Consider the following 57,671-nt stretch of genomic DNA (forward strand, 5'->3'; position numbering starts at 1 on the left):
CCCCTGCGGCTGCGCAGCCGCAGGGGGGCCCCGCCGCCACCCAGGGGACAGACCCCTGGGTGGGGCGGATCTTGAAGCTGCTCGGTGCGGAGCACGAGCAGCAGATCCTGCGCGGCGGCGGGGCGCACACCGCGCAGGCAGCGTCCGGCGGCGCAGAAGATGCCGCCGGTACGCTCAAGGGCGTGCTGCTGCAGGTACTGGGCAGCAGCGAGGCCCCGCCCGCGGTGAAGGAAGCCGCGGGCCAACTGGTGCAGCAGCTTACAGGCCAGCAGCTGCTGCTGAATACAGACCGCACCGCGCCGTTCGCGCAGGTGACGATGTTCCTGCCGTTGCACGGTCCGGATGGCCGGGAGACGGCCTCTGTCCAGATCCAGTCGCGGCGCGGCAGCAAAGGGGAGCTCGACGCGGCGAATTGCCGCTTGTGGTTCGATCTGGACATGAAGCAGCTCGGCCAGACGATGGTCGATGTGCAGGTGGTCGACCGCATCGTCAGCCTGAAGCTGCATAACGATGAACCTTGGGTACTGGAGCTGCTGGAGGGCCGCCGCGAGGAGATGAAGGCAGCGGTCGAAGGCATAGGCTATCAATTGTCCAGCCTGCGTACGGAAGCATTGCCGGAACGGAGCGTGGCCGCTGCTGCGGTGAAGCCGTCCGATTATGCTCCGCAGGAGTACAAAGGAGTAGATTACCGCATATGAGTGAGTCTGAGCAGAAGGTTCCGCAGAATCTCAAGAAGGCAGTGGCGCTCAAATATATTCCGGGCCAGAGCGATGCGCCAGTGGTTGTCGCTAAGGGGCAAGGCTCGGTAGCGGACATCATCCTGCAAAAGGCAAAGGAAAACGGAGTAGCGGTGCAGGAGGATGCGGCGCTGGTAGAAGTGCTGTCGAAGCTCGATCTGGACCAGCAGATTCCGCCTCAGCTCTATCAGCTGGTGGCTGAGATTCTCAGCTATGTATACCAGAGTGACCGGACAGCTGGTGAACGGAGACAGAAGTGAGCCATAACGGAGACGGCAGAACCTACACCCGTCAGGAGAAAGGCGCTGCTGCCGAGCAGGCGGCCCGAATGTATCTGACTTCGCGGGGCTACCTCATCCGGGATTATAACTGGCGCTGCCGTAGCGGAGAGCTGGATATTATCGCGGAGTATGAAGGCGCTCTGGTCTTCATTGAGGTGCGCAGCCGGAGCGGCTCAGCCGTGCAGGGCACTGCGGAGGAATCGGTCGATGCACGCAAAATCCGTCAGGTGAGAGAGACAGCCCGGGTCTACCTGCACATGCAGGGACTGCAGCCGGCTGCAATTGCTTTCGATGTGATTGCTGTACAGCTTCAGCCGGATTTAAGCATCGCCTCCCTGCGGCATCTCCGGGAAGTCTTTTAGCTGTCTCTGTTTTGCAAAAACCGTGTAAAATTTAACAATTATCCTTGACAGATGCCGGACTTCATGGGTCATTTCTCAAAAGAAGTGGGTAAACATTAGTGTAACTTTTAATGCCACCATGAGGAGGGCTGCCGGAATGAGGAATCAATCAATGAATATACAGGTAAGCTTTACTTGCCAAAATTGTGAGCATAATATAGTAGCGGAACTTGGCGCAGAGCCCTTATCCGTTGTATGCTGCAGTAATTGTAATAAGACATTTACCGTTATGCGGCCTGCAATAGCGGAAGAGATATTGATTGACTGGGAGAATGAAGCGTTATTCCACAAGATGCGTGCTGAGAAAACCCAAGACAGCAATAGCAGCCTCTTGTCACTGGTCATCAATGTGATTGAGCTGCTGACCTGGCGTGACAAGGGTAACGGCCAAGTGGAGGCCATTAAGGAAATGCGTAAATGGCTGATCGAACACGAGGAAGCTCCGCCGGTGGCGGAATTAATACAAATGGATGTGAACCGGCGCGGAGCCAAACGGAAGTGGAATGAATAAGCAATCCAGCACTTAGCGAAAGCGGGGAGCGATCTTGTCCAACGTATTTTTTACCTCAGATCATCATTTTGGCCACAAGCTGATCATTGATTTTGAATCGCGGCCTTTTGCCAGTGTGGAAGAGATGGACAAGGTGATGGTAGCGAACTGGAATGCAGTCGTAAGAGAGGAGGACACGATTTTTCATCTGGGTGACTTTTCTTTCAGGAATCAAGAGGATACCCGTAGCATTGTGTCTGCCCTGAACGGGTACAAAATACTGATTCTTGGCAATCATGACCGTGGACGCGGACGAGGCTGGTGGCTGGAAGCCGGATTTGATGAGGTCAGTGAGTATCCGCTGATATACAAGGAGTTTTTTCTGCTCTCGCATGAGCCGATGTATATGAACAAGCATATGCCTTACGTGAATGTGCATGGTCATATTCATGGACAGAAATATGAGGGCAATCATCACTTTAATATTTGTGTGGAGCACTGGAATTACACCCCGCTGTCCTTTGAACAGATAAGGGATTCGGTGGTAGCCAGCGAAGAAGGCTGAATAAAATGATTCTTTGGTCATAGTTGCATATTTATGCAAGACGATTAAAAGCTGATTTTTGTGCAGCACTATATGCGCAATAACCTTGCATGTTGTGTAGGGTTTTAGTTATACTGAGTGTAATTGAGCTTACGGAAAAAGAGGAAGCACCTTTTTTCCTGGAAACGAACGCCCGTTGCGGGTGTATTTCTGGAGAAGAGGTGCTTATTTGTGTACGGAAAAATGCATAGCGCATGCCTGTATGGCATTGAAGGTGTAGTGATCGGAGTGGAGGTGGATCTGGCTAACGGCTTGCCGCAGACCCATATTATCGGCCTGCCGGATTCGGCAGTCAGGGAAGCGGTGGAGCGAGTACGGTCCGCCGTCAAGAATTGCGGTTACAGCTATCCCCAACAGCGGGTGACGATTAATCTGGCCCCGGCGGACCTGCGCAAGGAGGGCTCGGCGTTTGATCTGGCGATTGCCCTGGGGATACTGACGACCAGCGGCCAGCTTGTTATGCCGGAAGCCGGGCAGATGCTGCTGATTGGTGAGCTTGCGCTCGACGGAAGTCTGCGGCCGGTAAATGGGGTATTATCCATGGCCCAGGCTGCGCGGCAAGCCGGGATTCATGCTGTTCTGGTACCGCCCGGCAATGCGGCTGAAGCTGCGTTGATCGCAGGAATGAAGGTGTACACTGCCGGGCATTTGCGGGAGCTGCCTCAGCCTGGTCAGCTTCCTCCGCCGAATCCGATTGAACAGTCTGAAGCAGCCGGATCAGACTTGCCCTTGCCGCAGGCTGATTTACCGTTTCCGGTATCGGTATCTGTAAGCGCTGAAGCGACCTCCAGGAAGCGTCCGCCCGTTCTGGCGCTGTCCCTGGACCATTTGAGATACCATTCTGAGCCAGCGCAGAATATTCCCTCCCTGCTTGCGGTGAAGCAGCCAATGAATGAAGATTACAGCGATGTTATCGGCCAGAATCATGTGAAGCGTGCCCTTACGATTGCGGCAGCGGGAATGCACAATATTATTCTGATCGGCCCTCCAGGTACGGGGAAGACTATGCTGATTAAGCGGTTACCCGGAATTCTTCCCGATCTTAACGATCAAGAATCGCTTGAGGTGATGAAGATATTCAGTGCTGCCGGGAAGCTTAGGGACGGAGGGAGCGGGTTGCTGCGTGACCGCCCGTTTCGTTCACCGCATCATACCATCTCGGCAGCCGGATTGATCGGCGGGGGCGGAATTCCGAAGCCGGGGGAGGTTAGTCTCGCACACCGCGGTATTCTCTTCCTGGACGAGCTGCCCGAGTTCTCCCGGACTGTGCTTGAAGTGCTCCGCCAGCCGCTGGAGGATGGGGTTGTCACCATCAGCCGGGCTCGGGCATCCTTCACCTTCCCTGCCCAGTTCCTGCTCGCTTGCTCCATGAATCCCTGCATGTGCGGATTTCTTGGTAGTGGCAACACGCATCAGCGGTGCAGCTGCAGTCCGGCCAAAATCGCCCAGTACCGGCGCAAAATCTCGGGCCCGCTGCTGGACCGGATGGATATGCAGGTTGATGTGCCGCATCCAAGAGAAGGCGACAGGAGTGTACCTCCGGTCTCGACGGCACAGATGTGCTCTCAGGTTCTGCGGGCTCAGGCGATTCAGGCGGAGCGGTATAGCATCCTGCCGATCTCCTGGAACAGCGAGCTGTCCGGGGCGGCGCTTCGCCGTTATGCTGCACTGCGGCCGGAAGAGGAGATGCTGCTGGACAGTATTCTCGAGAGTCTCGGGCTCAGCATGCGGGCGCATGACCGGATTATTAAGCTGGCCCGCACGATTGCCGATCTGGAAGCGGAGGAGGAGATTGGCGCTGCGCATCTGGCCGAAGCGGTCCAATACCGCAATCTGGACAGGCAGGTCATGGTGGAGGAGGAAGCCTGACACGCCAAAACCCCCGTCCGGGGCCGCCGGGCAGGGGAGGGCATGCTGAAACGGTATCGTCCTTTAAAAGGACGGCAATGCCGTTTCCACTTGTGAAGCTATTCTTACAGCACGTTCAATTCTACTTCGATGTTACCACGGGTAGCACGGGAGTAAGGACATGCGCCATGAGCTTCTTGTACCAGCCGTTCAGCGGTCTCACGGTCAACACCCTTGACCAGAACATCCATCTTCACGGCAATGCCGAAGCCGCCGTCTTCCACTTTACCGAAGCTGACGGTAGCCGTTACTTCAGAGCCTTCGATCTTTACCTTGCCCATACGTGCAACCATGTTCAGTGCGCTGTCGAAGCAAGCGGAATATCCGGCTGCGAAGAGTTGCTCAGGATTCGTGCCTTCACCGCCGGAGCCGCCCATTTCGCGTGGTGTGCTGATCGCAAGATTCAGCTTAGGGCTGTCGGATTCAATAGAACCCTGTCTGCCGCCTACGGCTTTTACTGTTGTTTCGTACATTTTCTGTTGGATGGTCATCATATTAAATCGCTCCCGTTCGTTTTCAAATTGTATTGTACACAACTTAATTTAACACAATTAAAATAAAAGTCAATCTATTTCCCGCTATTAACATGATATTATGGATGAATTGTGATAAACTAATGTCACAAAGGCAGGTGAAGAAGAAATGCAAAAAGAATCCACTACAACCCCTGAGCTTATGCTGGAGAACCAGCTCTGCTTTACGATTTATGCCTGTTCACGTGAATTTACGAAGCTATACCAGCCTCATCTGGATAAGATCGGATTAACGTATTCGCAGTATCTGGTTATGCTGGTCCTGTGGGAGAGACAGCAATGTACAGTCAAGGAGCTGGGAGAAGCTTTGTTCCTCGATTCAGGCACGCTGACTCCGCTGCTCAAGCGGCTGCAGGCTGCAGGACTAATTTTGCGTGAACGTTCTTTGCAGGATGAGCGGAAGGTGCTGATTTCATTAACACCCCAAGGCTTGGCGCTGCGGCAGGATGCTATGGGCATTCCCGGCAAAATGGCAGAAGGCACGATGCTCTCTCCGGTAGAGTTCATAGATTTGCTGGGACAGTTCAAAAATCTCCTGAACCGGGTGCATGAAGCTAACGTTAGCAATTCGAAATCGTAGTCTCGCTCCCATATAAGAGTATAGGTTTCACCGTCCTGAATAAGGGCGGTAAAGCCGTTTTACGCATGAATGTCAATGCAATCGTTCGCATTCCGGCATGAAACCGAGCGAAAATGTATGTATAAATAGTGAAAGTTTTTAAGGAAAGCGCTTATAAAACATGTTACAATATTCTGGGTTTCACATTCTGGCATATAGGTAATTATAGATATCACTATTGTGATAGGTTCTATATGCTACTTGCAGAGAACTGTACCGGTTGCAGCGTATGCTTCAGGTGCCGGCGCTCTGCTTGTACCGGGATATTGCCGGTTAACAACCGGTCTGGCCCCGGCTTTGGACAATCAAAACGGAATGCGGAATGACCGCAGGCTGCCTGCACAGGTCACCGCAACACTTTAGGAGGCTTCCGGAATGAATATCCACGAGTATCAGGGAAAAGAAGTACTTAAGAAGTATGGCGTAGCCGTACCGAACGGAAAAGTTGCTTATACAGTGGACGAAGCCGTAGAAGCTGCCGCAGCGCTGGGTACACCTGTGGTTGTAGTCAAAGCGCAGATTCATGCTGGCGGACGCGGCAAAGCCGGCGGCGTCAAGGTGGCGAAGAACAGTGATGAGGTTCGCGCGTATGCGTCCGAGATCCTCGGCAAGACACTGGTGACCCACCAGACGGGACCCGAAGGCAAGGTAGTAAAGCGGCTGCTGATTGAAGAGGGCTGTCAGATTGTCAAAGAATATTATATCGGTCTGGTTGTGGACCGCGCTTCCGGACGGGTCGTCATGATGGCATCCGAGGAGGGCGGTACGGAGATTGAAGAGGTGGCAGCTACACATCCCGAGAAGATTTTCAAGGAAATCGTTGATCCAGCGGTTGGGCTTCAGACCTTCCAGGCGCGTAAACTGGCTTACAGCATTGCCATTCCTCCCGAATTGGTGAACAAAGCGGTCAAGTTCATGCAAGCGCTATATCTGGCTTTTGTGGATAAAGATTGCTCAATTGCAGAGATCAACCCGCTGGTCGTTACTGCAGACGGTAATGTGATGGCGCTTGATGCCAAGCTTAACTTCGATTCCAACAGTTTGTTCCGCCACAAGGATATCCTGGAGCTGCGTGATCTGGACGAAGAGGATGCCAAAGAAATCGAAGCGTCCAAATTCGACCTTAGCTACATCGCACTTGACGGCAACATCGGCTGTATGGTGAACGGGGCGGGCCTGGCGATGGCGACTATGGATATCATTAAATATTATGGCGGCGAACCGGCCAACTTCCTCGATGTAGGGGGCGGTGCGACGACTGAGAAGGTAACGGAAGCTTTCAAAATCATCCTGTCCGATGACAAGGTGAACGGTATCTTTGTTAATATTTTTGGCGGCATTATGCGTTGTGATGTCATCGCTACCGGTGTAGTCGAAGCGGCAAGACAGCTTGGCTTAACCAAGCCGCTGGTCGTACGTCTTGAGGGCACGAATGTGGCACTGGGCAAGGAGATTCTCGCCGGCTCCGGACTGAATATCGTTGCTGCTGATTCCATGGCGGATGGTGCCCGCAAAATCGTTGCTCTTGTGTAATATTCGACAATAAAAGTGAGGATGTGACCTATCGCATGAGCATTCTTGTAGATAAAAATACGAAAGTCATTACCCAGGGAATTACCGGTGCTACGGGTTTATTTCATACAAAAGGCGCGCTGGACTACGGTACTCAGATGGTTGGCGGTGTAACACCGGGCAAGGGGGGCACTACGGTTCAGATTACCCTGGACAACGGTACCGAGAAGAGTCTGCCTGTCTTCGACACGGTTGTTGCCGCCAAAGCAGCCACTGGTGCAACTGCAAGTGTCATTTACGTTCCGCCTGCTTTTGCCGCAGATTCGATTATGGAAGCGGTGGATGCGGAGATGGACCTGGTCATTTGTATCACAGAAGGCATTCCGGTGCTGGATATGGTCAAAGTGTCCAGATACATGGAGGGCCGCTCCACAGTGCTGATCGGTCCCAACTGTCCGGGTGTCATCACGCCTGGAGAATGCAAAATCGGCATTATGCCGGGTTATATTCATAAGCCGGGATATGTCGGTGTAGTCTCCCGGAGCGGGACCTTGACCTATGAAGCTGTGCATCAGCTGACGGAGCGCGGAATCGGCCAATCCTCAGCGGTAGGCATCGGGGGCGACCCGGTGAAGGGCTCGGAGTTCATCGACATCCTGAAGCTTTTCAATGAAGATCCGGGTACCAAGGCTGTCATTATGATCGGTGAGATCGGCGGGACGGCAGAGGAAGAAGCTGCACTGTGGATCAAAGAGAACATGACCAAGCCTGTAGTGGGCTTCATCGGCGGGGTTACGGCACCTCCGGGCAAACGGATGGGTCACGCCGGGGCAATTATTTCAGGCGGTAAAGGGACGGCGAGCGAGAAGATCGCTGTGCTGGAGTCCTGCGGCATTAAGGTAGCGCCAACGCCTGCTGAAATGGGCTCTACCCTCGTCAGTGTGCTTGAGGAACGCGGCATCCTGAATGCCTTCACCACCCACTAGGGCGCTTCTTACGCTAGTTCGAAATGTTTTGGGGTCCCCGCAAAGTACCTGAGTTATCATCGAAGCTAAATCTCCACTTTGTGGGGTTGTTTTGTCACAGCTTTTCCTGCCGAAGCAGGTATAATGAATGTTGAAGGTAAGCAACCTTTTGTCCCGGATTACGCGGATGAAAGGTTGCTTTTTTTGGTTTAAGTCAATTTGGTTTAAGACAATAAGGAAGGCTGGCCCTTCCGCACGGGGAGAGAATACATATGGAAATTCGGGAGCTGTTGTTCGGTCTGCATGAGATGGAAGGGATTGGCTGGAAAAGTATCGACAAGATCCGCCCGTCTGGATTTGGCTTCCCGTCCCTCTGTTGCTATGGTGGGGACCCGGGTGCCTACCGCTTATGGGCGCAGGGTGGGGGAGATGCTGGCGGGACAGCTAAGTGCAGCCGGTCTCACGGTTGTAAGCGGCCTGGCGAGGGGGATTGACAGTGTCTGTCATGAAGCGGCGTTAGGCGGAGCAGGAGGGACCATTGCGGTGGTGGCAACCGGCTTGGACAAAGTCTATCCTCCGGATAACCGTGAGCTGGAGCGGCAGATTTCTCGGGAAGGGCTGGTTCTTAGCGAATATCCTATCGGAACTCCGAGTCATCCCGGATTATTCCCGCAGCGCAACCGGATTATCGCTGGCTTGTCGCTGGGAACACTGGTGGTGGAGGCAGACAGCCGCAGCGGGTCCCTGATCACCGCCGATGCTGCGCTTGAAGCAGGCCGGGATGTGTTTGCCGTGCCGGGGCCGCTGACCTCTCCCAAGAGCAGAGGGGCACTGGAGCTGATTAAGCAAGGTGCGAAGCTGGTAACCTGTGCCTCAGATATTGTGGAAGAATACGTCTCCAGCCTGCCTTCCAAGGGGGCTGCATCAGCTTCAGCAGGCGCTGTAGAGCGGGAGAGTCCAGCCGATCTGATGGAAAAGAAATTGACAAGTGAGGAGCTGCACCTTTACCATATACTGCATCAAGGCCCGTTTACACTCGATGAGCTGCTCGCGTCAACGAGGTGGGATTTTGGACATTTGCATTCAGTTCTGTTATCTTTAATCATAAAAAAAGCGGTAACACAATTACCGGGTGCAATTTATAAGGTAATTTAATATAGAAGTAACTGTGGTAAGCATAGACTTCCTGGTACAGCCGGGTCCGATGACTGGTTCAGGAGGTGATCTGCTTACGAACTTTTGGGAGGAAAACCTATGGCAGATGCGTTGGTTATTGTAGAATCACCATCAAAAGCGAAAACGATTGGTAAATATCTGGGCAGCAAATATATTGTTAAGGCATCAATGGGGCATATCATAGATTTGCCAAAAAGCCAGATCGGTGTGGATGTGGAGAATCAGTTCAATCCCAAATATATAACGATCCGCGGCAAGGGCTCTATCTTGAAGGAACTTAAGGATGCCAGCAAAAAAGTGAAAAAAGTCTATCTCGCAGCTGACCCGGACCGCGAAGGGGAAGCTATTGCCTGGCATTTGGCAAATGCGCTGAATTTGGACAACACACAGGAATGCCGCGTGGTCTTCAATGAAATTACCAAGCAGGCGGTGAAGGATGCCTTCAAGACACCGCGCAAGATTAATATGGATCTGGTGAACGCCCAGCAGGCGCGGCGGATTCTGGACCGGCTTGTCGGTTACAAGATTAGCCCTCTATTATGGAAGAAAGTCAAAAAAGGCCTCTCCGCCGGACGGGTACAATCGGTAGCGGTTAAGATTGTTATGGACCGGGAGAATGAAATTTCTGAATTCATTCCTACAGAATACTGGAGCATTACTGCCCGGCTAGCGATTCGGGATTCTGAATTCGAAGCCAAGTTCCACCGCCTGAACGGCGAGAAGAAGGAACTGGGTCAAGAGAGCGATGTGCAGGAAGTGCTGGAAGCGATTAAGAACGCGGCCTTCCAGGTCAAAGAAGTGAAAGAGAAGGAGAGACAGCGGCATCCATCCGCTCCGTTCACGACAAGCTCACTGCAGCAGGAGGCTGCCCGTAAGCTGGGCTTCCGCGCGTCCAAGACGATGTCTGTTGCACAGCAGCTCTATGAGGGAGTGGAGCTGGGCAAGGAAGGCACTGTCGGGTTAATCACTTATATGCGTACAGATTCCACGCGTATATCCACTACGGCCCAGGATGAAGCCAAGGAGCTGATCCAATCCAAATACGGTGAGAAGTTCATTCCCGAGACGCCGCGTCAATATTCCAAGAAGGCTGCGGGCGCCCAGGACGCGCATGAAGCGATCCGTCCGACCTCTGCGCTGCGTGAGCCGGATACGGTCAAGGAATTCATGAGCCGTGATCAATTCCGGCTGTATAAGCTGGTATGGGAGCGTTTTGTGTCCAGTCAGATGTCTTCCGCGCTGCTGGATACGTTGTCGGTAGATATTACAGCCGGTACAGCGATATTCAGAGCGGTAGGGTCCAAGGTCTCGTTCCCGGGCTTCATGAAGGTGTATGTGGAAGGCAATGATGACGGCACAACAGACGAAGAGAAGTTCCTGCCGCCGCTTAAGGCAGGCGATGAGCTGGTGAAGCGAGAGATTGAGCCGAAGCAGCATTTCACCCAGCCGCCGCCAAGATATACAGAAGCCCGTCTCGTCAAGACGCTTGAGGAACTGGGCATAGGCCGTCCAAGTACGTATGCGCCGACCCTGGAGACGATCCAGAAGCGCGGTTATGTGGCGATTGAAGAGAAGAAGTTCATGCCGACTGAGCTTGGAGAGCTAATCATAGAGCAAATGGAAGAGTTCTTCCCGGAAATTCTCAATGTGGAATTCACCGCCCATATGGAAGGGGACCTTGACCATGTGGAGGAAGGTGCGGAGGATTGGGTGAAGGTACTGGCCGAGTTCTATGAATCCTTTGAGAAAAGACTCCTATATGCGGAAGAAGAAATGAAGGAAATCGAGATTGAAGATGAGGTCTCTGATGAGCTGTGTGAGAAATGCGGCAAGCCGATGGTCTATAAGCTGGGCCGGTTCGGCAAATTCCTGGCCTGCTCCGGATTTCCGGAATGCCGCAACACCAAGCCGATCATTAAGGATATCGGTGTAAGCTGTCCGAAATGCCATGAAGGCAAGGTAGTGGAGCGGCGCAGCAAGAAGGGGCGTGTCTTCTACGGCTGCGACCAATATCCGGGCTGTGACTTTGTCTCCTGGGATAAGCCGTCAGTGAAGCCATGTCCGGCTTGCGGCTCCTGGATGATCGAGAAGCGCAACAAGCAGGGAACCAAGCTGCAGTGCACCTCATGCGATCATACAGAGGCTGTAATCGAGAGCGATGAGTTAGCAGAATAATAGGGTTACAGGAGGAACGGAAATTGACAGAAAAAGCACAAGTAACCGTTATCGGAGCAGGTCTGGCCGGAAGTGAAGCCGCCTGGCAGATCGCTTCGCGCGGAGTTCCGGTCAGATTGTACGAGATGCGTCCGGTCGTAAAGACACCGGCGCATCATACAGATCAGTTCGCCGAGCTGGTCTGCAGCAACTCACTGCGGGCGAATGGCCTCGGAAATGCAGTGGGTGTACTTAAGGAAGAAATGCGGCGTCTGGGCTCTCTGGTACTGGGTGCAGCCGACAGGCATGCCGTTCCGGCGGGAGGCGCTCTTGCTGTGGACCGGGACGGATTCTCCGGTGAAATCACCTCCATGCTGCATAACCACCCTTTGGTGGAAGTCATAAACGAAGAACTTACGCATATACCGGAGGAAGGGATTGTTGTTATTGCTACCGGGCCGCTGACTTCACCCTCCCTGTCTTCGGAGATCAAGGGACTGCTTGGCGAAGAGTATTTTTATTTCTATGATGCAGCGGCTCCGATTGTAGAGAAAGACAGCATCGATATGAGCAAGGTCTATCTGGCCTCCCGCTATGATAAAGGCGAAGCCGCCTATCTGAACTGTCCGATGACGGAAGAGGAATTCGATATTTTTTATGATGCGCTGATCTCGGCTGAGACGGCTGCACTCAAAGATTTTGAGAAAGAGATTTACTTTGAAGGCTGTATGCCGATTGAAATTATGATGAGACGCGGCAAGCAGACGGCATTGTTCGGCCCTATGAAGCCTGTAGGACTGCTCAATCCTCACACGGGCAAGCTCCCTTACGCGGTTGTGCAACTGCGCCAGGACAATGCTGCCGGTACGCTGTATAATCTGGTCGGCTTCCAGACCCATCTGAAGTGGGGCGAGCAAAAACGGGTATTCTCACTCATTCCTGGCCTGGAGCAGGCGGAATATGTGCGTTATGGGGTCATGCATCGCAATACCTTTATTAATTCCCCTAAGCTGCTGCAGCCCACTTACCAGATGAAGGGCCGGGAGAGACTGTATTTTGCCGGCCAGATGACCGGGGTGGAAGGGTATGTAGAATCTGCGGCTTCCGGTATGATCGCCGGTATGAATGCAGCGAGAGCAGCGCTTGGCGAAGAGAGCCTGATCTTCCCTGAGGATACGGTGCTGGGCAGCATGCCCGCCTATATTACTTCGGCAGATCCTGAACACTTCCAGCCGATGAATGCCAACTTTGGCCTGCTGCCGAAGCTTGAGACACGGTTCCGCAGCAAAAAAGAAAAGAACGAACGTCTGGCTTACCGGGCGCTTGACAGCCTTGCTGCTTATGCTGCAGCCCATGAATTGAAGTATGCTGAGCCGGAGCCGGTGGATGCTGATCCGGCAGAAGCGGATAGTCCTGCACAACCGGCACAATAGGCACAATTGGTTCAGACCTGTATTACCTAATCTGAGGAGGGTGCTCATCATGTTACCCAGCTTTCATGCAACTACGATTTGTGCGGTAAGACATAACGGCCATGCGGCGATTGCCGGTGACGGCCAGGTTACATTCGGAGAGAGTGTCATTATGAAGACGACGGCCAAGAAGGTCCGCCGCCTGTACAGAGGTCAGGTCATTGCCGGGTTCGCAGGCTCCGTAGCTGATGCGATTACGCTGTTCGAGAAGTTCGAAGGGAAGCTTGAAGAGCACCACGGCAATCTGCAGCGGGCAGCGGTGGAGCTGGCCAAGGATTGGCGCCAGGACCGCATTCTGCGCAAGCTGGAAGCGCTCATGATCGTAATGGATAAGGAAGGCATGCTGCTGATCTCCGGCAATGGTGAAATTATCGAGCCGGATGATGATGTACTGGCGATCGGCTCCGGCGGTAACTTTGCGCTGGCTTCCGGGCGGGCGCTCAAGCGCCATGCCTCCCATCTGGGTGCCGGTGACATTGCCAGAGAAGCGCTGCAAATTGCCTCCGAGATCTGTGTATATACCAATTCCAATATTATTGTCGAAGAGTTATAGGCAAGGTGCCATATATAAAGGGAGGAAGTCACAATGGTGAATCAATCGCTTACGCCACGCCAGATTGTAACAGAGCTTGACAAATATATCGTAGGTCAAAAGCAGGCCAAGAAATCAGTGGCCGTTGCCCTCCGCAACCGGTATCGGCGCAGTCTGTTGTCCGAGGAGCTGCGGGATGAGGTTGTACCGAAGAATATCCTGATGATCGGCCCTACCGGTGTAGGTAAAACAGAGATCGCCCGGCGTCTGGCTAAGCTTGTTAACGCCCCGTTTATCAAAGTCGAAGCGACCAAATTTACGGAAGTCGGCTACGTGGGGCGTGATGTGGAGTCGATGGTCCGGGATCTGGTAGAGACTTCTATCCGTATGGTGAAGCTGGAACGCACCGAAAAGGTGAAGGACCGCGCAGAAGAGCTGGCGAATGACCGGATTGTGGCAATTCTGGTCCCTTCCTCCTCGAAGGGGAAATCGCAGCGCAATCCGTTTGAGATGATTTTTGGCGGAAACAACGGCGGGGCGGAAGAATCCAAGGAAGAGCCGGAGGACGGAAGCCTGAGCGAACGCCGCAGAGGGATCAAGTTCAAGCTGCTTGCCGGCCAGTTAGAGGATGACGTCATTGAGATTGATGTCGAGGACACGACGCCTTCGATGATGGATATGTTCGCTGGTCAGGGCAATGACCAGATGGGCATGAACATGCAGGAGATGTTCGGGAACCTGCTGCCGAAGCGTACGAAGAAGCGCAAGCTGCCGATCCGTGAAGCCCGCAAGGTGCTGATTCAGGATGAAGCGGCCAAGCTGATTGACACAGACGACATGATACAGGAGTCGGTAGCCCGCGCAGAGCAATCCGGGATTATTTTCATCGATGAGATCGACAAGGTGGCCAGCCAGGGCAAGGGCTCCGGTCCCGATGTATCCCGCGAAGGCGTGCAGCGTGATATTCTGCCTATCGTCGAGGGATCGACAGTCATGACCAAATACGGGCCTGTGAAGACAGACTACGTGCTGTTCATCGCCGCAGGCGCTTTTCACATTGCCAAGCCTTCAGATCTGATCCCTGAGCTTCAGGGGCGCTTCCCGATCCGTGTAGAGCTGAGCAGTCTCACACTTGAGGACTTTGTATCTATTCTTACGGAGCCTGAGAACGCACTTACGAAACAATATGTGCATTTGCTGCAGACGGAGAACATTGAAATCCAGTTCCAGAAGGAAGCTATTCAGGAAATTGCCAAGATCGCGGCCTCCGTGAATCAGAATATGGAGAACATCGGGGCACGGCGTCTGCATACGATCCTGGAAAAGCTGCTGGAGGATCTATCGTTCGAGGCACCTGAGCTGACGCTCGACACTATGGTCATCACTCCGGAGTATGTTCGCGAAAAACTGGCAGGAATCGCGCAGGACCGCGACTTAAGCCAATATATTCTGTGAGAAGGCAGAGCTATAAAATCATCAATATAGGTAATTCGAATTATGGTTATACAAATTTGATTCTAAATTCATGCATAAAAAGTTAAAAAATTCTATAATAAAACAGAAAATGTAATATAAAAGGAAAATAATTGTAAAAACATGCTTTAAGCCCTCTCTTTTCTGAAAAGATAGGGCTTATTTCTTATTGTAATAATATACAAATTCTAAGAGAATCAATGTATGTGAGATTGACATAAGAATCATTCCTCGACATGGTTCGACTTTAAGACGAATATGTTGTGAAAAAAATGACTTTATTTGTCGAAAATAAGCAGGGATTTGAACAAAGTTGTGGAATTCTTTTCATTATGATAGGTTTGGAAGGGGGATTACTATGGGTTTGCTGAACAGTGTCAGTTTTCAAAGATTACAAGGAGGCCTAGATGCCGCCACCAAACGACAAAGTGTTCTGGCTAATAATGTAGCAAATAATGATACACCAAATTTTAAACGTTCAGATGTTAGCTTTGAGAGCTTCCTGAGAGATCAGGAGAGCGGACTTAAAGCCACACTGGGTGCGAAAGTATCAGACTCCCGTCATTTCCGCTTCGGGACAGTGACCGGCATGCCGGCCGCTGTGGTCAGTACCGATGAGACTACATCTATGAATAACAACGGCAATAATGTGGATATGGATCGTGAACAGGCGCTGAGCGCCGAGAACCAGCTGAGATACAACTCTTATGTTGAACAGCTGAACAGTCAGATCACAATGATGCGTACAGTTGTACAGGGAGGGTAATCAATAATGAACTTTGGCAGCAGCTTTGGTATTAGCGCCTCTGCTTTAACCGCCCAGCGTCTGAGGATGGATGTGATCTCCTCCAATATCGCCAACGCCGAGACCACAAGAGCCTCCGTGGTGGACGGCAAAGCCGTACCTTACCGCCGTAAGCTCACAGTTCTGGAAACTACCCAGGCTGACAGCTTCGCGAATATACTAGGCTCCAAGATGAGCGGCGGTAATGATGGCGTCAAGGTGAAATCGATTATCGAGGATTCTTCTCCGCTCAAGCCGGTATATAATCCGAGCCATCCTGATGCGGACGCTGACGGTTATGTATATATGCCGAATGTGGATGTGACCAAGGAAATGGTGGACATGCTGTCTGCCTCGCGTTCTTACGAAGCGAATGTAACGATGCTGAACGCATCCAAATCCATGGTGACCAAGGCGCTTGAAATCGGCCGGTAGAATGAATTGACTGTCTAGGAGGAGAAGAATTGATACAGAATTTATTGATCGGGAACCAGGCGGTTCAGCCGCTGGCTATGAAGTCCGTAGCTGCAGAATCCTCAGCCGTGCAAGAGCCGGGACAGAGCTTCGGTTCATACCTGGAGAATGCGCTTAACCAGGTAGCAGATCAGGAACAGCAGGCGAAGGACATGAGTAACAAATTTGTACTGGGAGAGGTCAACATTGATGAGGCTATGATTTCGTCCCAACAGGCATTGCTGAGTTTGCAGCTGACTACACAAGTCCGGAACAAAGTGATTGAAGCCTATCAGGAAATTATGAGAACTCAAATCTAAATAATCCTAGCTACGTTTCGGATGGGGTGACACTGTGAATGAAAGATTGGCCCAGTACCGGGAGAAGATAACCCAATATTGGAACAGATTCAGCGGTAAACAGAAGATAATGTTTTTCTCCACTCTGTTTATTATCATTATAATAATCGTAGTTACGACCATGCAGTTATCGAAGGTGGAATACGAGGTTGCTTTTCAGGACCTGGACAGTACCGATTCAGCTGGAGTTATGAGTTATTTGGATACATCAGGGGTGTCTTACCGTTTAAGCCCGGATGGTAAAAGTATCTCCGTTCCCAGTACGGACGCTGCACGTATCAAGATAGCTGTTGGTTCTCAGGGAATCGTTCAGCAAGGCTCGATCGGGTACAAGGTATTCAATGAATCCTCGTCCATGATCGGTACTACAGACAGTGAATTCAATGTTAAATACAACAATGCGCTTAATGGTGAAGTTGAACAGCTGATGAGAAGGATGCAGGGGATTAAAGACGCCAAGGTTCTCATTACCCTGCCGAAGGAGACGGTATTCGCCTCACAGGAGGATCAGGAGAAAGCGCAGGCTTCCGTGGTGATGAGCTTCAATCCGGGATTCAGACCTTCCCAGGAGAATATTGACGGCTACTTCAATCTCGTGAAGACCGCTGTCCCGAATCTTCCCATCGACAACATTACAATCACCAACAACGAGGTGGAGCTGAAACCGACGGCCAAGGGCGGCCAGGCGGGAATCTCCAGCCAGGTTGAAGAGAACTTCGCACTCAAGAAGAAATTCGAAGACGATGTCAAGAAAGATGTCAAGCAATTCCTGAGTACCCTCACAGGTCCCGATAAGGTTGATGTCCTGGTGTTCTCCAAGCTTAATTTCGATAAGGAGAACAGAAAGGAAGATGTTGTAGTACCGGTGGATGCTGAGAATATGAAGGGGATTGAGATCAGCTCGCAGATTATCAGCAAAACATTCTCGGGCCAAGGGAACACTTCCGGAGGAGTCGCAGGTACAGGATCTGAAGATGTTGCAGGTTATCCTGCGGGGGCTGACACAGGTGCTTCTTCTTCTGAGGAATCATCGGAGACAAGGAACTATGAAGTTACTAGAATCACTAAAGATATCATCGCAAGTCCATATACTGTAAAAGATTTAACCATAAATGTCGCGGTTGAACCACCTGCAGGACAAACAACTTTGGACGAGGCTACTTCAGGAGCGATACAGAACATTCTGGTGAACATTGTCCGTGCGTCCCTGGCAGATTCAGGTATCACTTATACAGACGCAGACCTGACCAAAAAAGTTTCGGTATTCTCGCAACAATTTGGAGGTGCTACTGCCGAGAACGCATCCGGCGGACTGGCAACCTGGATGATCTGGGCCATCGGTGCGGCTGCTCTGCTGGTCGGTGCAGGCGGAGGTTATCTGATCTACCGCAGCCGCAAGAACAAGCAGGAGGAAGAGGTCGAAGAAGATATTCCGCTGCAGGTTCCTACCGAGTTCCCTTCAATTAATATGGATAGCGTGACGAATGAAAGTCAGGTCCGTAAGCAGCTGGAAAGTCTGGCGAAGAAGAAGCCGGATGAATTCGTAAATCTGCTCCGCACCTGGCTTGCTGAAGAACAGAGGTGAAGAGATGGCAAAAGCTAGCCAGCAGGGACTCAGCGGCCGTCAAAAGGCGGCGATCCTGCTTATCACACTAGGGCCTGAAGTATCGGCACAAATATTTAAGCATCTGCGGGATGAGGAAATCGAACAGCTGACGCTGGAGATTGCGAATGTACGCAAAGTGGACAGCGGGGAAAAAGAGTCGATCATGTCCGAATTCCACCAGATCTGTCTCGCACAGGAATATATCTCGCAGGGCGGTATCAATTACGCCAAGGAGATTCTTGAGAAAGCTCTCGGCTCAGCCAAGGCGCTCGAAGTCATCAACCGCCTGACAGCAACGCTGCAGGTAAGACCTTTCGATTTTGCCCGCAAGGCAGATCCGAACCAGATTCTCAACTTCATCCAGAACGAGAATGTACAGACTATTGCACTTGTACTCTCTTATCTGCAATTTGAACAGGCAGCCTCCATTCTGTCTTCCCTGCCTCAGGAGAAGCAGGCGGAGGTAGCCAGAAGAATAGCGATTATGGACAGTACCTCTCCAGAGGTGGTCACCCAAATCGAACGTGTCCTGGAACAGAAGCTATCTGCTACAGTCACACAGGATTATACGAATGCAGGCGGTATCGAATCGATTGTACAGATTCTGAACGGTGTAGACCGCGGTACAGAGCGGACCATTCTGGATTCCCTGGAAATTCAGGACCCGGAGCTGGCCGAAGAAATCAAGAAGCGGATGTTCGTCTTCGAGGATATCGTCAATGTGGACAACCGTTCCATTCAGCGGATTATCAAGGATATCGACAACGCGGACTTGCAGCTTGCGCTCAAGGTGGCCAGCGAGGAAGTGCGGGATGTGATCTTCCGCAATATGTCCAAGCGTATGGCCGAGACCTTCCGCGAGGAAATGGAGTACATGGGACCTGTGCGGCTGCGTGATGTGGAAGAAGCACAGACCCGCATCGTAGGCACGATCCGCAGACTCGAAGAGTCTGGTGAAATTATCATCGCCCGTGGCGGAGGAGATGACATTATTGTCTAAGCTGATCAAGCATTCTCAATATATTCCGGTAGATGTGCTGAAGCGTCTTGAACAGGCCAGACATCATGCGGGCCTGACTGAAGAGCCGGCTCCAGAAGAACCTCCGGGTGAAGTCCACTACCAGGACCCCGCCAGGGAGGCAGCGGAGCAGTCCCGCAAGCAAATGCTGAAGGATGCTCAGGAGTTCGCGGAGAATCAGGTCCGCAGCGCCTCCGAGGAAGCGGAGAATATTGTGGAATCAGCACGGACTGAAGCTGAAGAATGGTGGCGCGAGCGCAGGGAACAGGATGAGCTGCTGATCGAAGCCGTCAAATCCGAGGGGTACCAGCAGGGGTATCAGGAAGGTCTGGCTCAAGCAGAGCAGGAGATGTCCCGGCGTCTTGCTGAGATGATGGAAGAAGCGCGGACCGTGCTTCAGGAAGCATACCGGGCAAGAGATGTAATTATACAGGAGGCGGAACCGTTTCTTGTAGAGCTAAGCTGCGATATTGCTGAGAAAATCGTGGACAAGCAGCTGACCGTTGAACCGAAATTTGCGATGGATCTGATCCGTAAAAACCTGGCCCGAAAACGCGAGCAGGGGCTGATCTCACTCTGTGTGTCTCCTGCACAGTTTGCTTTTGTGAATGCGGCCCGGGAAGAGCTCTCGCTTGCTGTGGACTCACAGGCTGAGCTGCAGATTCTGCCGGATTCAACGGTCAGAGATCTGGGGTGTGTAATCCGGTCTTCCTTCGGCAGCATCGATGCCCGTGTCGATACCCAGCTTGCCGAAATTAAAAAAGAACTGCTAAGAATCGCTCTGGACTCGGATGAACACAGAAATGGGGACGACGATGCTTGACAGCAGAAGATACAAAGATCAGCTGCGTAACTTCGATCCGGTAAGGATTAATGGCAAGGTTACGCAGGTTATCGGGCTGATGGTGGAGTCGGAAGGGCCTGACGCCAGCATCGGTGATGTGTGCTATATCTATCCTGCCAAAGGAAGTAAGCCGCTTCAGGCAGAGGTTGTCGGGTTTCGTGATAACAAGGTGCTGTTAATGCCGCTTGGCGAACTGCAGGCCATCGGGCCTGGCTGTGATGTGGTGGGCACCGGCAAGCCGCTGAGCGTTCAAGTCGGCTCAGAGCTGCTCGGGAAGGTTCTCGACGGTCTGGGACAGCCGTTGGATGGTTCACTGATACCGGCCAGAATGCCGCATAGCTCTACCTTCAACATTCCGTCCAATCCGCTTAACCGCCCGCGGGTCGCCGAGCCGATCAGCATTGGAGTCCGGGCTATCGATGGACTTTTGACGATCGGCAAGGGGCAGCGCGTAGGGATTTTTGCCGGCTCGGGTGTGGGGAAGAGTACCCTGATGGGGATGATTGCCCGCAACACCTCGGCAGATGTCAATGTTATTGCGCTGATCGGTGAACGGGGCAGAGAGGTGCTTGATTTCATTGAGCGCGATCTGGGGCCGGAAGGCCTTCAGCGTTCGGTAGTCATTGTGGCTACTTCCGATCAGCCTGCACTGATCCGGATTAAGGGGGCGCTGATCGCTACTACGATTGCCGAGTACTTCCGCGACCGTGGTCTGAATGTCATGCTAATGATGGACTCGGTAACACGTTATGCGATGGCGCAGCGTGAGGTAGGGCTGGCAGTCGGTGAGCCTCCGGCGATGAGAGGGTATACACCTTCTGTATTCGCCAGTCTGCCTAAGCTGCTGGAACGGGCCGGAACGGGTCCTACAGGCTCAATCACTGCGTTCTACACGGTGCTGGTTGACGGTGACGATATGAACGAGCCGATAGCAGATGCTGTACGCGGTATTCTGGACGGGCATATTGTTCTGAACCGGAATATAGCCAACAAAGGACATTTTCCGGCGATCGATGTTCTCGCAAGCATCAGCCGGGTGATGAAGGATATCGCCCCGGAGGAGCAGATTGCAGCAGCCGAGAATGTGAAGCGCCTGATGGCGGTGTATAAGGATTCCGAGGATCTGATTAACATCGGAGCCTACCAGAGGGGCTCTAACGCGCAAATCGATGAGTCGATGCATTACATCGACAGCATCTGGGATTTCACCAAGCAAAAAGTGAACGAAAAGGTAACCCTTAGCGAAGTGCAGCAGACTTTAATTTCACAGTTCTCGAGGAGTTGATTGATCATGAGATTCCATTATACTTTTCAAAAAGTGGTGGACTTGAAGGGTAACGAAAAAACACAGGCAGAGTGGATGCTCTCAAGCGCGCTCGGAGAACTGCAGGCACAGGAAAAAAGCCTTGATGAATTAATCGGCCAGCGCAGTACGCTGATGTTGTCCCTGCAAAGTGCAGCACAGCAGAAGACACCGATGGCTAAGCTTCGCGAAATGCAGGATTACGTAGATTATCTCGACAAATGCATTGCCCGCAAGCATTCCGATATCAGCCTTGCACATGTTGAGGTTCAGAATAAGCAGGATCACCTGAGTACTAAGGTTCTGGATGAGAAGGTATGGCTTAAGGCCAAAGACAAAGCACAAACCGCATTTCTGCAGAATATGAGTTTACGGGAACAAAACGAACTGGATGAGATGGCTACCGTCCGCTTCGCGATGAAATCCCTCTAACCCGGGAGGTTTCCGCTAGTGGCAAATAATCAGATGGAACTTGAAGATGAAGGGTCGGCAGGCAAATTAGAGCGTTTTTTGTTCTTGATGATTCCAATCATTTTCACGCTTGTACTGCTTGGGGTACTGCTCACCCTATTTAATATGGATATCCGTAACAACGTGCTGGCGATTGCCAACAAAATTCCTGTTATAGAGAAATGGGTGCCTGATCCGCCGCCGGACCCGGCAGCGCCAGGTGAAGCCGCAGAGAATCCGCCGGCTGAGAGCAAGGAGCAAGCCGCCAGCTCCGCGAGCACGATCAAAGAACTCAAAGCACAGCTTACCGCCCAGGAGGAGAAGCTGAAGAAGGCTGAGGAAGACAAGGCGGCGGAGACCACCAAGGCCGAAGCGCTTCAAAAGCAGGTTGAAGAGTTAAAGACTGCCGCTGAAACGGCCGCAGCCACCGAGGAAGAGGAAGATCCTTATCTGAAGAAAGTGACGGATCTGGCCAAACTCTACGCCGGCATGAAGGCCTCCAAAGCGGCACCGATCATGGAGAATTTGACTACCGATGAGATGGTTCAAATCTTCAGTGTGATGAGCAATGCGGCAAAATCGGCCATCCTGGAAAAAATGGATGCCAAAAAAGCGGCAGATGTCTCCATAAAGCTAAAAGAAACCACAAATTCAACCGATATGGCTATTGCAGCCCTGCAATCCCGGCTGAAGCAGGAGGCGGGTACCACTACTCCCAAGCCTTCAGCTAATCTGGATCAGGAGAAGCTAGGCCAGACTTTCACCAGCATGCCCGCTGCGGATGCGGCAGTGCTGCTTGGCTCCATGTACAGCCTTAGTCCGGATAAGGTCATCACGGTGCTGAATACGGTCAGTGACTCGGTCCGCTCCTCGATTCTGGGGGAGATGACCAAGAAAGACAGCAAACAGACAGCCAAAATTGTCAACCGTCTGATGGGCGGGAAATAACTTTTGAAGGGAGGTGAAAAAGATGAGTATTATTCTACAAACCTTAACCGCAGGCAATCTGGCTGCTTCCGGCGGAACAACGCAGGGAACAACCGGAACGGTTAATCCGGCGACGCCATTTGCCCAGACGCTTGTGCAGAGCATGGTGGGAGTCACTGCTGTTAAAGGCACTGAGACTCCTGCAGCCGGTAATTTGGCTTCATTATTGCAGGGACTCCTGAGTGCTGTTCAGGCTAAGGGAGAAGAGGCAGGCAGCGCAGATGTCAAGCAAACGAAACTGCTGGAAGGTCTTGTGCAGGATATAGAGAAGCTGGACACCAGCCTTGCGGCTGATCCGGCGCTGATTGCAGCGCTTCAAGGCTGGCTGCTTCAAGTATCTGCTCTTGTGTCCGGCAATCCCTCTACAGGTTCACAGGATGCCTCGGCTACTGCTGCTGATACATCCATCGGCTTATCGCCGCTTGCCAAGAACCCAGAAACCCTGCGCTTTGCCGTTCAAGATGAACTGAACAGCCTGCTTCAACAGGTTAAGACGGCAGCTGTCAGTGGGGATCAGGAGACTGCTGCCAAAGGAGCGGCGCTTCTGAATCAATTCTCGGCTATTATGGCGGAGAGTGCGCCTGTTAATCACAAGTCCATGGCTAACAAGGCTCCAGCAGTTGTGGATGCTCCAGCGGTGTCGCTTAAGCAGGCAACGGAAAGCGAGCCTAAGGTTGAAATGTATAGCAAAGCAGATTTGGCAACGGATGTCCGTAGGTTATTGGGGGCTTCAGCCAGCACTCGTTCCATGTTGGATGCAGCGGCAGCCGGTACCGCCGAAGCTGTAATTGCAGATGAGGGCTCCACTCCTGTTCTTGCAGGAATGGTGGCTTCGATGAAGAAGACCGTATCAGCCGAGGAGGCTTTGCCCGCTGGCGAAGCAGTGACCGCGGAGCCGGAGGTTGTAACGGCCGGCCAATTATCCCTGCGGCACGGAATTACTGCACCGCTCAAGGCGGAAGCCGCGCCAGTGCCGGTTCAGCAATTCGCCCAGGAGATGAACACCTTCATCAGCGGCAAGCTTGAGATTGTCAAGAAGGGCGGAGTGGCTGAAGCTACGATTACCTTATTCCCGGAGAATCTGGGACAAGTGGATGTGAAGATTTCCATGCAAAATGGTAATCTGGTGGCACAGTTTGTGACCCAGCATGCCGGAACCAAGGATATGCTTGAGCAGCAGATGAGTCAGCTTCGATTGGCCTTGCAGTCCCAGGGACTTCAAGTAGAGCGCTTGGAAGTTACGCAGAACAACAGCTCCCCTCAGTCACAGTGGACCGGAGGCCAGGGTCAGCAGACAGGCGCGGGCGGACAGCAGCAAGGCAGACGTTCACGGGAACGCCAGGAAGAATCGGCAGATGCCGTGCTTGCCGCAGAACTTAATGGAGAATGGAAGGACTGGGTGTCAGCAGCTCAGCAGGACAGTAACCAGAGCGGCGGATTCTCAACCAAGATTTGATCTACAGGATAAGCGAGGTGAAATGATATGGCAACGAATCCCGTGTCTAACAGCAACGAGTGGAATTATGTAGCGAAAGATAAGACACCCAAGACCACAGGCACCTCTACACTGGGCAAGGATCAGTTCTTGAAGATACTGATTACCCAGCTGCAGAACCAGGACCCGATGCAGCCGATGGAGGATAAGGAATTCATCGCTCAAATGGCTCAGTTTTCATCTGTAGAGCAGCTTATGAACATATCCACCCAGCTTACAGCACTGAATCAGTCCCTTGGCTCTGTGTCAGGATTGATCGGGAAGGATATTACCTGGACGGATGCCGAGACGAAATTGCCGAAATCAGGCAATGTTGAATCGATTGTTGTCAGCAGCGGTGTGCAATATGCAGTGGTAGGCAAGGAGCGGATTGCTCTGACGGATATTACGCAAATTCAGAACGCCGGCACTACACCTGCAGCGGGCAGCGAGACTCCAGCCGGTAGCGAGACACCAGCGGCCAGTGAGACTCCGGCAGCCAGCGAGACTGAAACAAGCGGCGGGGAGAGCGGGGAGACATCATGAGTGACAGAATAACTATCGGACAATTATATCCGGCAGCTGTACATCCTTCCGCCTTGCAGCGTCAGCAATCTGTTAAGGGCTCATCAAGTTCTGAAGCGTCGTTCGAGAGTGTGCTGCAGAAGAATATGCTGAAGTTCAGCAATCATGCAGCGAAGCGTCTGGAGCAGCGCGGAATCGAGCTTGGCAGCCGCCAGCTGGATCAGATCTCCTCTGCGGTAGACAAAGCAGCCGCTAAGGGCAGCAAAGAATCTCTGATTCTTATGAAGGATATGGCACTGATTGTAAGTGTAAAGAACCGGACAGTGGTTACAGCGATGGACGGCAATTCAATGAAAGACAATGTATTTACGCAGATTGACAGTGCGGTAATTATATCTTGACTTCGGCTGGTCCTTACTGGAGAGCCGATCGTGGCTGCCGACCGACTGACGCGGCCACCGCTCCAGCTTCATCTTTCAATTCTTAAGAGTCAGAAGACTCTATAACCGGGAGGACGATTAATAATGTTAAGATCTATGTACTCAGGGGTTTCAGGTATGCGCGGATTCCAGACTAAGCTCGATGTCATTGGTAACAATATTGCGAATGTCAATACCATCGGCTTCAAGTCAGGACGCGTGATGTTTAAGGATATTATGAGCCAGACTGTCTCTGGGGTTACAGCACCCGGAGAAGAGGGACAAGGCGGTGTCAATGCCAAGCAAATCGGTCTTGGGGTATCCATTGGTTCCATTGACACTTTGCACACAGCTGGTAGTGCGATGACAACGAATAACCCTACAGATCTGCGAATCGATGGAGACGGATTCTTTCTGGTGAAGCTTTCGGGTGATCAGGAGGTTCCATTCCTGACCCGTGCCGGAGATTTTCATGTGGATGCGGGCCGCAATCTGATTACATCGGATGGCCTGCATGTCGTTGACTCCGGAGGCGGACCCATTCAGATCGCTGACGATGTTACGGCATTCTCCATCTCCAGTGACGGAACGATTGTGCAGACAATGGCAGACGGCACTACTGAGGCTGGTGTACAGATTGGCATGGCTAAAGTCAGCAATCCGCAGGGGCTTGAGAAAATCGGCGGAAATCTGTACCGGGTGACCTTAAATGCAAATGATGGAGGTGCACTGGAGCCGACAACTGCCAATGATCCAGAAGCCGGGACAGGTACCATCGTTACCGGCCAGCTGGAAATGTCCAATGTGGATCTGACCGGCGAGTTCACAGAAATGATTGTTACCCAGCGTGGATTCCAGGCGAATTCACGGATTATCACCACTTCCGATGAAGTATTGCAGGAAGTAGTTAATCTGAAGCGTTAAGCCTGAACCGTAATATGTAACTTGCTGAATAATAACGTTTTGCCTGCAGTGGAAATGTTATTGCAGTCGTGGGGGAGGATCTCCTCCCCCTATTTAGGTTAGGAGGCCTGTCATGATTTCGGTAACAAGATTGAACGGGGCGGGGATGTGGCTGAATGCCCTGCTGGTTGAAATGGTTGAAGAATCACCGGACACGTATATTACGCTTGTAACCGGCAAAAGGCTGATCGTGCTTGAGAAGGCCGATGAAGTCATTAGCAAGATCAAGGAATATAACAGGGACATAGGCACACACGCTGCCACCATTAAAGTCCAGTCAATGGAGGAGCTTTCATGAAAAAGATGCTGCCATGGCTCATCACGATATTGCTGGCCGTTACCCTTATCGTAGTCGCTGCATTTTTGCTGATGGACAGATTTTTCCCGAGTGACGGGAATGAAGTGAACAAGGCTGTCCAGAACGTGGAGACGAAGAAGATGACTGCTGATGAAATTGTTAAGATGACGGCCGAAATCCAGGATATCAAAACTAATCTCGCCGATCCCGATTACATCCTTTCAGTTGACATCGCGCTTCAATTAGATTCAGCGGCGTCCAAGGAAGAATTCGAAAAGATAAAATCGATTAAAATAACACCGCTGATTATCAAAGCGATTGCCGATGCCAAACCCGAGGAGCTGAATGGGGCCAGCGGCAAAGATCAGTTCAGCAGCAAACTGGTGAACATTATCAACAAAAACCTGACAGAAGGTTCGATTACCCAGATTGAATTCACCAAATTCATAATGGCACCAATGTAGCTGCAGGCGGGTCAATTCTTTGATGGGGGGGTGATTGAATTGGTTGATGTACTATCACAAAACGAAATTGATGCTCTGCTTGCTGCACTTTCATCCGGTGAAATGGATGCCGACGAACTTAAAAAAGAGGAAACTACTAAAAAGATCCGCTCTTATGATTTCAAACGGGCCGTACGCTTCTCTAAAGATCATATCCGCAGCTTAACCCGGATTCATGATAACTTTGCCCGCTACCTTACAACGTACTTTTCGGCCCAATTGCGCACCTTCGTGCAGATCAATGTCGTTCAAGTAGAGCAGCTCCCTTATGACGAGTTTATCCGCTCCATTCCCAAAATGACGATATTGAATATTTTTGAGGCCGAGCCGCTGGAGGGCCGGATGGTGATGGAGGTGCATCCGAATATTGCTTTTGCCATGCTGGACCGTCTGCTTGGCGGCTTCGGAACGGCACCCTCCAAAATCAACGCATTGACTGAAATCGAAACGACTATTATGGAGAGGATTTTCAGCAGATGCTTTGAAAGTTTGCAGGAAGCCTGGAAGACGGTGCTTGATATCCATCCCCGGATGGAGGCGCTGGAAACGAATCCGCAGTTTATGCAAATTGTATCGCCTAATGAAACGATTGCCCTGATCTCCCTCAGTACCAAAATAGGAGACACAACGGGGATGATCAATCTCTGTATCCCGCACGTTGTGCTGGAGCCGATTATGTCAAGACTCTCGGTGCACCAGTGGTTTGTCTCTGAGAAAAAGGTGCGGGATGAGGTAGAGCTCGAAGCCATCCGGGCAAGAGTGCACCGGGCGCAGCTTCCAATCGTGGCTGAGCTGGGCGAATCGAATTTATCCATTGCTGAATTTCTCGGGCTCAGCATCGGCGACGTGATTTCTCTTAACAAGACGGTGGATTCCGGTCTGTCGATTAAGGTGGGGGACAAGCTGAAATTCATTGGAAGTCCGGGGATGATCAAAGAACGTGTGGCTGTGCAAATAGACGAGATTGTCAGCGAAGGGGTTGAAGAGTTTGACGAGTAAAGATTATTTGTCCCAGGAAGAGATAGATGCTCTTCTTAGACAGTCTGCGGAAGGCAATTTGGCTCCTTCACCGAAGACCGTGGATGATTACTTAACACCTTTTGAACAGGATGCATTGGGAGAGATCGGCAATATCACCTTCGGAAGTGCGGCAACCGCACTCTCTACCTTGCTGGGTAAGAAGGTAGACATTACTACCCCTAAGGTATCCATTATTACACGCGGAGAGTTCGAGGAAGCCTTTCCCAAACCTCATGTAGCTGTTCACGTACAGTATGTCGACGGTTTCCAGGGAATCAATTCTCTGGTGATCAAGATCAGGGATGCACAGGTCATTGCCGACTTGATGCTCGGCGGGGAAGGAGATCCCAAAGACGAGGAACTGAACGAGATTCATATCAGTGCCGTGCAGGAAGCGATGAACCAGATGATGGGCTCGTCCGCTACCTCAATGTCAACGATCTTCAACAGATTCGTCAACATTTCTCCGCCTGGCATTGATATTCTTAACATGTCCAGCGGAGAAGGTGTAGGTAGCCTGCCGGATGATGAGACTCTGATCCAGATTTCCTTCCGCCTCAAGATCGGCGATCTGATTGATTCCACCATCATGCAGCTGCTGCCGGTACAATTCGCCAAGGATATGGTGACCATGCTGCTAGGCGATGTCAGCCAGGCTGACCAGGAAGCGGCAGTCTCCTCAGCGGAAGCCACACCGCCTCCGGCTGCGGCAGCCGCACCAGCGCCAGCACCGGAACCAGCGCAGGCGCCGCCTACAGCTCAGCAGCAGATGCCTGCGCCGGAGGCGGGAGGTTACCCGCCGCAATATCCGCCGCAGGGTCAGGGCATGCCACCTTATCCGGGAATGCCGGAAGGGGGATATTATTATCCTCCGGCAGGGATGCCGGCGTATGGGATGCAGGGCATGCCGCCTTACGGAATGCCGCCTCAGGGCACGCCTTATCCGCAGGCTCAGCCGCAGAATCCGGCACAGGGCCGTAATGTGAATGTGCAGCCTGTGCAATTTGCGAATCTGAGTGCAGGGGCTTTTGGCAATATTGACGAAAATAATTTAAATTTATTAATGGACATACCACTGAAGGTAACCGTAGAATTAGGAAGGACCCAGAAGCAGATCAAAGATATTCTGGAAATGTCGCAAGGTTCAATTATTGAACTGGACAAGCTGGCAGGTGAGCCTGTTGACATTCTGGTTAACAACAAGCTCATTGCCAAGGGGGAAGTCGTAGTTATCGACGAGAACTTCGGTGTCCGCGTTACGGATATCGTCAGCCAGTGGGACCGTATACAAAAATTACAATAAGCATACTTAGGGAGGATTTTGTAAAAATGGCTAACCGAATTCTAATCGTGGACGATGCAGCATTTATGAGAATGATGATCCGGGACATTTTGTCGAAGAACGGATTTGAGGTAGTGGGTGAAGCCCAGGACGGTTCACAGGCTATAGAGAAATTTAAGGAACTGCGCCCGGATCTGATCACGATGGATATCACCATGCCTGAAATGGACGGGATCGCCGCCCTTAAGGAGATCAAAAAAGTAGATGCCAATGCCAAAGTCATTATGTGTTCAGCCATGGGTCAGCAGGCTATGGTTATTGATGCAATCCAGGCCGGTGCCAAGGACTTTATTGTGAAGCCTTTCCAGGCAGACCGTGTCATTGAAGCCATCAATAAAACGCTGGGTATATAGGAACGAGGTATGTTATTTGCTTCCGGAACGCTCGGAGACAGTAGTAATGCCCTGCTGAATTTATTGAAGGTTGTTTTTTTTCTGGCAGTCATTGTTATTCTTATCGTGCTGCTGATCCGTTTTCTGGGACGCCGCAATCAGACTCTGATGAGCGGCCGTTCCATCCGTACGCTGGGTGCGCTGGGGTTGGGTCCGAATAAGTCGATTCAGGTCATTGAGCTGGGCGGCAGCCTCTATCTGATCGGAGTGGGCGAGGACATCACTATGATGGATAAGATCACCGATCCGGCAGAGGTGGCGCTGATTATATCCGCTTTTGAAGACCAGGCCCCAGGGACGGACAACTTCATTGCACCGCTTATCGCCAAAATCAAGTCCAAGCTGCGCGGTGAAGTGCCGTCCCAGGAAATTGAGATTCATGAGACTTCGTCTTTCTATGAGACGCTGCAATCCAAGCTTGCACTGGCGCCAGAGCGCAAAGAGAAGCTGGAGGAACTGCGCAGGGATGAAGATCTCAGGAAAGAGTCGGAGGATTTATGAAAAAAAAGCTGATTCTTTCTTTTATGCTGCTTGGTATTTTCAGTGTGCTGCTCCTGCATCCGGTTCATGCTGACCCGATTCCTAATATCAATATCTCGGTGGGGGACAACGATGCCGCAAGCGGAGGGACAAGCTCCATCTCCATCCTGCTGCTGGTAACGGTGCTTAGCATTGCTCCTTCATTCCTGGTGCTGATGACCAGCTTCACGCGGATCGTGATCGTACTTGGGTTCGTAAGAACCTCACTGGGTACACAGCAGATGCCTCCGAATCAGGTGCTTGTAGGACTGGCTCTATTCTTAACCCTGTTCATTATGTCGCCGACGCTGGCAACCGTGAACGAGACGGCCTTACAGCCCTATATGAAGGGGACTCTGACCCAGAGTGAAGCACTGAACAAAGCGCAGGAGCCGATTAAGGAGTTTATGTTCAAGCAGACGAACACGAAGGACCTGCTGCTGTTCATGAACTATACCGGCAATAACGCTACAGTAAAGCCAGCCAGCTATAATGATATTCCTTTAACAGTAATGGTACCTGCTTTTGCAATCGGCGAGATGAAGAAGGCTTTTACCATGGGTTTTATGATTTTTATTCCTTTTCTTATTATTGATATTGTGGTGTCCAGCACCCTGATGGCCATGGGGATGATGATGCTGCCGCCGGTAATGATATCGTTGCCTTTCAAAATTATGCTCTTTGTGCTGGTGGACGGCTGGTACCTAGTAGTCAAATCACTGCTGCTGAGTTTTAACACCTGACTTATAAGAGGAGGCACATGGGATGAATGCGGAGTTTATTATCGGTCTGGCCGGCCAAGCCGTATATTTAGTGCTGGAGACCAGCGCCCCCATGCTGATTCTTGGTCTGGTGGTAGGACTGATCGTCAGTATTTTTCAAGCCACAACCCAGATTCAGGAGCAGACCCTGGCGTTTGTTCCCAAAATCGTTGCCGTACTGCTTGCTTTACTGCTGTTCGGTCCGTGGATTATAACGAAGCTGGTGGATTTCACCAGCCAAATTCTGGGCAGTCTCTATATGTATATCGGTTGAGTCTATGAATATAGAGACCCTGCTGCAAAGTTTTCCTGTCTTTCTGTTGATTTTTTGTCGAATTACCGCCTTTTTTGTTGTCGTTCCTGTCTTTTCGTCGCAAAGCGTGCCGACAACGTTCAAAATTGGTTTGTCTTTTTTTGTGTCCATGGTCATCTTCAGCTCAGGCAGCATGAATATTACGGTTCCGCAGGATCTGGGGTTTATCCTCCTGATTATCAGGGAGGCATTAATCGGGCTGTTGCTTGGGTTTATCGCCTACCTGATGTTTATGACGATTCAGACTGCGGGCTCTTTTATCGATATTCAGATCGGGTTCGGGATTGCGAACGTCATTGACCCGATGACCGGGGCCTCGGCGCCGATTATCGGCAACTTCAAGTATATGATTGCACTGCTGCTGTTCCTGAGCATGAATGGCCACCACTACCTGCTGGATGCTATCGTATACAGCTATAAATGGGTGCCGATAGATAATGATCTGTTCCTCAAAATGATCGGCGGAAGCTTGTCTGAGTTTCTGATCCGCACCTTTGCACAGTCCTTTATGCTGGCCTTCCAAATGTCGGCTCCGCTGGTCGCTGCACTGTTCCTGACAGATGTAGGCCTGGCCTTTCTGGCGAGAACGGCTCCGCAATATAATGTGTTTGTCATCGGTGTTCCGCTCAAAATCATTATCGGTCTGGCGCTGCTTCTTATACTGATGCCGGGGCTGGCTGCGCTGTTCCAGAATCTCTTCGAGATTATGTTCGAGTCCATGCACAATCTGCTTGGCCTCATTGGGAAGAGTCCTTAGGCTACGGTAAGGAGAGATTGTCTTGGCAAAACAGGCAAGATACAAACTGAACCTTCAGCTGTTCGGGGGAGATAAGACAGAGAAGGCTACTCCGAAGAAACGGCAGGATGCCCGCAAGAAGGGGCAGGTTGCCAAAAGTGCTGAAATGTCAGGTGCAGTGGTCCTCTTCTCGGCGCTGCTGTCACTGAGCGTCTTCGGCGGCTTCATGAAAGAACGGTTTATCAAGCTGTATACAGATGTGTTCCAGAACCGGATGATGCTTGAGGTAACACCAGAGAATATCTCGGCGCTGTTCAACCAGTACGGGCTGCAGATCCTCATTCTGCTCGCTCCGCTGCTGGGCATCACCTTCCTGCTGGCGCTTGTGTCCAACTTCGCACAGGTAGGCTTTATGGCTTCAGGCGAAGGAATTACGCCTAAGTTCAGCAAGATCAACCCCATCAAAGGCTTCAAAAATATTTTTTCCATGCGTTCCGTAGTAGAGTTCCTCAAATCTGTCTTCAAGCTCATCCTGATTGCCTATCTGGTCTACAGTACGCTTTGGGGACAGAAGGAGAGCTTTGCACGCCTCTCGCATGTCGATGCGGAAGGGACATACAGCTTCGTTGCGAAGCTGACCATGAGCCTGGGCATCAAGATTGCAGCGGCTCTTTTTATAATGGCTGTACTGGACTATATCTATCAGAAATACGAGCATGAGAAGAGTCTCAAGATGTCCAAGCAGGACATTAAGGATGAGTACAAAAAGATGGAGGGCGACCCCATCATCAAAGGCAAGATCAGGGAACGTCAGCGCAGAATGGCGATGCAGCGGATGATGCAGGAGGTCCCCAAGGCCGATGTTATCATCACGAACCCGACCCACTTTGCAGTCGCCCTGAAGTATGACGGTTCCACAATGGAGGCTCCTCAGATTATAGCCAAGGGTCAGGATTATGTGGCACTCCGCATTAGGGAACTGGCCAAGGAGCATGGTGTTGTAACGATGGAGAATAAGCCGCTGGCACGGGCATTGTTCCAGAGAGCGGAGATCGGTGATGTAGTGCCGGCCGATCTGTTCCAGGCAGTTGCCGAAGTGCTGGCCTATGTATACAAGCTTAAAGGCAAGAGGAGATAAGCCGGGGGAGGTTAAGGACATTGAAAGCTAAAGATCTAACAGTTCTACTGGGCATTATCGGTATCGTGCTGATGATGATTCTGCCCATCCCTGTCTGGCTTTTGGATGTACTGTTAATTGTCAATATCTCGATAGCCCTGACCATTATATTGGTCGCTATGAATACCAGAGATCCGCTGCAGTTCTCAATATTTCCTTCACTGCTCCTGATCACAACGCTGTTCCGCTTAGCGCTGAACCTGTCAACAACCAAGCTGATTCTGGCTGATGGCCATGCCGGGGAGGTCGTAGCGACCTTCGGAAGCTGGATTGCCAGGGGACAGATCGCGATCGGGTTCATTGTCTTCCTGATCCTGGTGGTGGTTCAGTTCATTGTTATCACCAAGGGTTCTGAGCGCGTGGCCGAGGTAGGCGCCCGTTTCACACTGGATGCGATGCCCGGTAAGCAGATGAGTATTGATGCGGATCTGAATGCGGGGATGATCAATGAGCAGCAGGCACGGGAACGCCGCCGTAATGTCGAACGCGAGGCGGATTTCTTCGGAGCTATGGATGGTGCGAGTAAGTTCGTCAAAGGTGACGCCATTGCCAGTATCATCATCCTCATTATCAACCTGATCGGCGGCTTCATTATCGGTATGACCGTTCACGGTATGTCGTTCCAGACAGCACTCTCAACCTACTCTGTATTGACCATCGGTGACGGTCTGGTCAGCCAGATTCCGGCCCTTCTGATCTCCACGGCTTCCGGCCTGATCGTTACCCGGGCAGCTTCGGAAGGCAATCTGGCCGAGGATCTGACCGGACAATTGCTGTCTTATCCGAAGCTTCTATACATAGTGGCTGCGACAATTGCGTTTCTGGGTTTCTTCACCCCGATTACGATTATGTCCACGCTTCCTTTGGCAGGGCTGATGGCTTACGCGGCTTACAGTATGGGGCAGAAGGCCAGCAGGCAGCAGATTGCCGATGAACAACTGGTCGAGGAGAAGCAGATTGAAGAGGTACGAAGTCCCGAAAGTGTCATCAATTTGCTTACGGTGGACCCGATCGAATTCGAATTTGGTTATGGTCTGATTCCTTTGGCGGATACGGGGCAGGGCGGCGATCTGCTTGACCGCATCATCATGATTCGACGGCAATGTGCGCTGGAGATGGGTCTTGTCGTGCCGGTTATTCGCATACGCGACAATATTCAACTAAAACCGAATGAATATGTCATCAAAATTAAAGGAAATAACGTTGGCGGCGGTGAATTATTACTTAATCACTATCTCGCCATGAGCCCCGGTTATGATGATGAGTCGATTAGCGGGATTGAGACTATTGAACCATCCTTCGGGCTGCCTGCCCTATGGATCGATGAGTCGGTGAAAGAGCGGGCTGAATTATCCGGTTATACCGTGGTTGACCCGCCTTCCGTTGTAGCCACACATCTGACCGAGCTGATCAAACGGTATGGACACGAATTGCTGGGCCGTCAGGAGACGAAGCAACTGGTCGACAACCTCAGGGAGAATTACCCTGTGCTGGTGGACGAGCTGATCCCTTCCATTCTTGCTGTCGGGGATATTCAGAAGGTGCTGGGCAAGCTGCTGCGGGAGAAAATATCCATCCGCGATCTGGTCACCATCTTCGAGACGCTTGCCGATTACGGCACGTATACCAAGGACCCTGACATTCTGACTGAATATGTGCGGCAATCCCTCTCCAGACAGATTACCCAGCAGTTCTCTCAGACGGGGGAGACCCTGCGTGTCATTACTGTAGGCCCCGGACTTGAGAAAAAAATTTCCGAGAGCGTGCAGCAGACGGAGCAGGGCAGCTACTTGGCGCTTGATCCGGTGTCTACCCAAACCGTCTATCAGCGGCTTACGGAGCAGATCAACCGTCTCCTGCAATCTGGCCAGCAGCCGATTGTACTAACCTCTCCAACGATTCGCATGTATTTGCGCCAGGTGATTGAGCGAACCATGCAGGATATCCCGGTGCTCTCCTACAGCGAGCTGGAGCCAAACATTGAAATTCAAAGCGTCGGGGTGGTGAACTTATGAGAGTGAAGCGTTATGTGGTCGATACGATGCCTGACGCCATGCATTCGATCCGCAGCGAGCTTGGAAGCGATGCCGTTATTTTAAGCACCAAAGAAATAAAGGTTGGCGGATTCATGGGCATGTTCTCTAAAAAGAAGATTGAGGTTGTGGCTGCTGTGGAGAACGGTGCAAAGGCAGCCGCGCAGGAGAAGATTCCTGCACCGCCAATGAATGTACCACGAAATGCAGTGCCCGAGGCCTATCAAAAGGCTGCCTCAGCCGCTGCTCCTCCTCTCCCGCCGCCTGTGACGGTAAGAGATGCGGCAGCAGCCAAGTCGTTTGCCGAGATTGCCGCAGCGCTGGCTGATCCGCTGGAGCAGGGTGGGGGTGTCGCTGTGATGCCGCCTTTAGTCAAGACGGAGCCGCCGGATATCCGCACTGAGGATATTGCAGCAGGCCAGCCGGCTGTACCGCAGCCGGAGGAGAGCCGGAAGAAACTTGCTGCCATCTATGAATCGCTTGCTGCAGAACAGCCTGAACCTGATACTGCCGCTGCAACTGAGAGTGATGTCCTGCGGGAGATCCGGGATATGAAGCAATGGATGGAACGTATCGCACGTTATTCCTCAGGGGCAGCCGAGCTGCCTGATGCGCTGGAATCCTTACGCAGCCGCCTGATTGACCAGGAGACTGACGCTGTTCTCGTAGAGGAATGGATCGGACATGTTCTGGAGCGTTACCGTGAGGAAGGAAGCAGCTGGGGGCCGGAACAATTCGAGGCTGTGCTCAGAGAGCAGATTGATGAATTTCTGTCAGGACGCATTGCCGGCGGTATTGCCCCGGAGACCCGGATTGTATATATTGCCGGGCCGACTGGGGTCGGCAAGACGACAACGATTGCCAAGCTGGCAGCGGAGCAGCTGTTCAAGCAGGGCCGTAAGGTTGGGCTGATTACCTCGGATACTTACCGGATATCTGCCGTTGAACAGCTCAGAACCTACGCTTCCATTCTCAACATGCCGCTGGAGGTGGTCCAGTCGCCGGGAGACCTGCAGCGGGCGATGTTCCGGCTGGAGAGCTGTGATCTGGTGCTAATGGATACCGCCGGACGGAATTACCGCAATGAAATGCTGGTGGCTGAACTGCAGAGCCTGCTGGCCAAGGAGCTTAAGAGCGAGACCCTGCTGGTGCTGAGCCTCACCTCGAAGAGCCGTGATATGAAAAAAATCGCGGAGCACTTCGGCAGATACCAGTTGGATAAGGTTGTATTCACGAAGCTGGATGAAACGGGGAGCTACGGCCCGCTGTTCAATGTCCTGAATGATTATCCGCTGAAGCTCTCTTATATTACCAACGGACAGAATGTTCCTGATGATCTTCTTATGGCCACAGGGGAGCAGATTGGCGACATGCTGCTGGGAACAGGGGGCGGGTGATGGACCAGGCGCAGGCATTAAGACGGCTGGTCTCCAGCCAGGATACAAGGCAGGCTCCCGGAAGCGGTGCCTCCGCCCGGATCATCACGGTATGCAGCGGTAAGGGGGGAGTCGGAAAGTCGAATTTCACCCTTAACTTCGCGCTTGCACTGAAGGCCATGGGACGGAGAGTTCTTCTGTTCGATGCCGATATCGGCATGGCCAATATTGATGTCCTTATGGGTGTCTCCTCCAGATACAATCTGTACCACCTGCTCAAGCGGGAAGCGGATATCGGACAGATCATTCAGCTCGGACCGGAGGCGCTGCCCTTCATTGCAGGGGGCTCCGGGATGGACGAGCTGTTCACACTCTCGGAGGCGGATCTGAATTACTTTACCACACAGATTGCAAGCATTGCCGATACCATGGATTTCATCCTGTTCGACACAGGGGCGGGGCTGTCCAAGGAAACGATGAAATTCATCACTTCTGCTGATGACTGCCTGGTGGTGACCACGCCTGAGCCTACCGCAATTACAGATGCATATGCGCTGATGAAGGTTGTTCATAATTCGCATCCTGAGGTTTCGTTCAGGCTGATTGTCAATCAGGCAGGGGATGAACGGGAGGCACGGGCCACCAGTGACAAAATCCGGATGGCGGCCAGCCGGTTCCTGCAGCTTGAGCTTCCCTTTCTCGGTTACATCAGCAGTGATCCGCATGTAGTACAGGCCGTTAAGAAACAAATTCCATTCTCAGTGGCTTTTCCGAACAGTATTGCAGCCAGGGATGTGCAGAGGCTTGCGCAGAGCTATCTGGCTGTGGATTCAGTAGAAACCGCTAAAGTTCAAGGCATCAAGGGATTCATCAGCAAGTGGTTGAAACGAAACAGATAATTGTTCTGAATTTGAGGGACAGAGGTGGAAAAGCTATGAGGCCATATAAAGTTCTGGTTGTTGATGATTCAGCATTCATGCGCAAGATTATTTCCGATTTAATAGAGAATGATGCCGACTTTCAAGTCACAGCGACAGCTGCCAACGGACGCGAGGCGATTGAGAAGGTTAACGAGCTTCGTCCGGATCTCGTAACCATGGATGTGGAGATGCCTGAGATGAATGGCCTGGAGGCGCTCAAAAGTATCATGGCCCAGCGTCCGCTCCCGGTGATTATGCTGTCCGGCATTAATGAAGAGGGTATGAAGGAGACGATTCTGGCCTTGGAGTGGGGGGCTTTCGATTTCATCCGAAAGCCGTCCATTTCAAACTCCCAGGATATCATCGCTGTCGGAGAGTCCCTCCGGGAGCAGATGAAGGAAGCGATGCTGGCGCGCGAGCGCCGTGAAGCCCGCGCTTCCGCCGTCAAATCGCCTGAGCCTCCTCCCGCTGCTGAACCGCCTGCTCCGCGGGCTGTTGTGGAACCGGTAAGAAGGAAGCTGGAGCCGTCCAAGAAAGAAGCGGATAAAGCGCCGCTTCAGGGCACGGAGAAGCCAAGGGTCAGGGCGCCGCTTGAACCGCCCGCTGACAAACGGAAGCCGGAGACCGGCACTGAGCCGGCGGCTGCGAAGCGGGTAGCCAAGCCTGCGCCGGCAGTGCCTAAACCGGCTCCCGACAGGTTGAAAGGCCGCTCCCAGGAGGCGCAGGGCGCCGGAAGGGCTGTACAACGTGCGGCTTCTGAAATTGCTGCAGGCTCGTTCGTTGAACCTCCTGCAGCAACAGGAGGCCAGGCAAGCGGAAGCCGGAGCGTGCGTAAGCTGGTTGCTGTAGGCTGCTCAACCGGAGGTCCGAGAGCGCTGAAGGCATTCCTGGAGAACATCCCCGGTGACTTCCCGGCACCGATTGTCATTGTCCAGCATATGCCGCCTAACTTCACCAAATCGCTGGCCCAGCGTCTGAATACCTTCAGCGCGCTGGAGGTCGCGGAAGCGGAGCACGGTATGATTCTCCGGCAGGGTGCGGCGTATATTGCCCCCGGGGGTTATCACCTGACAGTGGTTCCTGTGCCTGGCGGCCAATACATGATAGAGCTTACTAAGGAAGAGGTCCGTAATGGACATCGTCCTTCTGTAGATACACTGTTTGAATCGGTATTGCAGCTTACCTCGCTGGAACGTCATGCCGTCATTATGACGGGGATGGGCAGCGACGGGGCCCGTATGATGAAAGCACTCTATGATTCGGGGGTGACATCAACCTTTGCGGAGAGTGAAGAAACCTGTGTGGTATACGGAATGCCGAGGTCTGCAGTAGAGTTGAAGTGTGTAAGACACATCCTGCCTTTGCAAGAAATTGCTCCAAGGCTGGTACAAGCCGTTAAATAATGGAATAGCGAACTCGAAGGGGAGGTACCCGCTCATGGACATGAACCAATACTTATCCATGTTTATTGATGAGTCAAATGATCATCTGCAGTCTTTGAACGAGAGCATGATGGGGCTGGAAGCGAATCCGGAGGATCTGAGTATTGTTCAGGTGATTTTCCGCTCTGCCCATACCTTGAAAGGTATGGCGGCTACAATGGGGTTTGAAGATTTGGCTTCGCTTACGCACCAAATGGAGAATGTGCTCGATCTGGTGCGCAATAACAAACTGCGGATGCAGGACTTCATTTTTGATACCCTGTTCAAAAGTATTGACGCTCTGGAATCCATGGTGGAGGATATCACCGGCGGGGGAGCGGGCAAGGCCGATGTAACAGAGATTGTCTCTTCCCTGCAGGCCATCGTACGCGGAGAGGTTCCTTCTGCCGGCAATGCTTCTGCTGAAGTTACTGCTGCTGCGTCCGGCAATGCCAGCGCGGCCCAGGTGTTCCTGGATGAATTCCAGTACTCAGTGCTGGAGCAATCCCTTCAGGAAGGCCATCAGGTGTTGTATGTGGATGTGGCGATCCGCAAGGACTGTCAGCTCAAGGCTGTACGTGCCTACATGGTCTTCGACCTTCTGGAGCGTTCAGGAGAAGTCGTGAAATCCTTCCCTTCGGTTCAGGACATAGAGCAGGAGAAATTCGATTACGGATTCTCCCTCTACTACATAACCCAAAAGGATGCCAGCGAGATTCAGAAGATGATTCTGAATCTGTCAGAGATCGAAGCGGTTACCGCTGTGGCGCTTGATCAGGAGTCACTTCGCCAAATGGGACAAGACACTGCAGCAGCTACAGCCGAAGCGCCCGCTCCGGCTCCGGTGCAGGAAGCTGCTCCCGTTGCTGCCGGTAATGCTTCCCCTGCGGCTTCTCTGCATTCCAAGGAAGAGAACGGCAAAGCAGCCCCGGCCCGGGCAGGTGGAGCGCCGTCGCCTTCCCGGACCATCCGTGTGGATATTGAGCGGCTGGATGTGCTGATGAATCTGTTCAGCGAGCTGCTGATTGACCGTGTGCGGCTGGAGCAGCTGGCCTCCGAGGTCCAGAACGGGGATCTTACCGAAACGGTTGAGCATATGGGCCGGGTGAGCGGAGATTTGCAGAATATCGTCATGAAGCTCCGCATGGTTCCGGTAGACACCGTATTTAACCGGTTCCCGCGGATGATCCGCGATCTGGCGAAATCGCTGGACAAGAAGGTGGATTTAATCATCACTGGAGCAGATACAGAGCTTGACCGTACCGTGATTGATGAGATTGGCGATCCGCTGGTCCATCTGCTGCGCAATGCGGTTGACCACGGGATTGAATCTATTGCAGACCGGATTGCGGCTGGAAAGCCGGAGACCGGGACCGTCCAGCTCCGGGCCTTCCATAGCGGCAATCATGTGTTCATCGAGATTGAAGAGGATGGCAAGGGCATCTATCCGAAGAATGTCTTAGCCTCTGCTGTCAAAAAGGGTGTGATTACCCAAGAGCAGGCGGGCACGATGACAGATGACGAAGCGTACCAGCTGCTCTTCGCGCCTGGATTCAGTACAGCTGAGGTCATCTCTGACGTATCGGGCCGGGGCGTGGGTCTCGATGTGGTCAAATCCAAAATCTCTTCCCTGGGCGGTAACGTTACCATCTACTCTACACCAGGCAAGGGCACGAATTTCTCCGTTCAGCTTCCGCTGACCCTGTCGATCATTGCAGCGATGCTGGTTCGGCTTGGCTCAGAGAAATATGCCATTCCGCTCTCTTCCATCGTGGAGACTGGAATTGTGAAGCAATCCCAGATCCGCACCATTCACGGCAACCGGATGCTGGAGTTCCGGGGCAGCCATATTCCGCTGGTCTCCCTGAGCAAGATCTTCTCCATTCCGGACTATGATGAAAGCACGGAAGAGGAGACGGAGATCGTGGTTGTCCGCAAGGGAGAACGGCTGGTTGCCTTGGCTGTGCAGGACTTCATTGGCCAGAACGAAATTGTAATCAAGAACCTAGGCAAGTATCTCCCAGAGGTGCAGGGAATTTCCGGAGCCACGATTCTTGGAGACGGACAGGTAGCGCTTATTATCGATCCGAATGCTTTTATCAAATAATCAGGTTAGAACAGGGAGGGTCATTCCATGGCTGAAGATATCAAAGTAATTGTATTCAAGCTTGGCACTGAAGAATACGGCATTGAAGTAGAGAAGGTCCAGACGATTGAACGTATGATGCCGATTACCCGCGTACCGAAGACCTATTCCTTTATCAAAGGTGTGATCAATCTGCGCGGTGTCGTGATTCCGGTTATCGATCTGCGCGGACGGTTCGGCATCGAGGAAGCGGAGCACACCGACCAGACCCGGATCATCATCGTCAATGTGAATGAGATGGAAGTGGGCTTCATTGTTGATTCAGCCAACGATGTCATTGATCTGAACCGTGACATTATTGATGTACCGCCGGATGTCGTGGGCGGAATCAAGGCGAAGTATCTGGACGGGGTGGCCAAAATTGGTGATGACCGCCTGCTGATTATGCTTAACCTGTCTGAAGTGCTGAACAAGAGTGAAATCGTGCAGCTGGAAAGCCTGGAGGGCTAGCCTATGGAGCTATTCAAGAACTTCAAAGACTTCAAAATGGATGTGCTTAAGGAAGTCGGAAATATCGGGGCCGGCAATGCTGCCACCGCCTTATCTCAACTGCTTAATAAGCCGATTGATATGGCGGTTCCGAAGGTACAGCTGCTCAGCTTCGAGGAGATCACTGATAAGGTGGGCGGAGCGGAGGAACTGGTATATGCGGTATTCCTGCGTGTGGAAGGTGAAGCCCCGGGCAACCTGTTCTTCATTCTTACCCCGGAGGCGGCAAGCAACCTGCTCAGCCGGATTGCCGGTATTGAAGTCTCCGGCGGCGATGAGCTGAGTGAGATGGAGTTATCCGCACTAAGCGAGATCGGCAATATTCTGGCCGGCTCTTATCTCTCTTCCCTGGCGGACTTCACCTCCCTGACCATGTATCCGACAGTGCCGGCGCTTGCAATGGATATGGCCGGAGCCATTCTTGGCTACGGGCTGCTGCAGTTCGGTCAGATGGGCGATGATGCGCTGCTGATCGATACGACTTTTTTAGAAGGCCAAAATGAAATTGAAGGACAATTCTTCCTTATTCCCGATCCGGAATCGTTCCCCAAAATATTCAAGGCTTTAGGAGTACCGTTCGACAATGATTGAAGAGCAGAGCATCATTAAAGTAGGTATGGCGGATCTGAACGTAGGCAGCCAGGACAGCCTTATTCGTACGACCGGTCTTGGCTCCTGCGTAGGTCTGACTCTGTTTGATCCCGGTAAAAAGCTGGCGGGGATGGCTCATGTCATGCTGCCCTCTTCAGAGATTGCCAGGGAGGGACAGCTGAATATCGCCAAGTTCGCAGATACTGCTGTGCCTGAGCTATTGGCCCGGCTGCTGGGGCTGGGGGCGGTTAGAAGCCGAATTGTGGCCAAAATGGCCGGAGGCTCGCAGATGTTTGCTTTTGCCGGAGGGAGTGACACCATGAGGATCGGGCCTCGGAATGTGGAATCCTGCAAGCTTGCTCTCGAGAGCCTTCATATTCCGCTTATCGCGGAGGACACGGGCGGCAATTATGGGCGCACGATAGAAATCTCCTGCAATACCGGAGTGATTTTTATCCGCAGCGTTCAAAAAGGCCCGAAGGAAATATAGCCATGAGCAGGAAACTATTGCTGAATATTGTGGCCGGACTGATCGGATTTGTACTAACCTTCCTTGCGAACAACGGACAGAACCTGCTGGGTACCAGCCTGATCCGGGGCATGTACGGATTTATTATCTGGTTTGTGCTTGCTTTCTTCCTGAGATGGGTATTGGGTTTTATTATCGGAAAAGAAGCCTCAGACCCGGAAGCCGGTTTGTTCGATAACGGAGAGTCTCTTGGCGGGAAGCTTGATATTAGTACACCTGAAGAGGATCAGGAGCTCAAAGACCTGTTAACCCCAAAACGGGAGGCGGTCAATGAAGAGCCCGGGGGGTTCACGCCTTTGCAGCCTCCGAAGCTAGTCTCTATGAAAGATCCTGAAGAATTGGCCAAGGCCGTTCGTCACCTGAAAGAAGAATAAGCGAGTACTGCGGCGAAAGTCCGTCATCTTGCGCCGCATGTTTGCCCGCTGACTAAACTTTGGGAAGGGTGAAAGCCGTTGAACGAGCGTAAAGCAGCTCAGTCGGAAACAGACCTGCTTTGGGAGCAGTGGAAAGAACACGGCGATCCTGAAGCTAAAAAAAAGCTGATTGAGAGTTATCTCCATATTGTTGATTACGTGTCCAGCCGTCTGGCAGTAGGGCTGCCCAAAAACGTCTCCAAGGACGATTTGGCCAGCAACGGTGTCATGGGACTCATTGATGCGATCGAAAAATTCGACTACAAGCGGGGGCTTCAATTCCAGACCTATGCTTCGTGGCGGGTTCGGGGAGCAATCCTTGATTCTCTGCGGCAAAGTGACTGGGTTCCCAGATCCGTACGCGAAAAAGCGAAAAAAATCGAGGATGCCTACCAGCAGCTGGAGCAGAAGTATTTGAGATCGGTAAGTGACGATGAAATGAGCAAGTATCTGAATATTTCGGAAACGGAGTTTCAGACGATGCTGCAGGATGTCGCAGTAATGTCGCTCTGTTCATTGGAAGATCCTATACGTGAAGAAGAATCAGAGACACGAATGTCCATATTGGTAGATGACAAGGCCAAGAATCCGGACCGTAAAGTGAATGAGTTCTACCTGCGGGATACGCTAACCAAAGGCATCGAGAAACTAACAGTGAAAGAACGGACCGTCGTGTCCCTTTTATATTATGAGGATTTATCTTTAAGCGAGATTGCGGAAGTGATGTCACTGTCTCCTTCGCGAATCTCCCAGCTTCATTCCAAAGCTATTTTGCGGCTAAGAGGAACACTTGAGAAGAACCGGGACCTTCTGATGCAAAATGATTAACCGGGTGACGGTGACAAGGGGGAGCAGAAATTGATCGGTCAATATGTATTGAGCCAATACCTGAGCATTACTTTTTCGGAGGATAAGGGGATTGCTTACCTTCAGTTCACCAAGAAGGATGAGAATTTCACCTGTTCGGTCGAGGACCTTGAGAGCTTCCTGTCCAGTCACAATATTCGTTTCGGTATCCAGCATGATATTGTGCAGCGGATTAGCAGCAACCCGGAAGAATACTTCTGGAACCGGGTGCCGATCGCGATTGGACAGCCTGCTGTCAACGGTAAGGATGGTCGTATTGTGCTGACCGTTGATATGGAGGAGGACCGCAAGCCTCTGGAGAAAGAGGATGGCAAGGTGGATTACAAAGAGTTGGTCCGGCTGCATAACGTAAGGAAGGGCCAGCTTATTGCCAAGGTTATTCCGGCAGAGAACGGTGTGAGCGGCAAAATGGTAACCGGGGAGGAGCTTCCGTTCCGGGCAGGGAAGGAGGCTCATTTCAAGGTAGGCAAGAATGTGGTGGTGGATCAGGAAGAGACCTCCATGTATTCGGCGATTGACGGATTGGTCACGCTGACAGACAAGGGCAAGATCAATGTATTTCCGGTGTATGAAATCAATGGGGATGTGGATTACAGCACGGGCAATATTGATTTCGTGGGCACGGTGGTCATCCGCGGCAATGTGCTTACCGGCTTCACCGTCAAATCCGCAGGAGATATCCGGGTGGTCGGCGGTGTAGAGGGGGCCGAGCTGATATCGGGCGGGTCCATCGAGATTACGGGCGGCATCATCGGATATAATAAAGGGCTCGTTCATGCCGGTAAAAATGTTAAGGTCTCGTTCATCCAGGATGGCAATGTTGTGGCCGGGGAGGATGTTATAGTCTCACAAAGCATCATGCATTCCAGCATACGGGCAGGCCGCGACGTGTTGTGCAACGGCGCCAAAGGCTTAATTGTTGGCGGTATTGTGCAGGCGGGTGAACACGTGATTGCCCGCACCATCGGCAATACCATGTCTACAGCTACAGCGATTGAAGTGGGCGTTGTTCCCGAGCTGAGAAATGAGATCAACGAACTGCGCCAGGAGCTTCGTCAGCTTCTTGAGAATGAGGACAAGACCAATAAGGCGCTGTATCTGCTTAATCAGCTGGCGAACAATGGCCAGCTATCGCCCGATAAGGTGGCGCTTCGCGTCAAGCTTAATGCAACCAAGCAATCCCATATGCGTGATGAAAAGAGAATTAAAGAGCGTGTGCTGGAGATCGAGCGCATGCTGGAGGACACCGGCAGAGCTAAGGTTGATGTCGTCAAGACGATCTATGGAGGCTCTAAGATCGTAATCGGCAGATATACCAGGTTCGTCAAGGACCCGACGGAGCGGGTATCCTTCATTTACAGTGAAGGGGATATATCCATAATACCGTATGTATAATCAGGCAGGCAGCTGAGGCGGCCTGCTATTCCTTGATTCTGTAACCAATGAGTGGAAAAGAGGGATCTTATGAGTCTGAAACCGGTGGAACTGCAAATTGCTTTGCCCCGTACCCATGATGCGGGCAAAGTTCAGAACAACCTTCAGCAGCGTCCTGCACTCGACCAGCAGCAATTGGCAGGCCAGAATGTCAAGCAGACCCAGGAGATTGCGCAGCGCAGCAGCGAGGTGGACGAGTCCGCAGAATCCGCGCTGCGGGATGGCGGCAAGGGGAGCGGCTCTGGCAGTCAGTCTCATCCGCGCAAGCCGGATAAGCAGGAGAACACCCATGATGCCGAACACCCTTATAAAGGGCACCGTATAGATTTCAGTCTCTGATTGGGACAGAATAACCGCAAATGCAGTTAAGGCATCCTATGAATTAAACGCAGAAGGAGATTACACACTTGGAACCATGGGTATACATCGTGCTGGTAGGCGCAGTTGCTATTGTTTATGCCCTGCGGCTGCCGGCCAGGACGGGTAAGGAAGACTCGGAGAAGAAGAGCCTGAAGGAGACGGAGGCGGCTCTGGAGCTCTACATGGCCGATATCGAGCATGAGAACTCCGAGCTGCTGAAGCTGGTGGGCAGTATTAAGACACAGTCACAGAGCAATAAGGCGGCCCTGCAGGAAGAGATCGGTGGACTGCGGGAGCAGGTGGGCGAGCTGCAGAAGAGCCTGCTGCTGATGGATGCGCGGCTGACCGCAGAAGAGAAGGGACTGCTTCAGCTGGCAGCCACCTTCTCGCGGGAAGCTTCGTCCGGCCACGCGGAGAAGCCCCAGGGCAGGGAACAGGCTGCCGAGGCAGTACCTCCTGTTAAGCCAAGACCCGTCAGCTCCATTAAGCTGCGGTATCCCCGGCTGTTCGAGCTGCATGAGCAAGGGAAATCAATCGATTCTATCGCCAAGACTGCCGGTCTGCAGCGGGGTGAGGTGCAACTGATCCTGCAGCTTGCCCAGCAGGAGGAATCCGTATGATGAAGAACCGGTTCTTTATGCTGGGACTAGGGGTCGGGCTGATAGCCGGCGCGCTGCTGCTGCAGCTGATGATAGCCGGACGGACGGCGCCTCTGACCAAAGAAGAGCTGATCCGGCAAGCGGCTAGCCTGAACCTGACTGTTGTAGATCCGGCAGAAGCTGCTGCAACAGCAACGCCGTCCCCGGAGGAAGCGGCCAAGGCCCAGGCTTCCGGGGCGCCAGCAGCAACACCGGCATCTACGCCTGCTGTCCCGCCCAAGCCGGCTGCAGTGCCAAGCGCCGCAACGACTCCGGGCAAGCCTTCAGCTCCTGCACAGCCGCAGAGCACCGCAGCACCTGTTACCAAGGCTCCGGCTACGCCTGAAGCGCCTGTGGCTGCGGTTGACGGGGTAATCTCTCTTAAGATTCCCACTGGAATTACTCTCGCCCAGACGGCAGATTTACTTGCGGAAGCCGGGGTTATTGAGGATAAGAATAAGTTCCTCCAGACGGCAAACAGCCGTAAGGTGAATACTATCATTCAATACGGCAGCTACAGCTTCACCAAGGGAGAGAGCATCAACTCCATTATTGACAAGCTGATTACCGTAAAAAAGTAATCGTTGCATAGGCTGTTTTATTATGATATATTAATTGACGGTGTTAAAACACACGCCGGTTGATTTCGACAAGGGGTGCTTTCTTCTGAAGAAAGTCTTGCTGAAAGATGACGCGCGGCGGAGGAGACACACAATAAACCAAACTTAGGAGGTGTGTGAAGATGGCAGTAATCTCCATGAAGCAGCTTCTCGAAGCTGGGGTACACTTCGGTCACCAGACTCGTCGTTGGAACCCAAAGATGGATCGTTATATCTTCACTGAAAGAAACGGAATTTACATTATTGACTTGCAAAAGACAGTCAAAAAGGTAGAGGAAGCTTACAACTTTGTAAAGAGCGTCGCTGGCGACAACGGCACAATCCTATTCGTAGGAACAAAGAAGCAGGCACAGGATTCCGTAAAAGAAGAAGCTGAACGTTCGGGTATGTTCTTCATTAACCAGCGTTGGCTCGGTGGTACCCTGACTAACTTCCAGACTATTCAGAAGCGTATTGACCGCCTGAAGAAATTGGAAGCTTGGGAAGAAGACGGTACCTTTGCAGTATTGCCTAAGAAAGAAGTTATCCTTCTCCGCAAAGAGAAAGATCGTCTTGAGAAATTCCTGGGCGGTATCAAGAACATGAAAGGTCTTCCAAGCGCGCTGTTCATCATTGACCCGCGTAAAGAGCGCATTGCTGTAGCAGAAGCTCGCAAATTGGGTATTCCTATCGTAGCTATCGTTGATACTAACTGCGATCCGGATGAAATTGACTACGTAATTCCAGGCAATGACGACGCTATCCGCGCCGTGAAGCTCTTGACTGGTAAGATGGCTGATGCCGTTGTTGAAGCTCATCAGGGCGAAGACACAACTACAGCTTAAGTAGTAACCGGAACATAAAACATAAACTTAAATGAAAAAGGGTGGTTGGCAGGTGGATAACCTCTCACTGCCCTTTTTTTAAAATGCATGCGAGTATCACTTTATGCCTGCGTATGACAACGACTATGATCCTGGAGGGAATAACAATGGCAGTAGATGCAAAAGCAGTGAAGGAACTTCGTGAAAGAACCGGGGCAGGAATGCTCGATTGTAAGAAAGCTTTGGAAGAAGCAAACAACGATATCACCAAAGCAGCAGAATTGCTTCGTGAAAAAGGTCTGTCCGCAGCAGCCAACAAAGCAGGACGTATTGCTACTGAAGGTACTGTAGAATCCTATATCCACGCTGGCGGCCGTATTGGCGTTCTGGTAGAAATTAACTGCGAAACTGACTTTGTAGGCAAAACCGATTCCTTCAGAGAATTCGCACGTGACATCGCTATGCAAATCGCAGCAGCGAACCCGCTGTATGTCCGCCGTGAAGAAGTACCTTCTGCAGACGTAGAGAAGGAAAAAGAAATTCTTAAGGCACAAGCGCTGAACGAAGGCAAGCCTGAGAAGATCGTTGAAAAAATGGTGGAAGGCCGCATCAGCAAGTTCTATGAAGAATATTGCCTGATGGAGCAATCCTTCGTTAAAGACCCGGACAAGACAATCTCCCAGCTGCTGAATGAAAAAATCAGCACGATCGGCGAGAACATCACCATCCGCCGCTTTGTTCGTTTCGAACTGGGTGAAGGTCTTGAGAAGAAAGTCGACAACTTCGTAGAAGAAGTTATGGCACAAGTAAAACAATAATAACTGCATGACATTGAATAAGAACTGAATACAGGCAAGCATCAAAAGAGCGGAACACATACAAGTAGTGTTCCGTCTTTTGTAGAAAGTGAGGGTATATAATTGGAACAACCGGTATTTAAGAGAGTAGTCCTTAAGGTAAGCGGTGAATCGCTCGCCGGACAGAATGGCTATGGCATCGATGCCGATACGATCATCTCTATTGCAGAGCAGGTCAAGGAAGTCGTGGAGCTTGGAGTTCAGGTTGCGATTGTATGCGGCGGTGGCAACATCTGGCGCGGAATCGCCGGAAGTGCAAGCGGTATTGACCGGGCAACAGCCGATTATATGGGAATGCTGGCAACAGTGATGAACTCGCTGGCATTGCAGGACGCTCTGGAGCAGATCGATGTCCCTACCCGGGTTCAGACCTCTATTGCCATGCAGCAGATTGCTGAGCCTTATATCCGCCGCCGGGCGATCCGGCATCTGGAGAAGGGCCGCGTAGTTATTTTTGCCGCAGGGACAGGGAATCCGTTCTTCTCGACAGATACTACGGCAGCACTTAGAGCAGCCGAGATTGAAGCCGAGGTTATCCTCATGGCCAAGAATAAGGTAGACGGCGTCTACTCAGCAGATCCGTTCAAGGACAGCACAGCCGTGAAATATGAGCAGCTTACTTACATGGATATTCTGAACAAAAACCTGGGGGTTATGGATTCTACCGCTTCCTCACTCTGCATGGATAATAATATACCGCTCATTGTGTTTGCTATTACAGAGCAAGGCAATATTAAACGCGTCGTTCTCGGCGAAAAGATCGGGACGATCGTTAAAGGGAGTGTAAATTAAATGCCACAATCGGTTAAGAAGAATGCCGAAGAGCGTATGGAAAAAGCGATTCTCTCGCTGAAACGCGACTTGGCAACACTGCGGGCAGGACGCGCTTCGACGTCGCTGCTGGATCGCATCCAGGTTGAATATTACGGTGCTCCAACTCCTATTAATCAGCTGGCCAACATCAGCACACCGGATTCCCGGACCCTGCTGATCCAGCCGTGGGACAAAACTTCAATGTCAGACATCGAAAAGGCGATTATGAAATCAGACATTGGGATTACTCCAGCCAATGACGGTACGATCATCCGCCTGTCGATTCCTCCGCTTACCGAAGAACGCCGCACTGAGCTGGTGAAATTCACCAAGAAGTTCGGTGAAGAAGCGAAGGTAGCGATCCGCAACATCCGCCGCGATGCCAATGATGACATCAAGAAGATGGAGAAGAACGGCATTTCAGAAGATGAATCACATGGACATCAGGAAGATATCCAGAAATCAACGGATAAGTTCATAGCTGAAGTCGACAAAGTGCTCTTGTCCAAAGAAAAAGAGATTATGGAAGTATAACGAAATTCATGAGACTTCAGGCCCCTCCGTTAATGGTGGGGTTTGTCTCTTTCTGATAAGAGCTTGGAGGAAACGGAAATGATCAAACGGATTCAAGAATGGCTGAGCCGTAAAGACAGGCAGGAGCCAGTCGAGATTTCACCGGATAATATTCCCCGGCACGTAGCGATAATTATGGATGGCAACGGGCGCTGGGCGAAGCGGCGCGGTATGCCCCGGGTTGTGGGCCATCAGAACGGGATGAAGGCAGTCAAACGTGCTACGATTGCAGCGAATGACCTCGGAGTAGAATTTTTGACTCTGTACGCTTTCTCTACGGAGAACTGGACCCGGCCTAAGGATGAAGTGGATTTCCTGATGCGCCTCCCCGTAGAATTCCTGGCGATTGAACTGGATGAACTCATTGAGAAGAATGTACAGGTGCGCGTAATGGGCAACACGGAGGCTTTGCCTTCCCATACCCGCAAGGCGATGGAAGAAGCGGTCGCCCGCACACTAAGCAATACCGGACTTATACTTAATTTTGCTCTGAACTACGGCGGGCGTAAGGAAATTGAGGACTGTATGCGCGCTCTGGGCAAGGATATCCAGGCAGGAATTCTGTCACCTGAAGAGATCACTTCAGAGCTGATTGACAACAGACTGTCATCCAGCGGATTACCCGATCCTGACCTGCTCATCCGTACGAGCGGGGAGATGCGGCTCAGTAACTTTATGCTGTGGCAAATCGCCTATAGTGAATTTTGGTTTACGGATGCGTACTGGCCGGAGTTCGACAAGACGCATCTGATGCAGGCTGTGGCTGAATATCAGCGCCGCACACGCCGTTATGGTGGATTGAAGTAGCCTGATGGGAGAGGGATTCTTTGAAGCAGCGATTGATTACCGGAATTGTTGCCGGGGCCTTGTTTTTAGGGTTATGCTATTGGGGTGGCTGGCCGTATCAGCTGATGCTGACTGCGATGGCCCTCATCGGCTATTATGAATTTGTGAAAATGACAGGTACAGCAACCTTCGGGCTGACTGCTGTATTTGGTTATGCCTCTGTAGTAGGCTTTATGATTCCTTGGGATCTCCTGGGAACTAATAAGCTATTCTCCTGGGAACAGGGGATTTGGCTGGTATTGCTGCTGTTCCTGCTGGTCACTGTCTTCAGTAAGAATAAGCTTGATATCAAAATCACCGCGATGATGTTCACTGGCATTGTTTACATAGGAATGGGGTTCTCGTATATGGGAATCGCCCGCGGTGCGGGAGATGGCCATGGCCTCTTCTGGACGATCCTGCTGCTGTGCTGTATATGGGGCAGTGATGCCGGAGCCTATTTTGTCGGCAGAAGCTTCGGGAAGAACAAGCTGTGGCCTGCGATCAGTCCTAACAAGACTATAGAGGGCGCGTTTGGCGGAGTATTGATTTCTGCTGTCATATCGATTGTGTTTGCTATACTGGTTCCTGATCTGCTGACTATCGGACGCGCGCTGCTGATTGGAATTGCCTGCGCTGTGCTGGGTCAGCTTGGAGATCTTGTACAATCTGCCTATAAACGGGTGTACGGTATTAAGGATTCAGGCTCACTCTTGCCGGGTCACGGTGGCATCCTGGACCGCTGCGACAGCTGGATCATCGTATTTCCTTTCGTACATATCGTAATGCTGATGCCTTACTATTAACGACAGGGAGAAGGAAAGCAACTGTGAAAAGAATTAGTATTCTCGGCTCCACGGGTTCCATCGGTACCCAGACGCTGGATGTGGTAGCTATGCATCCGGAAGCTTTTGAAGTCGATGGACTGGCGGCGGGAAGTAATACTTCACTGCTGCTGGAACAGGTCCGCCGTTTCAAGCCTCGCCGTGTATCGGTATCCACGAAGGAGCTTGCAGAGGAGATCAGATCCAGTCTGCCTGCCGGTGTAGAGCTGTACAGCGGAAGTGAAGGTCTGGTGGAGATTGCTGCCGGAGGCGATGCACAGACGGTCGTAACTGCGCTTGTAGGCAGTGTAGGACTTCAGTCTACGCTGGCGGCGATTGAAGCCGGCAGACATATTGGACTGGCTAATAAGGAGACACTGGTGACCGCCGGACATCTGGTTACAGAGCTGGCTGGACGCAAAGGCGTGAAGCTGCTGCCAGTGGACAGCGAGCATTCGGCGATTTTCCAATGCTTAAATGGGGAGAACCGTGAAGATGTGGCTTCAATTACCATTACTGCCTCGGGTGGCTCGTTCCGTGATTATAAGCGTGAACAGCTTACGAATGTTACCGTAGCGGACGCACTGCGCCACCCCAATTGGAGCATGGGGGCCAAGATTACTATTGACTCGGCAACCATGGTTAACAAAGGCCTGGAGGTTATTGAAGCCCACCATTTGTTCGCCCTTCCGTATGAGCAGATTGATGTGGTGCTGCATCCGGAGAGTATCATTCACTCCTATGTGGAGTTCTGCGACAGCAGCATTATTGCTCAGCTTGGGACTCCTGATATGCGGGTTCCCATTCAATATGCGCTCACCTATCCCGACCGCTGGCCGTCTCCTGCGAAGCGTTTGTCTCTGGCTCAGGTAGCCAGCCTGACCTTCCGGGAGATGGATTATGAGCGCTATCCGGCGCTGAAGATGGCTATTGACTGCGGCATAGCGGGCGGCACATTCACAACAGCTTTCAATGCAGCCAATGAGGTCGCCGTGGCCCGCTTCCTGCGCGGTGAGATTCCCTTCCTGCGGATCGATGAGATTATTGATGAAGTGCTTCAGCGTCATCAGGGTGAAGCGAACCCCGGTCTGGAACAGATTCACAGTAGCGATATAGCTTCCCGGGAGCTTGCGGCTGTCCTGTAAAGGGATAAGAGGCCTTTGGAAACGGTGAATATGGCTGTACCCTGAAAAATAGGTGTGGACTGTTGATTCTCTTGTGCCCTGCCTTGGAATAATGATAAATTAAGAGGACATACTTCGGTCTTACACCTTAAGGGGGAATGTTGCGCTATGGAGATGGTAAGAGTTGTTTTTTTAACGGTGTTTATGTTCTTTGTTCTGGTGACTGTCCATGAATGGGGACATTATTATTTTGCCAAACGCGCCGGAATTCTTGTACGGGAATTTGCGATCGGTTTCGGTCCGAAACTGTTCTCTTATAAACGCGGTGAAACCCAGTTCACGCTCCGCCTGCTGCCCTTCGGGGGATACGCCCGTATGGCCGGCGAAGATCCGGAGATGGTTGAGATCGGCCCGGGGCAGACCATTGCTGTCCGGCTGGGCCAGGATAACAAGGTAAAGAATATTTACCTCGATTCCCTGGATACGCGCAGAAATGTTATACGCGGTGAAGCACAGTTCACGGATCTGGAGAATGAACTGAAGATCCGCCTTGATGTAGATGGTGAAGTGACCACCTATGATGTGAATCCGCAGGCGATGATGATCAAAGGCACCCAGCAGACGCAAATTGCGCCCAAGGACCGCCAGTTCGGCAGCAAAACCGTCGGCCAGCGCGCGATAGCGATCCTGGCCGGACCGGTGATGAACTTCATTCTGGCGTTTGTGCTATTTGCACTTCATCTGCAGATGGCTGGAATCCCGGTGGAGAATCCGACCTATGTGAAGATCGGTGACGTCAGCTTAGGAATGCCTGCGCAGGAAGCAGGTCTTCAGAAGGGCGACATCGTCGTCACTGTGGACGGGCAGGCCATCGGCGGAGATTACCAGAAGATGATCAAGCTGACTTCAGCCTCCAAAGGCAAAGAAATGAACTGGACGCTGAAGCGCGGCGAAGAGACCTTGAATGTGACCATGATTCCCCGTGGAATGGAAGGGGAGCAAGGCGGCAAGGTAGGAATTACGCCGGAGCTTCCTACCCGCAAGGCCGGAGTGGGGGAGACAATTACCAAGTCCGGTACAGCTATGGTCGACACCACCAAGCTGATTTTTATCGGCTTCAAGCAGCTGATCAACAAATTTAATATGGATGATATCTCCGGGCCGGTGGGCACGTTCCAATTGACCGGGCAGATTGCCCAGCAGGGGATTCAGTATTTGACCTATTGGGCGGCTATTCTCAGCCTCTATCTGGGGATCTTCAATCTTCTGCCGATTCCTGCACTGGATGGCAGCCGGCTTGTATTCCTGGGTGTTGAGGCACTGCGCGGCAAGCCGGTGGACCCGAGCAGGGAAGGCATGGTCCACTTTGTAGGCTTTGCCCTGCTGTTCCTGGTGATGATCGCTGTTACGTATAATGATATTTTACGCCTCATAAGCGGCTGACGGATGTCATATCTTTTTTTATCCCACGATGCATTTGATTGGGCTTCACACCTAATGTGCAATCTGAGGGGCGAATAATAGGAGGATTTCTTCACATGGCCAAAGACAAGCAGTTCGTTACAGAGATCACGCCGCAGGGCGAGGATTTCTCACGCTGGTATATCGATGTTATCAAAAAAGCGGACCTGATGGATTATTCGCCGGTCCGCGGCTGTATCGTGTTCAAACCGGACGGCTATGAAATCTGGGAGCATATTCAGGAGGAAATGAACCGCCGCCTGAAGGCGACCGGTCACCGGAATGCCTACTTCCCGCTGTTCATTCCCGAGAGCTTTTTCCAGAAGGAGAAGGAACATGTGGAGGGCTTCAACCCGGAGCTGCCTTGGGTGACTGAGGCCGGAGGCGATGTGCTGGAAGAACGTCTGGCAATCCGTCCTACGTCCGAGACGATGTTCGGCCATATGTATTCCAAGTGGATTCAGTCTTACCGCGACCTTCCGGTGCTGATCAACCAATGGGCCAACGTGGTCCGCTGGGAGAAACGTACCCTGCCGTTCATCCGTACGACGGAATTCCTCTGGCAGGAAGGCCATACCGCGCATGAGAATGAGACGGAAGCACGTGAAGAAACGATGAAGATGCTTGATAATTACCGCGACTTCGTGGAGACCTTTCTGGCTATTCCGGTAGTGACCGGACAGAAGACGCCATCCGAGCGGTTCGCCGGTGCTGTGGATACGTATTCCATTGAAGCGATGATGAAGGATGGACGGGCTGTACAGGCCGCTACCTCACATTATCTGGGCACCAAGTTCGCGGTTGCTTTTGATATCCAATATCTGAACCGGGAGAATGTACTGGAACATGCACATACCACCTCGTGGGGCTCTACCACGCGTCTGATCGGTTCCCTCATCATGGTGCATGGTGACGACCGCGGACTGGCTCTGCCGCCGAAGGTAGCACCTACGCAAGTCATTATGATTCCAATCGGACCGCCTAAGACCCGCGAAGCAGTCATCGGACGTACCGACGAACTGTTTGGTGAGCTTAAGAGCGCCGGTATCCGCGTGCGTGTAGATGACCGTGCGGATGTAACCCCGGGCTGGAAGTTCAATGAATATGAAATGCGCGGCGTCCCTGTCCGTCTGGAGCTTGGACCGCGTGATATGGAGAATGGCGTCTGCGTGCTCGTATCCCGGATCAGCGGCGAGAAGAAGGTCATTCAGCAGGAGAACCTGGTTGAAGAAGTGAATGCGATGCTTGCGCAGGTCCATCAGGAAATGTACGAGCGGGCACTGAAATTCCGTGAGGATCATTTCTATTCCGTAGACACTCTTGAGCAGATGAAGGATTCTATGGAAGAGAAACGCGGCTTTGCGCTTGCAGGCTGGTGCGGCTCTGAGGAATGTGAAGATAAGGTCAAGGAAGAGACCGGCGCAGGCAGCCGTAATATTCCGTTCCACCCGTCAGAAACGAAAGAGACCTGTATTTGCTGCGGCAAGCCTGCTCAGCATACGGTTGTATTTGCCAAAGCATATTAATCGGCAACCTTATATTTGTTATTTTTTTATATCAGCTTCTGGCGAGAGGAGTCGGCGGGCCGCAAGTACCCAATGCTTTTTAAGCTGGAGGCTTTTTCTTACAATTATTGCCGAGTTAGGTGGGGAATGCATGGAGCAGAACGTGGAGAGAAGAAAGAGGTTTGAGCTGTTGATGAAGCAGGGGGAGATTCCACCTGCTATGATTGATCCCTATTTTGTAGACGGACAGATTGAACGGGTGGAGATTAGCCGCGGCAACCATGACTGGCATATCGTGATTGCGAAGACAACCCTGATTCCCGCCCAGACCTACCGGGCATTTATCCTTAGAATGCGTGAGAAGCTGCAGCATATTGCCAAGGTCAGCTTCTTGTTCCTATATGATGATACTGTAAGCAGAGCTGATATTGTACAGGAGTACTGGGGCATGTTCCTGGAGTGGGTCCAGCGTGAGATTCCGTCCGTCAACGGTTGGCTGACGCGCTCCAGCCAGGAGCTGCAGGACGGCACGCTCATCCTAAGCCTGAACGATTCCATGTCGCTCGAACTGGCCCGCAAAAAGGGTATCGAAGCCGCCATTATTAAATATTATGATAAATACTTCGCGCTCCCTCTCAAGGTCAAGCTGCAGATGTCCGAGGATGAGACCAAGAACAAAGCGGATGCCTATGAGGAGTTCCAGCAGAAGCTCCAGCAGGAGCAGCGTGAGCTGGTAGAGCTGATGATGATGAACAGTGAGCCGGACGAGCCTGAAGAAGCGGGGGACCCGGGCGAGGTCATTAAGCTTCAGATCGGGAATGACATTAAGGAGCAGGCCGTCTCCATTCTGGAGATTCAGGATGAAGAGAAGAAGATTACAATCCAGGGGACGATCTTCGGGCTGGACAGCAAAGAGCTGCGTAACGGGAATACGCTGTTCACCTTCTGCATCACAGACTTTACGGATTCCCTGCAGATGAAGATGTTCGCCAAAACCAAGGAAGAGCTGAAGATCATGGGCCAGCTGGCTAACGGAAAATGGGTCCGGGCGCGCGGAAAAGTGGAGTATGACCGGTTCATGCAGATTCCCGAGCTGGTGATGATTCCTTCGGATCTGACCGAGGTGTCGGCGCCGCCTGCCCGTAAGGACAATGCCAAGGAGAAGCGCGTGGAGTTCCACCTGCATACGACTATGAGCACGATGGATGCGGTAGCACCGATTGATGCCTATGTCAAAACAGCTGCGAAATGGGGCCACCCGGCACTTGCAGTTACCGACCACGGCAATGTTCAGAGCTTCCCGGATGCGAATCATGCCGCCCATAAGCATAAGCTCAAGATGCTCTACGGTGTGGAGGCTAATGTCGTCAATGACGCGGTCAATATCGTGGAGAATGCGCAGCCGCTGGAGCTTAAGACGGCAACCTATGTCGTTTTTGACATCGAGACCACGGGGTTGTCCATCACACGCAATAACATCACGGAGCTTGCGGCGATCAAGATGTGCGAAGGCAAGGAGCTGGACCGCTACACCACCTTCGTCAATCCGCATGAGAAAATTCCCTACCACATCCAGCAGCTGACGAACATTACGGATGAAATGGTCAAGGATGCCCCGGATCTGGAACCGGTACTTAAGGAATTCGTGGAGTTTGTAGGAGACAGCATTCTCGTTGCGCACAATGCGCGGTTCGATATGGGCTTCATTCAAGCTTCTCTGAAGAAGCTGGGGCAGCCGGAGCTGCCGAATCCTTCACTGGATACGCTGGAGCTGGCGCGTCTGCTCTTCCCCAAAATGAAGAACCACCGGCTCAATACGCTTGCTGACAAGTACAAGGTACTGCTGGAGAGCCATCACCGTGCGGTGGATGATACGATAGCACTGGGCGGGATTCTGAACGGTCTTTTGGCCGATGCGGAGAAGATGAAGGGGATGACCCGGCTGG

Annotated in this window: 60 protein-coding genes and 2 pseudogenes (1 of these 62 running past the window's edge); 61 read left to right on the forward strand and 1 reads right to left on the reverse strand. The window is 52.0% G+C overall.

Translation table 11 applies throughout. The features are described from left to right. The 6 genes and pseudogenes from C173_RS34455 to C173_RS10570 form a co-directional block, all read left to right on the forward strand. A pseudogene (locus C173_RS34455) lies at positions 1-698 on the forward strand (DNA ligase); the annotation flags it as partial. Next, complete coding sequence (locus C173_RS10550) at positions 695-997, forward strand: EscU/YscU/HrcU family type III secretion system export apparatus switch protein (protein WP_036724639.1); 303 nt, start codon at positions 695-697, stop codon at positions 995-997. The pseudogene C173_RS34455 and the gene C173_RS10550, both read left to right, overlap by 4 nt. Further along, positions 994-1,380: a YraN family protein gene (locus C173_RS10555; RefSeq protein WP_036724640.1), complete on the forward strand. Its 387-nt coding sequence runs from the start codon at positions 994-996 to the stop codon at positions 1,378-1,380. Before C173_RS10550 ends, C173_RS10555 begins: the two co-directional genes overlap by 4 nt. A gap of 331 nt (positions 1,381-1,711) precedes the next feature. Beyond that, a complete protein-coding gene (locus C173_RS10560; RefSeq protein ID WP_143803689.1) occupies positions 1,712-1,930 on the forward strand; it encodes a hypothetical protein in 219 nt (72 codons plus the stop codon). A gap of 34 nt (positions 1,931-1,964) precedes the next feature. Further along, complete coding sequence (locus C173_RS10565) at positions 1,965-2,474, forward strand: metallophosphoesterase (RefSeq protein WP_036724641.1); 510 nt, start codon at positions 1,965-1,967, stop codon at positions 2,472-2,474. 210 nt (positions 2,475-2,684) lie between these two features. Then, entirely contained in the window at positions 2,685-4,382 is a 1,698-nt protein-coding gene (locus tag C173_RS10570) for a YifB family Mg chelatase-like AAA ATPase (RefSeq protein WP_036724642.1), read from the forward strand. A 104-nt stretch (positions 4,383-4,486) separates the two neighbouring features. Here C173_RS10570 and C173_RS10575 read toward each other — a convergent pair whose 3' ends face one another. Next, complete coding sequence (locus tag C173_RS10575) at positions 4,487-4,915, reverse strand: organic hydroperoxide resistance protein (protein ID WP_036724643.1); 429 nt, start codon at positions 4,913-4,915, stop codon at positions 4,487-4,489. Between the two features lie 148 nt (positions 4,916-5,063). On the opposite strand from C173_RS10575, the gene C173_RS10580 reads away from it, so the two are divergent. From C173_RS10580 to C173_RS10850, 55 genes and pseudogenes are all read left to right on the forward strand, one after another. Continuing rightward, on the forward strand, positions 5,064-5,534 hold the full coding sequence (locus C173_RS10580) for a MarR family winged helix-turn-helix transcriptional regulator (protein WP_036724645.1): 471 nt from the start codon (positions 5,064-5,066) through the stop codon (positions 5,532-5,534). A gap of 414 nt (positions 5,535-5,948) precedes the next feature. Then, complete coding sequence (gene sucC, locus C173_RS10585; protein WP_036724647.1) at positions 5,949-7,106, forward strand: ADP-forming succinate--CoA ligase subunit beta; 1,158 nt, start codon at positions 5,949-5,951, stop codon at positions 7,104-7,106. Between the two features lie 35 nt (positions 7,107-7,141). Continuing rightward, positions 7,142-8,071 carry a succinate--CoA ligase subunit alpha gene (sucD, locus tag C173_RS10590; protein ID WP_036692470.1) on the forward strand — a complete coding sequence of 310 codons (930 nt, stop codon included), beginning with the start codon at positions 7,142-7,144 and terminating at the stop codon, positions 8,069-8,071. A gap of 351 nt (positions 8,072-8,422) precedes the next feature. After that, positions 8,423-9,205: pseudogene (gene dprA / locus C173_RS10595) on the forward strand (DNA-processing protein DprA); the annotation flags it as partial. A gap of 99 nt (positions 9,206-9,304) precedes the next feature. Continuing rightward, positions 9,305-11,401, forward strand: coding sequence for a type I DNA topoisomerase (topA, locus tag C173_RS10600; protein ID WP_036724648.1), 2,097 nt, complete (start codon positions 9,305-9,307; stop codon positions 11,399-11,401). 23 nt (positions 11,402-11,424) lie between these two features. Further along, complete coding sequence (gene trmFO / locus C173_RS10605) at positions 11,425-12,813, forward strand: FADH(2)-oxidizing methylenetetrahydrofolate--tRNA-(uracil(54)-C(5))-methyltransferase TrmFO (protein ID WP_036724649.1); 1,389 nt, start codon at positions 11,425-11,427, stop codon at positions 12,811-12,813. A 49-nt stretch (positions 12,814-12,862) separates the two neighbouring features. Then, complete coding sequence (hslV, locus tag C173_RS10610) at positions 12,863-13,405, forward strand: ATP-dependent protease subunit HslV (RefSeq protein WP_036724650.1); 543 nt, start codon at positions 12,863-12,865, stop codon at positions 13,403-13,405. Positions 13,406-13,438: 33 nt separating this feature from the next. After that, positions 13,439-14,839 carry an ATP-dependent protease ATPase subunit HslU gene (gene hslU, locus C173_RS10615; protein WP_036724651.1) on the forward strand — a complete coding sequence of 467 codons (1,401 nt, stop codon included), beginning with the start codon at positions 13,439-13,441 and terminating at the stop codon, positions 14,837-14,839. 376 nt (positions 14,840-15,215) lie between these two features. Further along, on the forward strand, positions 15,216-15,623 hold the full coding sequence (flgB, locus tag C173_RS10620; RefSeq protein WP_036724652.1) for a flagellar basal body rod protein FlgB: 408 nt from the start codon (positions 15,216-15,218) through the stop codon (positions 15,621-15,623). 6 nt (positions 15,624-15,629) lie between these two features. After that, a complete protein-coding gene (gene flgC / locus C173_RS10625; RefSeq protein ID WP_036692480.1) occupies positions 15,630-16,076 on the forward strand; it encodes a flagellar basal body rod protein FlgC in 447 nt (148 codons plus the stop codon). A gap of 29 nt (positions 16,077-16,105) precedes the next feature. After that, positions 16,106-16,414, forward strand: a complete 309-nt coding sequence (gene fliE / locus C173_RS10630; protein ID WP_036724654.1) for a flagellar hook-basal body complex protein FliE — start codon at positions 16,106-16,108, stop codon at positions 16,412-16,414. Between the two features lie 34 nt (positions 16,415-16,448). Continuing rightward, positions 16,449-18,038 (forward strand): flagellar basal-body MS-ring/collar protein FliF, encoded by a 1,590-nt coding sequence (gene fliF / locus C173_RS10635; protein WP_036724657.1) that lies wholly within the window; start codon positions 16,449-16,451, stop codon positions 18,036-18,038. A gap of 4 nt (positions 18,039-18,042) precedes the next feature. Then, positions 18,043-19,059 carry a flagellar motor switch protein FliG gene (gene fliG, locus C173_RS10640; RefSeq protein WP_036692485.1) on the forward strand — a complete coding sequence of 339 codons (1,017 nt, stop codon included), beginning with the start codon at positions 18,043-18,045 and terminating at the stop codon, positions 19,057-19,059. Continuing rightward, positions 19,052-19,900 (forward strand): FliH/SctL family protein, encoded by an 849-nt coding sequence (locus C173_RS10645; protein WP_036724659.1) that lies wholly within the window; start codon positions 19,052-19,054, stop codon positions 19,898-19,900. The genes fliG and C173_RS10645 overlap by 8 nt, the downstream gene beginning before the upstream one ends. Continuing rightward, positions 19,893-21,206 (forward strand): flagellar protein export ATPase FliI, encoded by a 1,314-nt coding sequence (gene fliI, locus C173_RS10650; protein ID WP_036692488.1) that lies wholly within the window; start codon positions 19,893-19,895, stop codon positions 21,204-21,206. The genes C173_RS10645 and fliI overlap by 8 nt, the downstream gene beginning before the upstream one ends. A 6-nt stretch (positions 21,207-21,212) precedes the next feature. Next, a complete protein-coding gene (gene fliJ, locus C173_RS10655; protein ID WP_036724661.1) occupies positions 21,213-21,656 on the forward strand; it encodes a flagellar export protein FliJ in 444 nt (147 codons plus the stop codon). An 18-nt stretch (positions 21,657-21,674) separates the two neighbouring features. Next, on the forward strand, positions 21,675-22,622 hold the full coding sequence (locus tag C173_RS10660) for a MotE family protein (RefSeq protein ID WP_235191853.1): 948 nt from the start codon (positions 21,675-21,677) through the stop codon (positions 22,620-22,622). Positions 22,623-22,644: 22 nt separating this feature from the next. Continuing rightward, positions 22,645-24,117, forward strand: coding sequence for a flagellar hook-length control protein FliK (locus tag C173_RS32825; protein ID WP_051477965.1), 1,473 nt, complete (start codon positions 22,645-22,647; stop codon positions 24,115-24,117). Between the two features lie 27 nt (positions 24,118-24,144). Then, on the forward strand, positions 24,145-24,681 hold the full coding sequence (gene flgD / locus C173_RS10670) for a flagellar hook assembly protein FlgD (RefSeq protein WP_036724663.1): 537 nt from the start codon (positions 24,145-24,147) through the stop codon (positions 24,679-24,681). After that, positions 24,678-25,061 (forward strand): TIGR02530 family flagellar biosynthesis protein, encoded by a 384-nt coding sequence (locus tag C173_RS10675; protein WP_036724665.1) that lies wholly within the window; start codon positions 24,678-24,680, stop codon positions 25,059-25,061. Before flgD ends, C173_RS10675 begins: the two co-directional genes overlap by 4 nt. A 123-nt stretch (positions 25,062-25,184) precedes the next feature. Beyond that, complete coding sequence (flgG, locus tag C173_RS10680; RefSeq protein ID WP_036724668.1) at positions 25,185-26,003, forward strand: flagellar basal body rod protein FlgG; 819 nt, start codon at positions 25,185-25,187, stop codon at positions 26,001-26,003. Between the two features lie 112 nt (positions 26,004-26,115). Then, positions 26,116-26,340: a flagellar FlbD family protein gene (locus C173_RS10685; protein ID WP_036724671.1), complete on the forward strand. Its 225-nt coding sequence runs from the start codon at positions 26,116-26,118 to the stop codon at positions 26,338-26,340. Continuing rightward, positions 26,337-26,804, forward strand: coding sequence for a flagellar basal body-associated FliL family protein (locus C173_RS10690; protein ID WP_036724673.1), 468 nt, complete (start codon positions 26,337-26,339; stop codon positions 26,802-26,804). The genes C173_RS10685 and C173_RS10690 overlap by 4 nt, the downstream gene beginning before the upstream one ends. 39 nt (positions 26,805-26,843) lie before the next feature. Beyond that, positions 26,844-27,842, forward strand: coding sequence for a flagellar motor switch protein FliM (gene fliM, locus C173_RS10695; protein WP_036692509.1), 999 nt, complete (start codon positions 26,844-26,846; stop codon positions 27,840-27,842). Then, positions 27,832-29,166: a flagellar motor switch phosphatase FliY gene (gene fliY, locus C173_RS10700; protein ID WP_036724675.1), complete on the forward strand. Its 1,335-nt coding sequence runs from the start codon at positions 27,832-27,834 to the stop codon at positions 29,164-29,166. The genes fliM and fliY overlap by 11 nt, the downstream gene beginning before the upstream one ends. Before the next feature lie 26 nt (positions 29,167-29,192). Continuing rightward, positions 29,193-29,558: a response regulator gene (locus C173_RS10705; protein WP_036692515.1), complete on the forward strand. Its 366-nt coding sequence runs from the start codon at positions 29,193-29,195 to the stop codon at positions 29,556-29,558. A 9-nt stretch (positions 29,559-29,567) separates the two neighbouring features. After that, positions 29,568-30,098: a flagellar biosynthetic protein FliO gene (locus C173_RS10710; RefSeq protein WP_036724678.1), complete on the forward strand. Its 531-nt coding sequence runs from the start codon at positions 29,568-29,570 to the stop codon at positions 30,096-30,098. Beyond that, positions 30,095-30,859 (forward strand): flagellar type III secretion system pore protein FliP, encoded by a 765-nt coding sequence (gene fliP / locus C173_RS10715; protein WP_036724680.1) that lies wholly within the window; start codon positions 30,095-30,097, stop codon positions 30,857-30,859. Before C173_RS10710 ends, fliP begins: the two co-directional genes overlap by 4 nt. 22 nt (positions 30,860-30,881) lie before the next feature. Further along, on the forward strand, positions 30,882-31,151 hold the full coding sequence (fliQ, locus tag C173_RS10720) for a flagellar biosynthesis protein FliQ (protein WP_036692523.1): 270 nt from the start codon (positions 30,882-30,884) through the stop codon (positions 31,149-31,151). A 4-nt stretch (positions 31,152-31,155) separates the two neighbouring features. Further along, the gene (fliR, locus tag C173_RS10725) at positions 31,156-31,947 is read left to right on the forward strand and encodes a flagellar biosynthetic protein FliR (RefSeq protein WP_036724682.1); all 792 of its coding nucleotides are present in this window, start codon (positions 31,156-31,158) and stop codon (positions 31,945-31,947) included. 22 nt (positions 31,948-31,969) lie between these two features. Further along, a complete protein-coding gene (flhB, locus tag C173_RS10730) occupies positions 31,970-33,064 on the forward strand; it encodes a flagellar biosynthesis protein FlhB (protein WP_081751116.1) in 1,095 nt (364 codons plus the stop codon). Between the two features lie 20 nt (positions 33,065-33,084). Continuing rightward, positions 33,085-35,118: a flagellar biosynthesis protein FlhA gene (gene flhA / locus C173_RS10735; protein WP_036724686.1), complete on the forward strand. Its 2,034-nt coding sequence runs from the start codon at positions 33,085-33,087 to the stop codon at positions 35,116-35,118. Next, positions 35,115-36,533, forward strand: coding sequence for a flagellar biosynthesis protein FlhF (gene flhF, locus C173_RS10740; RefSeq protein WP_036724688.1), 1,419 nt, complete (start codon positions 35,115-35,117; stop codon positions 36,531-36,533). Before flhA ends, flhF begins: the two co-directional genes overlap by 4 nt. Further along, positions 36,530-37,411 carry a MinD/ParA family protein gene (locus tag C173_RS10745; protein ID WP_036724690.1) on the forward strand — a complete coding sequence of 294 codons (882 nt, stop codon included), beginning with the start codon at positions 36,530-36,532 and terminating at the stop codon, positions 37,409-37,411. The genes flhF and C173_RS10745 overlap by 4 nt, the downstream gene beginning before the upstream one ends. Before the next feature lie 35 nt (positions 37,412-37,446). Next, positions 37,447-38,835, forward strand: a complete 1,389-nt coding sequence (locus tag C173_RS10750) for a protein-glutamate methylesterase/protein-glutamine glutaminase (protein ID WP_036724691.1) — start codon at positions 37,447-37,449, stop codon at positions 38,833-38,835. A gap of 34 nt (positions 38,836-38,869) precedes the next feature. After that, positions 38,870-40,960, forward strand: a complete 2,091-nt coding sequence (locus C173_RS10755; protein WP_036724694.1) for a chemotaxis protein CheA — start codon at positions 38,870-38,872, stop codon at positions 40,958-40,960. A 27-nt stretch (positions 40,961-40,987) separates the two neighbouring features. Continuing rightward, positions 40,988-41,449: a chemotaxis protein CheW gene (locus C173_RS10760; RefSeq protein WP_036692546.1), complete on the forward strand. Its 462-nt coding sequence runs from the start codon at positions 40,988-40,990 to the stop codon at positions 41,447-41,449. Between the two features lie 3 nt (positions 41,450-41,452). Beyond that, complete coding sequence (locus tag C173_RS10765) at positions 41,453-42,079, forward strand: chemotaxis protein CheC (protein ID WP_036724698.1); 627 nt, start codon at positions 41,453-41,455, stop codon at positions 42,077-42,079. Further along, a complete protein-coding gene (locus tag C173_RS10770) occupies positions 42,072-42,569 on the forward strand; it encodes a chemotaxis protein CheD (RefSeq protein ID WP_036724701.1) in 498 nt (165 codons plus the stop codon). Before C173_RS10765 ends, C173_RS10770 begins: the two co-directional genes overlap by 8 nt. Before the next feature lie 2 nt (positions 42,570-42,571). Beyond that, positions 42,572-42,982 carry a hypothetical protein gene (locus C173_RS10775; protein ID WP_036724702.1) on the forward strand — a complete coding sequence of 137 codons (411 nt, stop codon included), beginning with the start codon at positions 42,572-42,574 and terminating at the stop codon, positions 42,980-42,982. A 78-nt stretch (positions 42,983-43,060) separates the two neighbouring features. Further along, positions 43,061-43,849 (forward strand): FliA/WhiG family RNA polymerase sigma factor, encoded by a 789-nt coding sequence (locus C173_RS10780; protein WP_036724703.1) that lies wholly within the window; start codon positions 43,061-43,063, stop codon positions 43,847-43,849. 30 nt (positions 43,850-43,879) lie between these two features. Beyond that, the gene (locus C173_RS10785) at positions 43,880-45,283 is read left to right on the forward strand and encodes a DUF342 domain-containing protein (protein WP_036724705.1); all 1,404 of its coding nucleotides are present in this window, start codon (positions 43,880-43,882) and stop codon (positions 45,281-45,283) included. A gap of 69 nt (positions 45,284-45,352) precedes the next feature. Next, positions 45,353-45,661, forward strand: coding sequence for a hypothetical protein (locus tag C173_RS10790; protein ID WP_036724706.1), 309 nt, complete (start codon positions 45,353-45,355; stop codon positions 45,659-45,661). Positions 45,662-45,729: 68 nt separating this feature from the next. Then, positions 45,730-46,302: a hypothetical protein gene (locus C173_RS10795; protein ID WP_036724708.1), complete on the forward strand. Its 573-nt coding sequence runs from the start codon at positions 45,730-45,732 to the stop codon at positions 46,300-46,302. Beyond that, a complete protein-coding gene (locus C173_RS10800; RefSeq protein ID WP_036724709.1) occupies positions 46,299-46,901 on the forward strand; it encodes a hypothetical protein in 603 nt (200 codons plus the stop codon). Before C173_RS10795 ends, C173_RS10800 begins: the two co-directional genes overlap by 4 nt. A gap of 161 nt (positions 46,902-47,062) precedes the next feature. After that, entirely contained in the window at positions 47,063-47,764 is a 702-nt protein-coding gene (gene rpsB / locus C173_RS10805; RefSeq protein WP_036692565.1) for a 30S ribosomal protein S2, read from the forward strand. A gap of 146 nt (positions 47,765-47,910) precedes the next feature. Continuing rightward, positions 47,911-48,561, forward strand: a complete 651-nt coding sequence (gene tsf, locus C173_RS10810; protein WP_036724710.1) for a translation elongation factor Ts — start codon at positions 47,911-47,913, stop codon at positions 48,559-48,561. A gap of 102 nt (positions 48,562-48,663) precedes the next feature. Further along, a complete protein-coding gene (pyrH, locus tag C173_RS10815; protein ID WP_036692582.1) occupies positions 48,664-49,392 on the forward strand; it encodes a UMP kinase in 729 nt (242 codons plus the stop codon). Then, a complete protein-coding gene (gene frr, locus C173_RS10820; RefSeq protein ID WP_036724711.1) occupies positions 49,393-49,947 on the forward strand; it encodes a ribosome recycling factor in 555 nt (184 codons plus the stop codon). 78 nt (positions 49,948-50,025) lie between these two features. Next, positions 50,026-50,793: an isoprenyl transferase gene (locus C173_RS10825; protein ID WP_036724712.1), complete on the forward strand. Its 768-nt coding sequence runs from the start codon at positions 50,026-50,028 to the stop codon at positions 50,791-50,793. Positions 50,794-50,813: 20 nt separating this feature from the next. Beyond that, a complete protein-coding gene (locus C173_RS10830; RefSeq protein ID WP_036724714.1) occupies positions 50,814-51,617 on the forward strand; it encodes a phosphatidate cytidylyltransferase in 804 nt (267 codons plus the stop codon). A gap of 23 nt (positions 51,618-51,640) precedes the next feature. Then, the gene (locus C173_RS10835; protein ID WP_036724716.1) at positions 51,641-52,780 is read left to right on the forward strand and encodes a 1-deoxy-D-xylulose-5-phosphate reductoisomerase; all 1,140 of its coding nucleotides are present in this window, start codon (positions 51,641-51,643) and stop codon (positions 52,778-52,780) included. Positions 52,781-52,927: 147 nt separating this feature from the next. Further along, a complete protein-coding gene (gene rseP, locus C173_RS10840) occupies positions 52,928-54,202 on the forward strand; it encodes an RIP metalloprotease RseP (RefSeq protein WP_036724717.1) in 1,275 nt (424 codons plus the stop codon). A 95-nt stretch (positions 54,203-54,297) separates the two neighbouring features. After that, positions 54,298-55,746, forward strand: a complete 1,449-nt coding sequence (gene proS / locus C173_RS10845; RefSeq protein WP_036724718.1) for a proline--tRNA ligase — start codon at positions 54,298-54,300, stop codon at positions 55,744-55,746. Positions 55,747-55,876: 130 nt separating this feature from the next. Continuing rightward, positions 55,877-57,671: the beginning of a PolC-type DNA polymerase III gene (locus C173_RS10850; protein WP_036724720.1), read on the forward strand. Its footprint extends 2,537 nt past the window's final position; only the first 1,795 of its 4,332 coding nucleotides appear in the window; its start codon is at positions 55,877-55,879; its stop codon lies beyond the right edge, outside the window.

The sequence above is a fragment of the Paenibacillus sp. FSL R7-277 genome (assembly GCF_000517965.1).
In the GTDB taxonomy this organism is placed as follows: Bacteria; Bacillota; Bacilli; order Paenibacillales; family Paenibacillaceae; genus Paenibacillus_AQ; species Paenibacillus_AQ silagei.

Bases quoted from the DNA above. Each gene is read 5' to 3' on its own strand.
- C173_RS10550 (WP_036724639.1), top strand. From the start codon at position 695: ATGAGTGAGTCTGAGCAGAAGGTTCCGCAGAATCTCAAGAAGGCAGTG.
- C173_RS10560 (WP_143803689.1), top strand. From the start codon at position 1,712: ATGCGTGCTGAGAAAACCCAAGACAGCAATAGCAGCCTCTTGTCACTG.
- C173_RS10575 (WP_036724643.1), bottom strand. From the start codon at position 4,915: ATGATGACCATCCAACAGAAAATGTACGAAACAACAGTAAAAGCCGTA.
- C173_RS10580 (WP_036724645.1), top strand. From the start codon at position 5,064: ATGCAAAAAGAATCCACTACAACCCCTGAGCTTATGCTGGAGAACCAG.
- sucC (WP_036724647.1), top strand. From the start codon at position 5,949: ATGAATATCCACGAGTATCAGGGAAAAGAAGTACTTAAGAAGTATGGC.
- sucD (WP_036692470.1), top strand. From the start codon at position 7,142: ATGAGCATTCTTGTAGATAAAAATACGAAAGTCATTACCCAGGGAATT.
- topA (WP_036724648.1), top strand. From the start codon at position 9,305: ATGGCAGATGCGTTGGTTATTGTAGAATCACCATCAAAAGCGAAAACG.
- hslV (WP_036724650.1), top strand. From the start codon at position 12,863: ATGTTACCCAGCTTTCATGCAACTACGATTTGTGCGGTAAGACATAAC.
- hslU (WP_036724651.1), top strand. From the start codon at position 13,439: ATGGTGAATCAATCGCTTACGCCACGCCAGATTGTAACAGAGCTTGAC.
- flgB (WP_036724652.1), top strand. From the start codon at position 15,216: ATGGGTTTGCTGAACAGTGTCAGTTTTCAAAGATTACAAGGAGGCCTA.
- flgC (WP_036692480.1), top strand. From the start codon at position 15,630: ATGAACTTTGGCAGCAGCTTTGGTATTAGCGCCTCTGCTTTAACCGCC.
- fliG (WP_036692485.1), top strand. From the start codon at position 18,043: ATGGCAAAAGCTAGCCAGCAGGGACTCAGCGGCCGTCAAAAGGCGGCG.
- fliI (WP_036692488.1), top strand. From the start codon at position 19,893: ATGCTTGACAGCAGAAGATACAAAGATCAGCTGCGTAACTTCGATCCG.
- fliJ (WP_036724661.1), top strand. From the start codon at position 21,213: ATGAGATTCCATTATACTTTTCAAAAAGTGGTGGACTTGAAGGGTAAC.
- C173_RS32825 (WP_051477965.1), top strand. From the start codon at position 22,645: ATGAGTATTATTCTACAAACCTTAACCGCAGGCAATCTGGCTGCTTCC.
- flgD (WP_036724663.1), top strand. From the start codon at position 24,145: ATGGCAACGAATCCCGTGTCTAACAGCAACGAGTGGAATTATGTAGCG.
- C173_RS10675 (WP_036724665.1), top strand. From the start codon at position 24,678: ATGAGTGACAGAATAACTATCGGACAATTATATCCGGCAGCTGTACAT.
- flgG (WP_036724668.1), top strand. From the start codon at position 25,185: ATGTTAAGATCTATGTACTCAGGGGTTTCAGGTATGCGCGGATTCCAG.
- C173_RS10685 (WP_036724671.1), top strand. From the start codon at position 26,116: ATGATTTCGGTAACAAGATTGAACGGGGCGGGGATGTGGCTGAATGCC.
- C173_RS10690 (WP_036724673.1), top strand. From the start codon at position 26,337: ATGAAAAAGATGCTGCCATGGCTCATCACGATATTGCTGGCCGTTACC.
- C173_RS10705 (WP_036692515.1), top strand. From the start codon at position 29,193: ATGGCTAACCGAATTCTAATCGTGGACGATGCAGCATTTATGAGAATG.
- C173_RS10710 (WP_036724678.1), top strand. From the start codon at position 29,568: ATGTTATTTGCTTCCGGAACGCTCGGAGACAGTAGTAATGCCCTGCTG.
- fliP (WP_036724680.1), top strand. From the start codon at position 30,095: ATGAAAAAAAAGCTGATTCTTTCTTTTATGCTGCTTGGTATTTTCAGT.
- fliQ (WP_036692523.1), top strand. From the start codon at position 30,882: ATGAATGCGGAGTTTATTATCGGTCTGGCCGGCCAAGCCGTATATTTA.
- fliR (WP_036724682.1), top strand. From the start codon at position 31,156: ATGAATATAGAGACCCTGCTGCAAAGTTTTCCTGTCTTTCTGTTGATT.
- flhF (WP_036724688.1), top strand. From the start codon at position 35,115: ATGAGAGTGAAGCGTTATGTGGTCGATACGATGCCTGACGCCATGCAT.
- C173_RS10750 (WP_036724691.1), top strand. From the start codon at position 37,447: ATGAGGCCATATAAAGTTCTGGTTGTTGATGATTCAGCATTCATGCGC.
- C173_RS10755 (WP_036724694.1), top strand. From the start codon at position 38,870: ATGGACATGAACCAATACTTATCCATGTTTATTGATGAGTCAAATGAT.
- C173_RS10760 (WP_036692546.1), top strand. From the start codon at position 40,988: ATGGCTGAAGATATCAAAGTAATTGTATTCAAGCTTGGCACTGAAGAA.
- C173_RS10765 (WP_036724698.1), top strand. From the start codon at position 41,453: ATGGAGCTATTCAAGAACTTCAAAGACTTCAAAATGGATGTGCTTAAG.
- C173_RS10770 (WP_036724701.1), top strand. From the start codon at position 42,072: ATGATTGAAGAGCAGAGCATCATTAAAGTAGGTATGGCGGATCTGAAC.
- C173_RS10775 (WP_036724702.1), top strand. From the start codon at position 42,572: ATGAGCAGGAAACTATTGCTGAATATTGTGGCCGGACTGATCGGATTT.
- C173_RS10790 (WP_036724706.1), top strand. From the start codon at position 45,353: ATGAGTCTGAAACCGGTGGAACTGCAAATTGCTTTGCCCCGTACCCAT.
- C173_RS10800 (WP_036724709.1), top strand. From the start codon at position 46,299: ATGATGAAGAACCGGTTCTTTATGCTGGGACTAGGGGTCGGGCTGATA.
- rpsB (WP_036692565.1), top strand. From the start codon at position 47,063: ATGGCAGTAATCTCCATGAAGCAGCTTCTCGAAGCTGGGGTACACTTC.
- tsf (WP_036724710.1), top strand. From the start codon at position 47,911: ATGGCAGTAGATGCAAAAGCAGTGAAGGAACTTCGTGAAAGAACCGGG.
- frr (WP_036724711.1), top strand. From the start codon at position 49,393: ATGCCACAATCGGTTAAGAAGAATGCCGAAGAGCGTATGGAAAAAGCG.
- C173_RS10825 (WP_036724712.1), top strand. From the start codon at position 50,026: ATGATCAAACGGATTCAAGAATGGCTGAGCCGTAAAGACAGGCAGGAG.
- rseP (WP_036724717.1), top strand. From the start codon at position 52,928: ATGGAGATGGTAAGAGTTGTTTTTTTAACGGTGTTTATGTTCTTTGTT.
- proS (WP_036724718.1), top strand. From the start codon at position 54,298: ATGGCCAAAGACAAGCAGTTCGTTACAGAGATCACGCCGCAGGGCGAG.